The organism is Streptomyces sp. NPDC052301, from assembly GCF_044593395.1.
In the GTDB taxonomy this organism is placed as follows: domain Bacteria; phylum Actinomycetota; class Actinomycetes; order Streptomycetales; family Streptomycetaceae; genus Streptomyces.
The window spans coordinates 1-56,626 of the sequence record NZ_JBIUBE010000014.1 but is presented as its reverse complement, the minus strand read 5'-3'; the positions used below and the strand labels follow the sequence as shown (position 1 = coordinate 56,626).

The following is a 56,626-nucleotide window of genomic DNA, read 5'->3' as shown; positions in this document are numbered from 1 at the left end:
CGCGACCGCTATGGCCATGCCGACGAGCGAGTGCCGGTAGGCGAACTGGGCCGCCGCGCCCGCCGGCAGCAGTGCGACCGCGGCACGCCAAGCCCGGCGCTTGCGCCGTTTGAGCCCGTGCGCGAGCAGCAGCAACAGCACGCCCGCGCTGAGCGAGAGAGCCGCGGCGAAGGGCCCGAACGAGCCCGGCAGCACCTCGGCTATGGCGTGCATACGGCTGTGCCGGAAGCGCGGGAACACGCCCGCGGCAATGTCCAGGGCGCCCACGATCGCGGCCGCCCTGCTGACCAGAGTGGGAACGGCTTCGGGGCGCGGGCCACGCATTATGCGCCGCGCCCGGCTTGATCGGCTCGGAACCTCGCCCGACATTTCCCCATCTATCCTGACAGACATCGCATCCCGTAGTTCTGCGAGAGACCTTGAACCCGGGCCCGATCGGGCATCCGGCGACATTGCGCCCTCTAGGACGGTGTCTTGGGGAGAGAGGTTCACTCCCCACCGGAAAGTCGGGTCAAAGGCCAAGGAAAGCCCCGGGCAAGCCCTCGCAACGAACATGTGGGCGCCGGCCGGGCGGAAAGCGCAGGCAGGTAACAGCCCATGGGTCTCACGAGCAACAAAGTGCTGGTGCTGGCGATCGTGTTCGCTGTCGTGCTGTTCGTCGGCACGGTGTGGTTGTGGCCGCGGCTGGCCCGGCAGAGCTGGCGGTCCGTCAGCGGCCGTGTCGGCCTGATGCTGGCCACCCAGCTGGCGCTCTTCGCCTCCCTCGGGCTCGCCGCCAACCAGACCTTCGGGTTCTACGCCAGTTGGGCCGACCTGTTCGGCAGGGAGACCGACCAGGGAGTCGTCGTCGACCACTCGGCCGACGGCGGCACCGGCGGCCCGCTCCAGGTCCTCTCCTCGTCCGGTGTGCCGGGCGGACACGCCACGAGCCCGCGGACGGGCGGTCAGATACAGAAGGTCGACATCGTCGGCCGCAGAAGCCACATCGCCACACCCGCGTTCGTCTATCTGCCGCCGGAGTACTTCCAGCCGCAGTACCGCACCCGTACCTTCCCCGCGGCCGTCGTGCTGACCGGCTACCCGGGCACGGCGCAGGCGCTGGTCGACAAGCTGCACTACCCGCGTACGGCGCAGCAGCTGGCCAAGGACGGGCGGATGCAGCCGATGATCCTGGTGATGATGCGGCCGACCGTGGCGCCGCCGCGGGACACCGAGTGCGTGGACGTCCCGGGCGGACCGCAGGCGGAAACGTTTTTCGCCCGGGACCTGCCCGAGGCGGTCCTCGCGCACTACCGGGTCGGCAAGCGGCCGGGCAGCTGGGGCGTCATCGGCGACTCCACGGGCGGCTACTGCGCACTGAAGCTCGCCATGCACCACCCCGACGTGTACGCGGCGGGCGCGGGTCTGTCGCCGTACTACAAGGCGCCGATCGATCCCACCACCGGTGACCTCTTCCGGGGCGACAAGAGCCTGCAGAATCGTGCCGACCTGTGGTGGCTCCTCAAACACGAGGCGGCGCCCGACACCTCGCTGCTCGTCACCAGCAGCAAGGTCGGCGAGCACAACTACAAGGACACGCTGCGGTTCATCGAGCGGGTGCAGGCCACGAACCTGACCCGGATCTCGTCGATCATCCTCGACAGCGGCGGGCACAACTTCAACACCTGGCGGCGCGAGATCCCGGCGACGCTGCAGTGGATGAGCGGGCGGCTCACCGACCGCTGAGCGGTCCCGAGCGGCCGGCGCCCGGTGAGACCCATGGTTCGGCCGGATTTTTACGGGGTGGAGGTCCACGATTCGCCTACGCGCGGTAAGTTTCTGGCCATGCCACGTGGACGCCACCGCCATTCCCCGCCTCTGCACCGGCTGTTGCCTCCGTCGGCGATCGCCGGTGTGTCCGTCGTCTGCGCGCTGGGTCCCTGGGCGTTCTCCGAGGCCACGGTGTTGCGGGCGCTCGCTTCCGCCGCCGCGGCCACGGCGGTCGTCGGCGCGTTCGTGATGCGCCGCTGGGACGCGCAGGCGGGCAAGCAGGTCGCCGAACTCATGCGCGCGCGTGCCAGCGACGAGTGGCGCTTCGAGGAGCGGGTCGCCGAACTGGAGACCGACCTGGAGGAGTCCCGCGAGCTGCGCACCAAACTGGAGCAACGGCTGCGCGCCAAGCGGGCGGAGCTGGCCGGCCTGCGCAACGAGCACGCGGCCCTGCTGCGCCGGTACGCCACGGCGGAGACCGAGCGCGCGAGCGCCCTGGAGGGACGCCGGCTGCTGGAGATCGAGGCGGGCGCGCCCTCGTCCGTGCCGGCACTGCCGCCCGCGCGGAGCGCCGAGCCGGAACCCGAGCCGGCCGAGGGGACCGCGGCCGCCGATGCGACCGACGCCGCCCCGGAAGCGGCCTCCGAGGACAGGCCGAAGGCGTACGCGGTCTTCTCGCCCGAGGGCTCCCGGCTCTACCTGCGGGCCCTGACCGCCCTGGCCGGGTTCGGCCGGGAGACCTCGGCCGAACCCGCGTCGGCCGAGGCGGAGAACGCAGACGCACCGGCCGCCGAGGCAGAGCCCGCGGAGGCGGAGGCAACGGAGCCCGAGCCCGCGGAGGCACGCTCCTCCGAGCCCAAGCCCGAGCCCGAGCCCGAGCCCGAGCCCGAGCCCGAGCCCGAGGCCGAGCCCGAGCGCGAGGCCGAGGCCGCCGGTCAGGAAGCCGCCCTCACGGAGACGGCCACGGCCGAGGCGGCCGGAGGCGATTCCGTCGCCAAAGGAGAGCGCGCCGCGGAGGGCGTGAAGGACGGTGCCGGGTCCGCCGCGAGCGAGGTCGCCGCACCAGACGCCCAGGTCGCCGCACCGGACGCCCAGGAGGACGAGACGCACGGGCAGCCGACGGCGGCCGACGGGCACGCGCGCGCGGCCGCCCCGACGGCGTCCGCCGGGGCCGCCTCGTCCGTCCAGCCGCCCGAGGCGTCCCAGCCTGTGGCGCAGCAGCCCGCCGGGCACTTCACGGTGCCGACCGCGGTGGCCGTCGTACCGGCAACGCCCGCGCGTCGCCCGGTGGTGGAGGGCGGTTTCGACTTCTTCGGCACGCAGAAGAACGCCCCGGACTCCGCGCTGGAGTCCGTGCAGAACGAGGACCTCGCCGACGTCGTCGGCGCGGAGGCCCTCGCCGTGCACAAGGCGGAGGCCGAGGCCGCGTACAAGCCCGCCGACGCGCGGGCGCGCGAGGTCGGGCAGATCATCGACCTGACCGCGCACGACGAGACCGAGCAGATCGACGTCCAGAGGCTGCGCAGCGCCGCGTCCTGAACCGACGGCACGTCAAGGAGCCCGGCCTTCCCGTGAGGGGAGCCGGGCTTCTGTCATCGCGTCGTCATCCAGCGGTCCGGCCGGGCCTCCCGGCGGCCCGTGCGGGACCGCTCCGCCTGAGCGTGCAGGAGCCGTACGGCCTCCTCGGCGTCCCGCAGACGGGCCGTCACGGTCTTGTCGGCTCCGGTGTCCACATGGACGTCGGCGAGCCCCCAGAGGCGCCCCCAGGGACCCTGGGTGAGCCGTACGCTCTGCGCCTTGGCGTGCGGGACCAGCGACAGCCTGCGGCGCAGCAGGCCGTGCCGGGTGGCGAAGACCGTCTCGGTGACCGCGAGCCGGTGCCCGCGCCACCGCACCGGCGCGGACCAGCGGGCCCGCCGCGGGGGCCGCGACAGTTCCTGAGGCACGGTCACCCCGGGCAGCACGCGCGCGACGACCGACTCGGCGACCGCGCGCGGGGCCACCGGGACCAGCACCGGGTTCGCCGACCCGGCCACGTCCAGCTCCACCCGCACCCAGCGGCGGCGCCGCCACAGCAGCGGCTCCACGAGGTGCACGGTCTGCACGCGGCCGGGTGGCACGGTCTCGTGGGCGCGGTCGAGCAGCCCGTGGTCGATGCGCAGCCCGTCCGGGGACTCGCTCACCGTCCAGTCGTATTCGGTGACGAACCGTCCCGCGCTGCTCGCGCCGGCCGTGCCGAGCAGGGGCAGGGCGGCGGCGAGGACCGTCCACAGGTTGTGGGTGGTGACCCACAGCACGGGCGGCACGACGAGCGCGGCGCACAGCGAGCCCCAGGTGGCACCGGTCAGCGCGAGGGAGAGCGCGAGCGCCCGCGGGGGCACGCGCAGCAGTTCCCGCGCCGGTGCCTCGCCGACCTCGCGGGCCGTCTCGGGCGCGAAGCCGGCCGCGCGCGCGAGCAGTTCCGCACGCAGGGCGCTCGCCTCCCGCTCGCCCAGGAAGGCCAGTTCGTCCTTGTCGTCGGCGCCGACGACGTCGATCCGCAGCTTCGCGACGCCCGCCACGCGCGCGAGGAGCGGCCGGGAGACGTCCACGGCCTGGATGCGCTCCAGCCGGATGTGCGCGGTGCGCCGGAACAGCAGCCCGGTACGGATGCGCAGTTCCGTGTCGGTGACCGCGAAGTGCGTGAACCACCAGGACAGGAAGCCGTAGAGCCCGGCGAGCGGTACCAGGACGGCGAGCCCCAGCAGCAGCACGGTGGTGGTCAGCCGCGCCAGCTGCTCCTGCGCGCCGTTCGGATCGTGCGCCGCCCAGCCGGCGAGCACGGCGACCGGTGCCCACGCCCGGCGGAAGGGGGTGACCGGGTGCAGCCGGCGCTCGGCGACGGGCGGACGCCCCGGTATGCCGCCGTCCGTGCCGTCGTCGGTCCCGTCGTCGCGGTGCGGGGGCGTCACAGGCCCGCCGATCGGGCCTCGCCCAGCTCGGTGAGCCGGTCGCGCAGCCGTTCCGCCTCGGCCGGGTCCAGGCCGGGGATGGTCGCGTCCGTCGCGGCGGCCGCCGTGTGCAGCTGGACGGTGGCCAGCCCGAAGCGCCGTTCCACCGGACCGGAGGTGACCTCCACCAGCTGCATCCGCCCGTACGGCACCACGGTTTCCTCACGCCACAGCACACCGCGGCTGATCAGCAGGTCGTCGGCGCGTTCGGCGTACCGCCACGAGCGCCAGTTGCGGCCGAGCAGCGGCCAGCACCACGCGGCGAACGCCACGGGCGGCAGCGCGCAGGCCGCCCACACCGGCCCCACGAGCAGGCCGGGCAGCAGCCCCGCGGCGGCCGCGAGCACCCCCGCCCACACCACCAGCAGCAGCCGCCGCATCCGCAGCAGGCCCGGTGGCAGCCCCCGCCACACCGGCTCGTCCCCCGGTGTCCCCGCCCCTTCGGGGCTCCCCGTCTCCATGCGCCCAGCGTACGTAGGGGAAACTGGGGTCATGACTCCTACGACGGAGACCACGGTCGGGATCGGCGGCGCCGCGGAGAGCACCGACATGGTGCTCAACATCGGCCCCCAGCACCCGTCCACGCACGGCGTGCTGCGGCTCAGGCTGGTGCTGGACGGGGAGCGCATCGTGCGCGCGGAGCCGGTGATCGGCTACATGCACCGGGGCGCCGAGAAGCTCTTCGAGGCCCGCGACTACCGGCAGATCATCATGCTCGCCAACCGCCACGACTGGCTGTCGGCGTTCTCGAACGAGCTGGGCGTGGTCCTCGCCGTGGAGCGGATGCTCGGCATGGAGGTCCCCGAGCGGGCGGTGTGGACGCGCACGCTGCTCGCCGAGCTGAACCGGGTGCTGAACCACCTGATGTTCCTCGGCTCCTATCCGCTGGAGCTGGGCGGGATCACCCCGGTGTTCTACGCGTTCCGGGAGCGCGAAGTGCTCCAGAACGTCATGGAGGAGGTCTCCGGCGGGCGCATGCACTACATGTTCAACCGCGTCGGCGGCCTCAAGGAGGACCTGCCGGCCGGGTGGGCCGCACGCGCGCGTGGCGCTGTCGCCGCCGTCCGCTCGCGCATGGACGTCTTCGACGACCTGGTGCTCGGCAACGAGATCTTCCGGGGGCGCACCCGCGGGGTGGGGGCGCTCACGCCCGAGACCGTGCACGCCTATGGCGTGAGCGGGCCCATCGCGCGCGCCTCGGGCGTCGACTTCGACCTGCGCCGCGACGAGCCGTACCTGGCCTACGGCGAGCTGCAGGACACGCTGAAGGTCGTCACCCGGAGCGAGGGCGACTGTCTCGCCCGTTTCGAGTGCCTGCTGGAGCAGACGCACAACGCGCTCGACCTCGCCGACGCCTGCCTGGACCGGATGGCCGAGCTGCCGCCGGGGCCGATCAACCAGCGGCTGCCGAAGGTGCTGAAGGCGCCCGAGGGGCACACGTACGCATGGACCGAGAACCCGCTCGGCATCAACGGCTACTACCTGGTCAGCAAGGGTGAGAAGACCCCGTACCGGCTGAAGCTTCGGTCGGCGTCGTACAACAACATCCAGGCCCTGACCGAGCTGCTGCCGGGCACCCTGGTGGCGGACATGGTGGCCATCCTGGGCTCGCTGTTCTTCGTGGTCGGCGACATCGACAAGTAGGCCGGTGATCACTCCCGGGCCAGCGGGTCCGGAATTCCCACGGGCTGGAGCAGCCAGCCGAAGTCGCCGAGACCGCCCGCCGCGGTGAGCTCGGCGGCCTCACCTGCGCCCGCGAGGGCGCGCACGTAGGCGGCGGGATCCGTGGAGGCCAGCGCGAGCGGGGGCCGTGCGCCGGTGATGTCCAGGGCGCGCAGGGCCGCGCGCTGCGTGATCAGGCGCGCGCCGGGGAGCATGCGCGGGGCGGCAGAAGCGGCGCGCGCCGTGCGGGAAGCCGTGCGTGCCGTGCCGGGGGCCGGGCACGTCGTGCTGCCGGGGGGCGTGTGCGCCGAGCAGGCCGCCGCGCAGGCGTCCAGGGCGACGTGTGACGTGATGTCGCACGAACCGTCCGGCACGGGGGCCGTCTCGCGGCCCTCCCGGAAGCCGGTGAGCGTACCGAACGGGGGGCGCGTGTCCAAGGTGTGGGCGTAGTCCACGGCCACCGCGAGCCCCCGTACCAGCCTGTCCACCACCGACGCCCACGCCAGGTCCCGCGGCAGCCCGATCTCCGCCCGCAGCCCCTCCTCGGCCGGCAACGGCCACCAGCGGGCGAGCCAGCCGGCCTCCGCGCCCGTCACGGGCTCCCCGAGCCGCTCCGATCCGTCCGCCGTGACGAGCACCAGCCGGGGCACACCCGCAGAGTCCACCTCGGCGACGTCCACGGGCACGTTGTCCAGCCACTCGTTGGCGAACAGCAGCCCCGTGACCGCGTCCGGGGGCGTGCTGGACCAGGTGATCCGTTCGTCCAGGCCGGCCGGGCGGTCGGCGATCTCGACGGCGTACGCACGTGCGCGTGCGGCCACGTCGGCCGGCAGGGCGGCGAGCACCCCGGTGACCAGTTCGCCCCGCCCGGCCCCCATGTCGACGAAGTCCAGCACGGCGGGCCGCCCCAGCGCCTCGTCGACCCGGCACAGCAGCCGGGCCACGGCCCCCGCGAACAGCGGTGACGCGTGCACGGACGTACGGAAGTGACCGGCCGGTCCCTCCGGGCGCCGGTAGAAGCCGCCGGGCCCGTACAGCGCGGCCTCGGTGGCCGCACGCCAGCCGCGCCGGCCGTGCCCGCCGGGCCGCTCCCGCCCGTCGCGGGGTGCCGGTTCCGTTTCCCGCGCCGTCTCATCCGTCACCGCAACAGACTAGGCGCACAGATGATCACTTCCTCCACCTTGCGGAGTACGCGCGCCGGGCGCGGATCGGCCCTCCGGTTGACCCCTGCACACATCCGGTTTACCTACTCTGGGTTACGTGCAGCGCCTCTACGACTTCCTCCGCCGCCACCCGACCTGGGTCGACACCTCTTGGGCCGTCGTCCTGCTCGGGCTGTCGAGCCTGAGCGTGGTCAATCTCGACGGGGTGCCGAACCACCACGGAACGCTCCCCGCGGGGATGGCCGTTTCCGTCGTCCTGTGCGTCGTCGTCGCGCTGCGCCGCCGTTTCCCGGAGCCGATGCTGCTGCTCGCCCTCGGGACCGGGGCGGCCCAGCTGGTCCTGGACGTCGAGACGACCGTCGCCGACTTCGCCATGCTGGTGATCACCTACACGGTCGCGGCGGTCGGCGCGCGCTGGGCCTCCCGGCTGGCGCTCGCGGTCAGCCTCTGTGCGGCGGCCCTGGCGCAGATCCGCTGGCCGGCCGAGCAGTCCGGCTTCCTGGGGCAGATCGCCATAGCGGTGTTCCAGACGGTGCCGTTCGCGCTCGCCTGGGTGCTCGGCGACTCCATGCGCACCCGGCGCGCCTACTTCGCGCAGCTCGAGGAGCGCGCCGCACGCCTGGAGAAGGAGCGGGAGGCCCAGTCGAAGGTCGCGGTGGCCGCCGAGCGCGCCCGTATCGCGCGCGAGCTGCACGACGTGGTCGCGCACAACGTGTCGGTGATGGTGGTGCAGGCCGACGGCGCCGCCTATGTCCTCGACGCCGCCCCCGACCAGGCCAAGAAGGCCCTGGAGACGATCTCCTCCACCGGCCGGCAGGCCCTCGCCGAGATGCGCCGCCTGCTGGGGGTGCTGCGCACCGGGGAGCACCAGGAGACCGGCGAGTACGTCCCGCAGCCGGACGTCGAGCAGATCGACGACCTCGTCGAGCAGTGCCGGACCTCCGGTCTGCCCGTCGACTTCAAGGTCGAGGGCACCCCGCGTCCACTGCCCAGCGGAGTGGAGCTGACCGCCTACCGGATCGTGCAGGAGGCGCTCACCAACACCCGCAAGCACGGCGGGCCCAACGCGGGCGCGAGCGTCCGGCTGGTCTACTTCGACGACGGGCTCGGCCTGCTCGTCGAGGACGACGGCAAGGGCGCCCCGCACGAGCTGTACGAGGAGGGTGGCGCCGACGGACAGGGCCACGGGCTGATCGGCATGCGCGAGCGGGTCGGCATGGTCGGCGGCACCCTGGACGCCGGCCCGCGCCCGGGCGGAGGATTCCGCATCAGCGCCCTGCTGCCGCTCAAACCGGCGCACTGACGCAACCGGACGCCCCCTGTTGACACCTGTCACACCACAAAACACCGGTAACCGTCACACCCGTGACAGCCGTCCCGACCGAAAGAGGCCCGATGACGATCCGCGTGATGCTCGTCGACGACCAGGTGCTGCTGCGCACCGGGTTCCGGATGGTGCTCGCCGCCCAGCCGGACATGGAGGTCGTCGCGGAGGCGGGCGACGGCGTCGAGGCCCTTCAGGTGCTGCGTGCCACCGCCGTCGACGTCGTCCTGATGGACGTCCGCATGCCGAAGCTGGACGGCGTGGAGGCCACCCGGCGGATCTGCGCTGAGCCGGGAGCGCCGAAGGTGCTCATCCTGACCACCTTCGACCTGGACGAGTACGCCTTCTCCGGGCTGAAGGCGGGTGCCTCCGGATTCATGCTCAAGGACGTGCCGCCCGGTGAGCTGCTGGCCGCGATCCGGGCCGTGCACAGCGGGGACGCGGTCGTCGCGCCCTCCACCACCCGGCGCCTGCTGGACCGCTTCGCGCCGATGCTGCCCTCCACCGGCAACGAACCCCGGCACAAGGAGCTGGAGCGGCTCACCGACCGGGAGCGCGAGGTGATGGTGCTGGTCGCGCAGGGCCTGTCCAACGGGGAGATCGCGGCCCGGCTGGTGCTGTCCGAGGCGACGGTGAAGACCCATGTGGGCCGCATCCTGACCAAGCTCGGTCTGCGCGACCGGGTGCAGGTGGTGGTGCTGGCGTACGAGACGGGTCTGGTGCGGGCGGGCGGCCACGGCTGACGCCGGCAGGCCCGGTCCCGGCGAGGGCCGGGGCGGCCGGCGAAGGCTCAGCGCAGGACGCCCTCGATGAAGTCGCTGCCCAGCCGGGCCACCGCCGACAGGTCCAGCTGGTGCTGGACGTACCGGCCGCGGCGGCAGTGGGTGATCAGGCCCGCCTTCTTCAGCACCGCGAGGTGCCGGGATATCTCGGGCGCCGACATGCCGTGCGCGTCGGCCAGCTCGCTCGTGGTGTGCGGGGCGCGCGCGAGGTGCCGGCACAGGCGCATCCGCACCGGGTGGGACAGCGCCTCCATGCGGCGTGTGAGCTGCTCGACGGAGGGGGCCTGCGGGCGGGAGCCGCTCGCCGGGTAGGTGATCACCGGCTGCCAGCCGTACCGCCGCAGGACGTGTACGTGCGGCCAGCCGAGGCTGGTCGGTATCAGCACCAGGCTGCCGTCGCCCGTGGCGGCGCGGCCCACGGCCAGCTTGTCGATCGTGATGAGCGCGGCCTCCTCGTCCAGGGAGATGGCCCCCGAGAGCGAGGCGATGGCCTCACCGAGACCCTTGCGGCGCAGCAGCTCGGTCTTGTGCCGGGTGTCGGCCGCGAGTTGGGGCTGGAGCCGGGCCCAGGTGTCGGCGAAGAAGGCCTCTTCGCAGTCGAGCATCAGCTGTCGGAACCACGCGCGGACGACCGGCGGGTCCTCCAGCAGCCGGCGCGTGAACCGCTCCTGCACGGCACCGCGCGCGGCGGCCAGCTCCAGGGAGCGGCGGCGCAGCTCCGGGTCGCCCAGCGGGCCGGGATCCTCGACTTCGTAGCGCAGCTGGCAGGTGAACTCCAGCGCGGCGTTGACGAACTGTTCGTCCGACAGCTTGTCCAGCTGGTCCAGTTCCTCCGCGAGCGTGGCGCCGGGGAGCGCGCGACCGCCGGGGAGGGCCGCGAACGGGGAGAAGACGTCAGAGAACGTCGTCCGCCACAGGAAGTCGGCCTCGCAGAGCCGGTCGGCCAGCGAGGGGTCCAGCCGGGACGAGACGGCGGTCGCCCAGCCCTGGAGGTCGGGGTGGTGGCCGGGCTCGCTGAGCGCGTGCAGCGCCATCCCCAGCTCCCCCAGCGGAGAGGGCACGACGAAGATCCGCTCGGCCGGCAGCCCGCTGATGTCGATGGTCACGCTCATGCCCTCCATCGTGCACCGGCCCACCGACAGCGCCCCGTGGATTGACGGCACTCGTCAATCCACGGGACATCCGGCCGGACCAGGGACGAGGCTGGAGGCACCGGGGCAGCCGCGGAGCCCGATCGGCCACAGATCAGCCACCCGTCCCGAGAAGGCGAACCGCCATGAGCATCACCCAGCAGTACCTCCTCGACAGCTACCGCGCCCGCGTGCGGGGCGAGGCAGAACCGCCCGCGCCGGGCCGGCACGACCTCGAGCTGGTGCGCGAACTGATCGAGTACCGGCGCTTCCGCGCGGTCGTCGCCGAGCGCCCGGCACGAGGGCGCGTGCGCTCAGCCATGCACCGGTGGCTGCGCCCGCGTGCGCTGTGATCGGAGAACGGCACGCGTGCGCTGTGATCAGACGTGTGATCAGAGGGCGGCACCCGTGCGCGGTGACCGGAGCGCGGCACGCGTGCGGTGATCAGCGGGTGGGCAGGCGGGAGACGAAGTCGGCCACGGCCGCCCGTACGTCCTCCGCCGTCCACTCCAGCCCGGGGGCGCGGACGCTGACCTCCGTGAAGGACAGCCCCGGCCCGCCCCGTTCCCAGTAACCGGGGAAGAGGTACGTGCCCGTCTCCTCGACCTGGCGCACCGACGCCTCCAGCAGAGTCCCGGAGTCGTACGGCAGCCAGATCTGGAACTCGTGCGTGTGCGGCTCCTCGGGATGCACGCGCGACCACGGCACCCCCGCCGCGGCGAACCCCTCGCGCAGCGCGGCGGCGACCACGCGCGCGTGCCGCACATAGTCCGGCAGCCGGGGCAGCTCGCGCTCCAGGCCGATGAGCGCCGACAGCACGGTGGGGAACTGCTGGAAGATGTTGCCGCCGTACCGGTGCCGCCACGTCCTCGCCTCGTCCACCAGCGTCTTCGGGCCGGCCAGCGCGGCACCGCCGAAGCCGTCGAGGGACTTGTAGAACGACACGTAGACGCTGTCCGCCAGCCCGGCGATCTCCGCCAGGGGCCGGCCGAAGTGGACGGTGGTCTCCCACAGGCGCGCCCCGTCGAAGTGCACCACCGCGTCGCGTTCCCGCGCGGCCTCGACGACCTCGGTCAGCTCCTCCCAGGTGGGCAGCACGTAGCCGGCGTCCCTGAGCGGGAGTTCCAGCATCAGCGCCCCGAAGGGTTCTTCGAGATCGCGTATCTCGGCGGCCGTGGGCAGCCGGGGCTCACTGGTCACGCGCACCGGCCGCAACCCGCTGACCTGGCTGAACGCGTGCCGCTCGTGCACCTCGGGGTGACCCAGGGCGTGCAGGGCGACCGCGCGGTCGCCGGTGCGGCCCGCCCAGCAGCGCAACGCCACCTGCTGGGCCATCGTGCCGGTCGGGAAGAACGCGGCGGCCTCCGTGCCGAGCAGGGCCGCGACCCGCTCCTCCAGGTCCGCCACGATCCGGTTGCCGTAGATGTCCACCGTCCGGTCCAGGTCGTACACCTCGGGTGCCGCCTCCTGGAGGGCAGTAAGCCGCTCCCGGACCGTGAGCCGGCCGCCCTCGCGCGCGAGCACGCGCTCCGCCTTCGCGAAGGCGGCCAGCCGCCGCTCCCGGATACGTTCCCGCTCGGACTGATCGGACCGTTCGGACTGTTCCGTCTGCTGCTGCTCGCCGTGCTCGGCCATGTCGGTCATGCACGGATCATGCCGCGCGGCCCCGCGCGCGGTCAGCCGGATTACGACCGCGGCACGACACACGCCGGGCCTGCGGCACGACACGCGGCGAGGCCTCGCGGGACGACCGTGCGTCGAGGGCCGGGGAGAGGCGCGGGCACGGCTCGGCGACAGGCGCGGCGAGCGGGGTGGCGGTGTGGAGAAACCCACAGCCTGTGGACAGCCGGTCGGCTCCGGACCGAGATAGCGTTAACATGACGAGAAATCGTCCGGTACCCAGAGCGGACTGGAACGGGAAGGCCGCCGTCGCGTGAGTACAGACCACCAGCCAGACCTCAAGGACCGCCCCGCGCGGCTCACCGTCGGCGTCGTCGGCGCCGGACGCGTGGGTCCGGCGCTCGCCGCGTCCCTCCAGCTCGCCGGGCATCGTCCGGTGGCCGTCTCCGGAGTCTCCGACGCCTCACGCAGGCGTGCCGAGGCCATGCTCCCGGACGTGCCCCTGGTGTCGCCCGCCGAGGTCCTCCAGCGCGCCGACCTGGTGCTGCTCACCGTCCCCGACGACGCCCTGCCCGGGCTCGTCTCCGGGCTCGCCGAGACCGCGGCCGTGCGGCCGGGACAACTGCTCGTGCACACCTCCGGCCGGTACGGCACGGCAGTCCTCGACCCGGCCCTGCGCGCGGGCGCGCTTCCGCTGGCCCTGCACCCGGCGATGACCTTCACCGGCACCCCGGTCGACGTCCAGCGCCTCGCGGGCTGCTCCTTCGGCGTCACCGCACCCGAGGAGCTGCGCCTGGCCGCCGAGGCCCTGGTCATCGAGATGGGCGGCGAACCGGAGTGGATCAGCGAGGCGAACCGCCCGCTCTACCACGCGGCGCTCGCCCTCGGCGCCAACCACCTGGTCACCCTGGTCGCCCAGTCCATGGAGCTGCTGCGCACGGCCGGTGTCACGGCGCCCGACCGGATGCTCGGCCCGCTGCTGGGCGCCGCCCTGGACAATGCCCTGCGCTCCGGTGACGCGGCCCTGACCGGGCCCGTCGCGCGCGGGGACGCGGGCACGGTCGCCGCGCACGTCACCGAGCTGCGCAAGCACGCCCCGCAGGCCGTGGCCGGCTATCTGGCGATGGCCCGCGCGACCGCCGACCGGGCGCTCGCGCACGGCCTGCTGAAGCCGGAGCTCGCCGAGGACCTGCTCGGGGTGCTCGCCGGCGGAAGCGGCGGCACGAACGGCACCGACGGCACCGAGGGGAACGCCTGATGACCACCGCCCTGCTGAGCACCGCCGAAGAGCTGCACGCGCGCGTGCGCCGGGGCCGCCGTGCCGTGGTGATGACCATGGGCGCCCTGCACGAGGGCCACGCGACCCTCGTCCGCACCGCGCGGGAGATCGCCGGCCCGGACGGCGAGGTCGTCGTCACCGTCTTCGTCAACCCGCTGCAGTTCGGCGCGGGCGAGGACCTGGACCGCTACCCGCGCACGCTGGACGCCGACGTGGAGCTCGCCGAGCAGGCGGGCGCGGACGTCGTCTTCGCCCCCTCCGTGGACGAGGTCTACCCGGGCGGCGAACCCCAGGTGCGCATCACCGCCGGCCCCATGGGCGAACGCCTGGAGGGCGGCTCGCGGCCCGGCCACTTCGACGGCATGCTCACCGTCGTCGCCAAGCTGCTGCACCTCACCCGCCCCGACGTGGCCCTGTACGGGCAGAAGGACGCCCAGCAGCTGGCGCTGATCCGGCGCATGGTGCGCGACCTGAACTTCGGCGTCGAGATCGTCGCCGTACCGACCGTGCGCGAGGACGACGGGCTCGCCCTGTCCAGCCGCAACCGCTATCTCTCGCCCGACGAGCGCCGGACGGCGCTCCTGCTGTCCCGGGCGCTGTTCGCCGGCGGGGACCGGCACGCCGCGCAGGAGGCGCTGCGCGCGCGTGCCCGCGAAGTGCCTTCCACGCAGGCGCGTGCCGAGGCGCTGAGCGCGATCGGCGAGTCCCGGGCGGCGGCCGACGCGCACGCGGTCGCCACGGCGGCCCCCGGCGGCCCGGCGGCCGTCCGCGCCGCCGCCCGCCAGGTCCTGGACGACGCGAGCCGCCTCGACCCGCCGCTCGAACTGGACTACCTGGCCCTGGTCGACCCCGCCGACTTCACCGAGATCGGCGACGACTTCACCGGCGAGGCCGTCCTCGCCGTCGCCGCCCGGGTCGGCACGACCCGGCTGATCGACAATCTTCCTCTGACCTTCGGAGCCGCCTCGTGACCAGCACAGGCATACGACTGCACGCACCCGCCCCCGGGTGGAACATCTCCGCGGACGTGGTCGTCGTCGGCTCCGGGGTGGCCGGCCTGACCGCGGCGCTGCGCTGCGAGGCCGCCGGGCTGACGACGGTCGTCGTCACCAAGGCCCGCCTGGACGACGGCTCCACGCGCTGGGCGCAGGGCGGCATCGCCGCCGCCCTCGGCGAGGGAGACACGCCCGAGCAGCACCTCGAGGACACCCTGGTGGCCGGTGCCGGCCTGTGCGACGAGGAGGCGGTACGGATCCTCGTCACCGAGGGTCCCGACGCCGTACGGCGGCTGATCTCCACCGGCGCCCACTTCGACACCGACGACGAGGGCGACATCCATCTCACCCGCGAGGGCGGCCACCACCGCCGCCGGATCGCGCACGCGGGCGGCGACGCGACCGGCGCGGAGGTGTCCCGGGCGCTCGTGGAGGCCGTACGCGCGCGTGGGCTGCGCACCATCGAGAACGCGCTGGTGCTGGACCTGCTCACCGATGCCGAGGGCCGTACGGCCGGTGTCACCCTGCACGTGATGGGCGAGGGCCAGCACGACGGCGTGGGCGCCGTGCACGCCCCCGCGGTGGTCCTCGCGACCGGTGGCATGGGCCAGGTGTTCTCGGCGACCACCAATCCGTCCGTGTCGACCGGCGACGGCGTCGCGCTGGCGCTGCGCGCGGGCGCGGAGGTCTCCGACCTGGAGTTCGTGCAGTTCCACCCGACCGTGCTGTTCCTCGGCCCGGAGGCCGAGGGCCAGCAGCCGCTGGTCTCCGAGGCGGTGCGCGGCGAGGGCGCCCACCTGGTCGACGGCGACGGCGTGCGCTTCATGGTCGGGCAGCACGAGCTGGCCGAGCTGGCGCCCCGCGACATCGTCGCCAAGGGCATCCTGCGGCGGATGCTGGAGCAGAGCGCCGAGCACATGTTCCTCGACGCCCGGCACTTCGGCGCCGACATGTGGGAGCACCGCTTCCCGACCATCCTGGCCGCCTGCCGCGCCAACGGCATCGACCCGGTCACCGAGCCCATCCCGATCGCCCCGGCCGCCCACTACGCCTCCGGCGGCGTCCGCACCGACGCCCAGGGCCGTACGACGGTCCCGGGCCTGTACGCGTGCGGCGAGGTCGCCTGCACCGGCGTGCACGGCGCCAACCGGCTCGCCTCCAACTCCCTCCTCGAAGGCCTCGTCTACGCCGAGCGGATCGCCGCCGACATCACTGCGGTGGCCGCCGAGAACGGCCTCCACGCGCGCGTGCCCCTCCCGGTCCCGCACCCCGAGAGGCCCGCGTCTCCCCTGCTCGCCCCCGAGACCCGGTTCGCCATCCAGCGGATCATGACCGAGGGCGCCGGCGTGCTGCGCTCGGAGGAGTCCCTCGCCGCGGCCGCCGCGCAGCTCCAGCGGCTGCACACCGAGGCCCGGGACGCGCTCGAGGAGAACGGCAAGACGGCCGAGCCCGGCGTCGACACCTGGGAGGCCACCAACCTCCTGTGCGTGGCCCGCGTCCTGGTCGCCGCCGCCCGGCTGCGCGAGGAGACCCGCGGCTGCCACTGGCGCGAGGACAGCCCCGAGCGCGACGACACCCACTGGCGGCGCCACATCGTCGTACGGCTGGATCCGGACCGGTCGCTGGCCGTACGCACCACCGACACCGCAGACTTCCCCCCTACCCGGTAACACCCAGCGCCTCAGGAGCAGTGACAGACGTGAGCACCGACGACCTTCCCCTCGCGCCCACCGGCGGCTGCGGCGACGGCTGTGCCTGTGGCGCGGACGGCGACGAGGAGTACCTGGAGAGCGGCCTCGACCCCGCGCTCGCCGAGCTGCTGGCCGCTGCCGGGCTGGATCCGATCGAGGTCGAGGACATCGCGAACGTGGCCATCCAGGAGGACCTGGACGGCGGCGTGGACGTGACGACCGTCTCGACCATCGCCGAGGAGGCGGTGGCCACCGGTGACTTCACCGCGCGCGAGGCGGGCGTCGTGGCCGGCCTGCGGGTCGCCGAGGCCGTGCTCTCCGTGGTCTGCACGGACGAGTTCGAGGTCGAGCGGCACGTCGAGGACGGCGACCGCGTCGAGGCCGGGCAGAAGCTGCTGTCGGTCACCACGCGCACGCGTGACCTGCTGACCGCCGAGCGCAGCGCGCTGAACATCCTGTGCCGCCTGTCCGGCATCGCGACCGCCACGCGCGCGTGGGCGGACGCCCTGGAGGGCACGAAGACGAAGGTCCGCGACACCCGCAAGACGACCCCGGGCCTGCGCTCGCTGGAGAAGTTCGCGGTCCGCGCGGGCGGCGGCGTCAACCACCGCATGTCGCTGTCCGACGCGGCCCTGGTGAAGGACAACCACGTGGTCGCCGCCGGAGGCGTCGCGCAGGCCTTCAAGGCCGTACGGGAGGCCTTCCCCGAGGTGCCGATCGAGGTCGAGGTCGACACCCTGCACCAGCTGCGCGAGGTCGTCGAGGCGGGCGCCGATCTGATCCTGCTGGACAACTTCACGCCCGACGAGTGCGCCGAGGCCGTCGGGATCGTCCGCGGCCGGGCCCTGCTGGAGGCCTCCGGCCGGCTGACGCTCGACATCGCGCGCGTGTACGCCGACACGGGCGTGGACTTCCTGGCCGTCGGCGCGCTCACCCACTCCTCGCCGATCCTGGACATCGGCCTGGACCTGCGCGAGGCGGAGTAACGGCGATGCTCCTCACGATCGACGTCGGCAACACGCACACCGTCCTCGGCCTGTTCGACGGCGAGGACATCGTCGAGCACTGGCGCATCTCCACGGACGCGCGCCGCACGGCGGACGAACTGGCGGTGCTGCTCCAGGGCCTGATGGGCATGCACCCGCTGCTGGGCGAGGAGCTGGGCGACGGCATCGACGGCATCGCGATCTGCGCCACCGTGCCGTCGGTGCTGCACGAGCTGCGCGAGGTCACCCGGCGCTACTACGGCGACGTACCCGCCGTCCTGGTCGAGCCCGGCGTGAAGACGGGCGTGCCGATCCTCACCGACAACCCCAAGGAGGTCGGCGCGGACCGGATCATCAACGCCGTCGCGGCCGTGGAGCTGTACGGCGGCCCGGCGATCGTCGTGGACTTCGGTACGGCGACCACGTTCGACGCGGTCTCCGCGCGCGGGGAGTACGTCGGCGGGGTCATCGCGCCCGGTATCGAGATCTCCGTGGAGGCGCTCGGCGTCAAGGGCGCCCAGCTGCGGAAGATCGAGGTGGCCCGGCCGCGCAGCGTGATCGGCAAGAACACGGTCGAGGCCATGCAGGCGGGCATCGTGTTCGGCTTCGCCGGGCAGGTCGACGGGGTCGTCGGCCGGATGGCGCGCGAGCTGGCGGACGACCCGGACGACGTCACGGTGATCGCCACCGGCGGGCTCGCGCCGATGGTGCTGGGCGAGTCCTCGGTGATCGACGAGCACCAGCCGTGGCTGACGCTGATCGGGCTGCGCCTGGTGTACGAGCGGAACGTGTCGCGGCTGTGAGGCGAGGCCGGCGCGCCGAGGTGCGCCGGCGCGCGGAGAACCGGTCCGGGTGACTGCGGCCGGGGGAAACCTCGAACGACACGCGGCGGCAAAACACCCTGGTCCGTCGCTTTTGTCCGATTAGCGGTACCTTCGCCGCATGCCCACGCCATACGGATCCCGCGGCGGCATGGCGTTCGGCGTGGAGGAGCTGCGTGTGCTCCGCCGCGCCCTCGCCCTCGCCCTCCACCCCGGCCGAGCGTCCGCCGAGGACGTCAAGGACTGCTACCGGCTCGCCGAGTCGCTCGACGAGGCGATGCGCGAGGGGGCCAGACTGCGCGCCTTCCTGGTGGCCGACCTCGGCCGCTACCGGGCCGCTCTTCCGGGTACGGCAGCCGGCTACCTGAGTCTGCTGGAGGAGGCGCTGGGCGCCGGGCACCGGCCGACGGCGGACGACCTCGCCGCGCTCCGCGCGTTGCGCGGGAACCCCGCGGCGAAGGCTCTGCTGGAGCGCTGCCGGACGCTGGCGGAGCAGGACGTACGGGCCCGGTTCGCGCAGGGGCCGCGCACGGTGCCCGCGCCCTCCGTGCCGGCCTCCAGGACGCGCCTGACGGCCCTCCCGGGGGGTGTGGGAGGCTCCGGGGCCGGAGCGGGGGCGGGACGGCCGGAGGAGCCGTCGAAACCGGCGGAGAAGCCCGCGCCGAAGCCCGCGCCGGCCACCCCCGAGCGGCCGGCGCCCGCACCGGCCGCGCCGAAGCGGCCCATCCCCACGCCGGGCGAGGTCTTCCCGCGCCGCAAGCCCGCGCCTCCGGCGCAGGCCGCGGGCACCTGCCGACTGGCCGCCGGCTGACGACCCGCCCCGCCTCCGGCGGGCCCCGGTCATTTCGGGCGTTCGGGGATGGCTACCCTGGTCCCATGGACTACGTCTCCGCGCTCGTGCCCCCGGTTGTGATGGCCGTGTTCTTCGCCGGTGTCGTCAGGGTGATCGTGAAGACCCAGGGCGGGGCCGCCAAGGCCAAGGAGGACGCGGCCGTCGACGCGGCCCTCGCGCGCGCGGAGGGCGTCCGCAAGGTCTCCGCCGGCGGCGACGCCTGAGCCGAGGCGCCCTCGCCGCCCTTCGCCGGCGAGCCCCTAGAGGCGGAACGCCCTTTTTGTTCAGATCCGCGGACTTGATGCACGTCCGGCACGCCATTGACCGGATCTCCCACTATTGTTCTGAGCTGTGCCTCGCCCATTGGGAGAACTCGAAGACGCGGTCATGACGCGGGTGTGGAAGTGGAACCGCCCGGTGACCGTTCGAGAAGTCCTGGAAGACCTCCAGCAGGAACGCTCGATCGCGTACACCACCGTGATGACCGTTTTGGACAATCTCCATCAGAAGGGCTGGGTCCGCCGCGAGGCGGAAGGGCGGGCGTATCGATATGAGGCCGTCTCCACCCGGGCCGCCTACGCAGCCGCCCTCATGAACGATGCCTGGTCGCAGAGCGACAACGCGGCCGCCGCTCTCGTCGCCTTCTTCGGGATGATGAGCGAGGAACAGCGCCAGGCCCTGCGTGACGCCGTACGCATCGTCCAGGGCCCGGAAACCTGGGAAGCCCCGCAAGCGCCGGAAGCCCGGGAAGAGGAGAACCCCGGCTCGGCGGGGGACACCGACGGGCGATAGCGTCCGCCCATGTCAGCAGAGCGTCTGTCCGCACAGCGTCCCGAAGTACCCGCAAAAGCCATCACCGTCCGCCGGGCCCGCACCAGCGACGTGCCCGCCGTGCGCCGGCTCCTCGACGCCTACGTCCGCGGCCGCATCCTGCTCGACAAAGCCACGGTCACGCTTTACGAGGACATCCAGGAGTTCTGGGTCGCGGAACGCGACGACAACGCCGAGGTCGTCGGCTGCGGTGCGCTGCACGTCATGTGGGAGGACCTCGCGGAAGTCCGCACTCTGGCGGTGAAGCCCGGACTCAAGGGCGCCGGCGTCGGACATCAGTTGCTGGAGAAGTTGCTCCAGACCGCACGCTGGCTCGGCGTTCGCCGGGTTTTCTGCCTCACCTTCGAAGTGGACTTCTTCGGGAAGCACGGCTTCGTGGAGATCGGTGAGACGCCGGTCGACACCGATGTGTACGCGGAGCTCTTGCGTTCCTATGACGAGGGTGTCGCGGAGTTCCTCGGTCTCGAACGAGTGAAACCGAACACCTTGGGCAACAGTCGGATGCTTCTGCATCTGTGATCGTCATTGCCCAGGTTCCCTATGTCCGAAACGCGCATGTTTCCGGAGGTGGGCGGTCCGCTCGGTCACTCCCAGGGGTTTGTGTTTTTCCGGCAAAAGCGGTTTGCTTTCCGACGTACTGCAGTACTGCATATAACAGGGGCGGCGAAACGGCGAACGCCGCACACCCCTGGCCCTCAACGTTATCGATGAAAGGAAATCCGGTGGCACAGAAGGTTCAGGTCCTTCTTGTCGACGACCTCGACGGCGGCGAGGCGGACGAGACCGTGACGTTCGCGCTGGACGGCAAGACGTACGAGATCGATCTCACGACCGCCAATGCGGACAAGCTGCGCGGCCTTCTCGACCCCTATGTCAAGGGTGGTCGTCGTACCGGAGGCCGTGCCTCGGGCGGGCGCGGAAAGACGCGTGCCGCTTCCGGTGGCAACCAGGACACCGCGGCGATCCGCGCCTGGGCGAAGGAGAACGGCCACGAGGTCAACGACCGCGGCCGTGTTCCCCAGTCCATCCGCGAGGCCTACGAGAAGGCCCACGGCTGATCCCGCCGGCAGGCGGACGGCCCGGCGCACGCGCGCCGCAGCCGGACCCGGTGACACTGCGCTGCCACCGTGTCCACCAGGCGTACGAGATCGGGGGCGCTCCCCTCGCGCCCCACGGCCGGCATCGCCGGCAGCCAGGCTTCGACCTCACCTCCCGGCCAGGGGGGCCGCAACCACACAGCGGCCCCCTGTTCGGCGTCGAACGGCCCGGAACCGCCCCGCACGCCACCGGCCCGCAGGGCACTCCCGGGAAGCGAACCGGGCGACGGCGAAACGACCGGCAGGGGCTCGAGCGGCAGGGATTCAGCCGGCAGGGACCTGACCGGCAGGGAATCGGCCCGCAATAAATCCCCCGGGCGGGGATTGTGCGGCGCGGAACCGGCGGACGCCGAAGCGGCCCCCATGGAATCGGCGCCTGCGCAGACGGGCGGAATCGGCGCTTCCAGCGTCTCGCCCGCCCCCAGGACCCGCAGGTCGAGGGCGACCCCGCCCCACTCCAGCCAGTCCAGCAGCCCCGGCAGTTCCTCCGCGCTGCCCGCGGCCACCAGCAGTTCCATCCGGTCGCCCCGCACGGCCACCGGAGAGTCCGGCGCGAGATGCCGGAGCGCCCCCGCGCCCGCCTCGGCCGGCACGTCCAGGACGTCGAACCGCACCCCTGTGAGCAGCCGCAGCGGCCGTCCGGGCACTGTCGCCCATCCCAGATCGTTCTCGTACCAGTGCCGGGCCCGGGCGTCCGGGCCGGCCGGCGGAGCGCAGGGCTCCGTCTCCGGATCGAGAGGTCGTCGGGGAAGGGGGACCGTATGGGACGCCCGGTCGCGGGGCGGGAAGCCCGCGGACGCCGTCGGGGACGGACCAGCCATGCCCCGTGCAACCGGCGGAGCGACCGGGAAGTTACGCTGGGTGCTCCGATGATCGCGCAGGGTGTCGAAAAAGGGGGCGCGCGGAGGTGTGGGGAGGCGCAAGGTTGTTCGCCCATAGCGGAGGGAACCGGTGCGCGCGGCATGGAGTGTCAGTCCCTGCGGGTAAGACATGCCTAGTGGGAGGGGGCGACACGCAGTACGGGCCGTCTCACGTTCGCCATGGGCGTACTGGCGACTGGGGTAACTGCCTGGCCTGCGGGAACATCGTCTCGCACCATCGGGTTGGAGCAGATGTCGGCGTTCGGGGTCAGGAGGCCATCGACGGTGTCGGCAGTTGGAATGAGCGGTCCCCGCTTGCGGGACTAAGCTGCGGAAGGACAGGGAGGGGAAGTTCCCCCCACTGCCTGACCGCTCTGAGGAGCGATTAACGATGTTCGAGAGGTTCACCGACCGCGCGCGGCGGGTTGTCGTCCTGGCTCAGGAAGAAGCCCGGATGCTCAACCACAACTACATCGGCACCGAGCACATCCTCCTGGGTCTCATCCACGAGGGCGAAGGTGTCGCCGCTAAGGCCCTGGAGAGCCTCGGCATTTCGCTTGAGGCGGTCCGCCAGCAGGTGGAGGAGATCATCGGCCAGGGCCAGCAGGCTCCGTCCGGTCACATCCCCTTCACCCCCCGTGCCAAGAAGGTCCTGGAGCTGTCGCTCCGCGAGGCTCTTCAGCTGGGCCACAACTACATCGGCACGGAGCACATCCTGCTCGGCCTGATCCGTGAGGGCGAGGGCGTCGCCGCCCAGGTCCTGGTCAAGCTGGGCGCAGACCTCAACCGGGTGCGGCAGCAGGTCATCCAGCTGCTCTCCGGTTACCAGGGCAAGGAGACCGCCGCCGCCGGCGGCCCGGCCGAGGGCACCCCCTCGACCTCCCTCGTCCTGGACCAGTTCGGCCGGAACCTCACCCAGGCCGCTCGTGAATCCAAGCTCGACCCGGTCATCGGGCGCGAGAAGGAGATCGAGCGGGTCATGCAGGTGCTGTCCCGCCGTACCAAGAACAACCCGGTGCTGATCGGTGAGCCCGGCGTCGGCAAGACCGCCGTCGTCGAGGGCCTCGCCCAGGCCATCGTCAAGGGCGAGGTGCCCGAGACCCTCAAGGACAAGCACCTCTACACCCTCGACCTGGGCGCGCTGGTCGCCGGCTCCCGCTACCGCGGTGACTTCGAGGAGCGCCTGAAGAAGGTGCTCAAGGAGATCCGCACCCGCGGCGACATCATCCTGTTCATCGACGAGCTGCACACGCTGGTCGGTGCGGGTGCCGCCGAGGGCGCCATCGACGCGGCTTCCATCCTGAAGCCGATGCTGGCCCGCGGTGAGCTGCAGACCATCGGTGCGACCACCCTGGACGAGTACCGCAAGCACCTGGAGAAGGACGCGGCTCTCGAGCGCCGCTTCCAGCCCATCCAGGTCGCCGAGCCGTCCCTGCCGCACACGATCGAGATCCTCAAGGGTCTGCGCGACCGGTACGAGGCGCACCACCGCGTCTCCATCACGGACGAGGCACTGGTCCAGGCCGCCACCCTGGCCGACCGGTACATCTCCGACCGCTTCCTGCCGGACAAGGCGATCGACCTGATCGACGAGGCCGGCTCCCGGATGCGCATCCGCCGGATGACCGCTCCGCCGGACCTGCGCGAGTTCGACGAGAAGATCGCCGCCGTCCGCCGGGACAAGGAGTCCGCGATCGACTCGCAGGACTTCGAGAAGGCCGCCTCCCTGCGCGACAAGGAGAAGCAGCTCCTGGCCGCCAAGGCCAAGCGGGAGAAGGAGTGGAAGGCCGGCGACATGGACGTCGTCGCCGAGGTCGACGGCGAGCTGATCGCCGAGGTCCTCGCCACGGCGACCGGTATCCCGGTCTTCAAGCTGACCGAGGAGGAGTCCAGCCGCCTGCTCCGCATGGAGGAGGAGCTGCACAAGCGGGTCATCGGCCAGAACGACGCCGTCAAGGCGCTGTCGAAGGCGATCCGCCGTACGCGTGCCGGTCTGAAGGACCCGAAGCGTCCGGGCGGTTCGTTCATCTTCGCCGGCCCGTCCGGTGTCGGTAAGACCGAACTCTCCAAGGCCCTGGCCGAGTTCCTCTTCGGTGACGAGGACGCGCTGATCTCCCTCGACATGTCGGAGTTCAGCGAGAAGCACACGGTGTCGCGTCTCTTCGGTTCGCCCCCCGGCTACGTGGGCTACGAAGAGGGCGGCCAGCTGACCGAGAAGGTCCGCCGCAAGCCGTTCTCCGTCGTCCTCTTCGACGAGGTCGAGAAGGCCCACCCGGACATCTTCAACTCGCTGCTGCAGATCCTGGAGGACGGTCGCCTGACCGACTCCCAGGGCCGGGTCGTGGACTTCAAGAACACGGTCATCATCATGACGACCAACCTCGGCACCCGGGACATCTCCAAGGGCTTCAACCTGGGCTTCGCGGCCTCGGGTGACACGAAGACCAACTACGAGCGCATGAAGAACAAGGTGTCGGACGAGCTGAAGCAGCACTTCCGCCCCGAGTTCCTCAACCGCGTCGACGACGTGGTCGTCTTCCCGCAGCTGACGCAGGCGGACATCCTGCGGATCGTCGACCTGATGATCGGCAAGGTGGACGAGCGCCTGAAGGACCGGGACATGGGCATCGAGCTCTCCCAGTCCGCCAAGGAGCTGCTGGCGAAGAAGGGCTACGACCCGGTGCTGGGCGCGCGTCCGCTGCGTCGTACGATCCAGCGCGAGGTCGAGGACTCGCTGTCGGAGAAGATCCTCTTCGGCGAGCTGCGCCCCGGTCACATCGTGGTCGTGGACACCGAGGGCGAGGGCGAGTCCCAGACCTTCACCTTCCGCGGCGAGGAGAAGTCGGCACTGCCCGACGTCCCGCCGATCGAGCAGGCCGCGGGTGGGGCGGGTCCCAACCTGAGCAAGGACGCGTAAGCCTCACGGCTCGTGGCCGAGTGTGAGGGGCCGGTGCTTTCGAGCACCGGCCCCTTTCTCAGTGCTGTTCGACGGTGACGTCCAGATCGGGGAAGAGCCTGCGCAGACGCGGGGCCGGGATGGTGTGGCCGGAGCGGTTCTGCAGGATCACCGAACGGAGTCCTGGCAGCCGGGGCACCAGGGGGGAGAGGTCCTCGCTCCCCTGCATGGAGACGACTCTCAGCATCTCCACACCCGGCAGTTCCGGCATCAGCTCGACGGAGTGCGGGAACTGCCGGAGGATCCGCGCGTTCACGTACAGGCGGGTCAAGCGGGGCAGTTGGGTGACGGCCTGCCAATCGGCAGCGGTCAGTTCCGTGGTCAGCGGCCCCAGGCTGAGGGTCTGCAGTCCGGTCCAGTGCTGCAGCCCGCGCAGCCCGGTGCCCTCGATGCTGTCGCGGCCCACGAACAGGAACTCCAGGTCCGCGTCGACCGGCAGGCAGTCGGTGAGTGCGGTGCCGGGCAGTTTCTGGTCCAGAGTGAGGCGGATGAGCGACCGCAGGGACCGCAGGCCGGCCGCCTCTGCGATCCCACCGAAGGCGAGACCCCGAAGGGGCAACACGGAAAGGCTCGCAAGGCCCTTGGCGGCGGGACAGTCGTCCAGCCACAGCTGATCGAGCGAGCTGAAGGGCGTCAGGGCTCCCAGGTCCGTGAGATGGGGGTTGTTGCGCAAGTCGATCGCGGTCACCGCTTCCGGCGTCGGCACGGCGGCCAGGACGTCCTCGGTCCGGTGCGGGCCGTGGAGGGAGAGCTGGGGCCAGTGGCGCATCCGGGCCAGGGCCCCGAGCTGTTCGGCCGACTCGCAGGTCAGCAGGAGGTTCGTCCGGTCCAGGTGATCCAGCACCTCGGTCGCGTACTGCTCCGTGTCGAACCGGCCCCATGTTCCGACGAGTTGGCGGCGTACGCCGAGGTCCGCATGCCCCCGGAACCGGCGCAGAACGGCCAGCGCCCCTTCCGGTTCCTCGGCGCCCAGGAGCGAGGCAGTGACCGTGACGTTCCGGGCCTCTTCGTCCGTCAGCCCCTCCGGCCCCGGCAGCAGTTCCAGCACCAGCGGCCCGGCTTCGGCCACACCACGCGCCTGCTTCGTCGTACGAGGAGGGATCAGCGTAGCCGCCCAGAACTGCACGTCGTCCCGCACCTTCGGGTCCAGGGCCGTCGCGTGCTCCAGGCAGGCCACCGCGAGCAGGGCGTGCCGATCGGTGCCCCGCTTCAGCAGTTGCCGCAGCAGGGAGGCCCGTTCCCGGGGCCGGGCGTGGGCCACCGCCATGCGGATGACGTCCTCCCACTGGGTGTCGTCGGCGTGGCCGATGAGGACGTCGAGGTGGCCTTCCTCGACGGCGTGGCGCGCGCCCAGGTAGTCCTGGAAGGTGCGGTGGACGAAGTCCAGGACCCCTTCGGCCGGCTGGCGCAGCAGGCCGCTGCGCAGCAGCAGGACGCGCAGCACCGTCGCCGCGTCGCCCTGTCCCGCGGCCGAGGCCACCGCCGGCAGTGAGCGCTCCACGAGCCCCTCTGCGGTCTCCAGGTCCATCTCCGTCCGCCCGCTCAGCACCAGCGCGTACGCCAGCCGCTGCAGCAGCTCCAGCTGGGCCTCCTCACTCAGCTCGATCGTCATCCCCCGCTCCCGGTCCCGGCGGGCCAGCAGCATCGCCAGGGCGGCGTCGTACAGCTCCTTGCGGCCGGTGGGGAGGTAGCCCCGGCGTTCGCGGTGCAGGGCGCAGATCAGGCCGCACATCAGGGGGTTGGTGGCCAGGCGGGCCAGGTCGCGCTTGGTGCGCAGGGAGTCCAGGAGCGGGCCCTCGTACTCGGGTGCTCGGGCCGCCTCGTGCCAGCGCCGTACGAACGTGGTGACCTCGGAGCGGCGCATCGGGGCCAGGGTCAGTTCCCGGAAGCCCTCCTGGGCCAGCCAGTCGGGGCGTACGGCGGTCGGGCGGGAGGTCAGCAGCCATGCGTTGCCGGGGTAGGCGGCGAGCAGCGCACGCAGCCAGTCGCGGGTGCGGTGGCGGTCGGCGGACGGGATCTCGTCCAGGCCGTCCACCAGGACCAGGCCCCGGCCCGCCGTCAGCACCCGCTCGGCCCAGCCCTCCGGAGGGGTCAGCGGGCAGCCGACCGCCTTGAGGAAGTCGGCGGGCGAGGGCAGCGGGCCCGTACGGATCAGGGTGCGCAGCGGCAGGACGTACGGGATGCGGTCGGCGTCGCGGGCCGCCGTGACCGCCAGCCACTGCACCAGGGTGGTCTTGCCGGAGCCGGCGTCGCCGCGCAGCAGGACGCGGGAGTCGGTGCGCAACGCCTCCTCGGCCGGCAGGCGGCCAGGTGCGTTCACGGGGCGTTCGCCGGGTACCGCGTCCGGCACGGGTTCCTCGGCCCCCGTCGCCTCCAGGCTCAGATAGGCCACTTCCAGGGGCCAGCGGTCGGGGGAGTCGCGCAGGTCGATGCCGTAGATGGTGATGTGGTTGTGCTGCTGCGCGAGGTGGGGCCGGTAGCGGCGTTCGAAGGCGGTGTCGCGGGCGTCGGGGCGCGGGATGCGGGCGATCAGCTCGTCGACCTTGGCGATCAGGTCGCGCTGGGTCCGGGTCTGCTCCACCAGGGTCCGTGCCACGAAGGTGGACCGGCGGCTGAAGAACTCCAGGATGTGCAGGCACGCCCACTGCGTCGCGGAGTCGAGGAAGACGCAGGCGTCGCCGGACAGTCCGTCGGGGGGCGGGGCGTGGCGGTGCAGCCGCTGGGCGAGTTCGTGGCTGCCGAGGCGTACGGCCTGGACGTCGTCCATGTCCAGGTCGCCCAGGGCGAGCAGCCGGGCGGCCAGGGTGTCGGTGACGGCGGTCTCCTCGTCGGGCGGGAACGGCCGTTCGCCGGGGGAGGCCATGGCCTCCGTGACCAGGCGGCCCGCGAGCTTGCGGACCTCCTTCTCGCCCAGCGTCCGCTGCTCCCCCCGGAAGGAGACGAGCGCGGACAGCCGCACCGGCTTGTCGACCAGCCCCGCGCCCGGCCCGTCCTGGACGAAGAGCTTCCGTACCAGCGGTCCGATCACGCCGGACGCCAGCTTGCTGCCCAGTACCGTCGGCTCCATCCGCCCCACCCCCGTGGTCGTGCCCGCTCAGGCCTGCGGATGGAGCCTAACGCGGAGACCCCCGCCGGAGATCTCCGCCGGGAGTCAGGACAACTGCCCGTTGTAGTCAGGCAGTTTGAACGTCTTCTCGGCGTGCCCGCCGGACAGGTCCGTCGCACTGTTGCCGATGTTCGCGATGATCGTGTAGCCCTTGCCCTCGATGTCGGCGCGCTGGGCGGTCTTGTAGGCGGCGACGTCCTTGAAGAGGTCGAACAGACCGCGGACGTAGAGGCCGGAGACGTCGTAGCCGTCGTGCTCGAGGTTGTACTCGGTGGGCAGGTAGATGATGCCGGGGCGGGCCGTGACGAAGAAGAGCGAGACGCCGTGCTCCTGGGCGTACTTCGCGACGTTCAGGACGGGCTTGTTGGCCGGCTGGGGGTAGGTGAAGCCGAAGTCGGTCTCCAGCGTGGTGTTGTCGATGTCGAAGACGATCGCCTGCTTCTCACCGGGCCGGGCGGCGGCGATGCGGTCCTTCAGGTACGGCAGGGCCTGGTCCATCACCGACTGGCAGTCCTTCTGCCAGGTGGCGTAGTCGACCTTCGTGGCCGAGGTGGCCGAGGTGGCCGAGGTGGCCGTGGCGGAGGATTCCGCCGTGGTCGCCGCCTGGGCCGGGGCGGCCATCGCGGCCAGGGCGGCCACGGAGACGGCGGTTGCGGACATGCGGCGCGCCCAGGGGCGTCTGGTCATCGGTGGGGGTCCTCTCACGTCCGTACACGGGCTGGTCGCGTCCGTACACGTGCCTGAATGTCAGGAGCATGATCTGAGGTGAGGGTGGCGCGAGAGGAACCGTAAGGTTACCGATCGGTAGGCGCCTAGGGGTCTGCGTCACATTTCTCCGGGGGAATGCGAGAGACCTGGGTCACCTCGATGTCGGATTTCCGGTGACTGATTCATATTTGCCCGGGGGATTCGAGAGGTCTGGGTCACATATGCCGGGGTGATGCCAAGAGGTCTGGGTCACATTGGCCGACCGGAGCGCCTGGATGTCGGTGATGTGGCACACAAGGGATATGGCCCGTACGAAGGCGCATAGTGATGCCATAAAATGGGCAAAATGGACATTCTTTAGAAGCGACCCCTGAAACTGGCAGGTCAGCCTATCCGTGTCGGATGTCCCGTGTGTCAAGAAGTGGGCGTTTTGCCAATATCTACTATGAGGCGGCGTAGATAGGGCCCTTTGTGCCGACCTGGGAAGTCGGGTTACCAATGAATGGCCCCACCGGCGAAGTGAATGTCAGTGCGCCAGGTGGTCGTTCTGTCTCCGAACCCATGAGGTCTCGAATGTTCCAGCGCGTCACGTCCCGCTCTTCCCGTACGTCCTCGCTCCGTACCCGCGTGGCCGTTCTGGCCGCCGGTCTCGGCGCCACGGCCGTGGTGGGTACCGGGGTCGCGAACGCCGCCGCCCCGTCGGCCGCGTCCTGGGTCGACCCGGTGAAGTCGTACACGCTCACCGCCAGCTTCGACCAGGGCGGCAGCCACTGGATGCACCGGCACAGTGGCCAGGACTTCGCCGTCCCGGTGGGCACCAACGTCATGGCGGCGCACGACGGCACCGTCGTCAAGGCCGGCCCCAACGGCGGCGGCGACGGCCCGGCGTACGGCAACGCCATCGTCATCAAGCACGCCGACGGCCAGTACTCGCAGTACGCCCACCTGTCCAGGATCGACGTGAAGGTCGGCCAGGCCGTCAAGACCGGTCAGCACATAGCCCTGTCCGGCAACACCGGCAACACCACCGGCCCGCACCTGCACTTCGAGATCCGTACGACCCCGAACTACGGCTCCGCTGTCAACCCCGTCGCTTTCCTGGTGAGCAAGGGTGTGAAGGTCTGACCTAGTCCAGGTGGGCGCCCTTGTGCGCCTGTGTGACGAGGTCCACGGCGACTTCGAGAACGGCCTTGCGCTTCTTCTCGGAGTCGCCTTCCAGGTCCTGCATCACGAACATGCCCGCGTGCAGCGTGAACATCGCGCTGATGCACCGGACCTGGTCCACGAGGTCGGCCTCCGGGTCGATGAGGATGTCCCGCAGGCCGCGCATGCGGTCCTTGAAGGTGTCGCCGATGCGCAGTTCGCGCACCGTCGCCTGGTTCTCCTGCATGAAGCGGAACAGCGGCTCCGCGCCGTCGAGGGCCGCGCTGTAGCGCCGTACGATCTCCTGCTTGGTCTCCAGTGTCGGCGGCTGCTGCCGGCCCCACTCGATCAGGTCCTCGATCGGCTTCGTCAGGTCCTCGAAGAGGCTGACGATGATCTCTTCCTTCGTCTTGAAGTGGTAATACAGGGCCGCTTTGGTGACGTCGAGCCGCTCGGCGATCTCCCGCAGGGAGGTCTTCTCGTATCCCTGCTCCGCGAAGAGTTCGAGCGCCACGTCCTGGATGCGCTGGCGGGTGTTGCCGCGGCGCTGGTGCTTGGTGCCGTCCATGGTGACGCCCATCCTCGTACTCCTCGCGCTCCCGCGGAAACTTACTTGACGCCCGGCTAGTGACAGGTCTACCTTCCCAGTGTAGTGAACTAGCCGGGCGGCAAGTAAGTAGTGCCGCAGGGGGAGTGGAAAGATGGCGGACACGATCGAACGCGCCGCAGAGACCGCGGCGGAGACCAAACAGCCCAAGAGCGTACGGGTGGTACTGCTCGCGCTCATGATCGCGATGATGCTCGCGATGCTCGACAACATGATCGTGGGCACCGCGATGCCGACGATCGTGGGCGACTTGGGCGGCCTGGAGCACCTGTCCTGGGTGGTCACCGGCTACACCCTGGCGACCGCGGCCTCGACCCCGGTCTGGGGCAAGGTCGGTGACATGTACGGGCGCAAGGGCGCCTTCCTCAGCTCCATCGTGATCTTCCTGGTCGGCTCCGCGCTGAGCGGCATGGCCCAGAACATGGGCCAGCTCATCGGCTTCCGTGCCGTGCAGGGTCTCGGAGCCGGCGGTCTGATGGTCGGCGTCATGGCGATCATCGGCGACCTGATCCCGCCGCGGGAGCGCGGCAAGTACACGGGCATGATGGCCGGCGTCATGGCGCTGGCGATGATCGGCGGCCCGCTGGTCGGCGGCACGATCACCGACAACTGGGGCTGGCGCTGGTCCTTCTACATCAACCTGCCGCTCGGCGCGGTCGCGCTCGTGCTGGTCTCCGCCGTGCTGCACCTGCCGAAGAAGCGGGCCCAGGCACGCATCGACTACCTGGGTGTCGTCCTGCTGACCGTGGGCATCACGGCGATCGTGCTGGTCACCACGTGGGGCGGCAGCGAGTACGCCTGGACCTCCGCGCGGATCATGGAGCTGATCGCCCTCGGCGTCGTCTCGCTGATCGCGTTCGTGTGGTGGCAGACCAAGGCCGTCGAGCCGGTGCTGCCGCTGCACATGTTCCGCAGCCGCAACTTCACCCTGATGTCGGTCATCGGCTTCATCACCGGCTTCGTGATGTTCGGCGCCACGCTCTACCTGCCGCTGTACCAGCAGTCGGTGCAGGGCGCCTCCGCCACCAACTCCGGGCTCCTGCTGCTGCCGATGCTCGGCGCGATGCTCGTGACCTCGATGGTCGCCGGGCGGATCACCACCAGCAGCGGCCGCTACAAGGCGTTCCCGATCGTCGGCGGCGCGCTGATGATCGTCGGCCTCTACCTGCTGTCGCTGATGGACACCGGGACGACCCGGGTCACCTCCGGCGTCTACATGGCCGTGCTGGGCCTCGGCATGGGCTGCCTGATGCAGATCACCATGCTGGTGGCGCAGAACAGCGTGGAGATGAAGGACATGGGCGTGGCCTCCTCGTCCTCGACCCTGTTCCGTACGCTCGGCTCCTCCTTCGGTGTGGCCGTGATGGGCGCGCTGTTCAACCACCGCGTGCAGCACGTGATGGCGGAGCGCGCCGGTGCGGCGGGCAGGCACATGACCGAGAAGTCGGCGGCGCTGGACGCGAAGAGCCTGGCGAAGCTGCCGGCGCCGATCCGGGAGGCGTACCAGTACGCGGTGTCCGCCGGCACCCACTCGGCGTTCCTGCTCGGCGCGGTGATCGCGGTGCTGGTGCTGGTCGCGGCGCTGTTCGTCAAGGAGGTGCCGCTGCGCGGCGGGGCGCAGGCCGCCGCGAAGGGCGGCGACGACGGGGGTCCCGCTCCCGTGATCGACGCCGTCTGAGCCGCGGCCGCAGCCGGACGGGCAGTCCGGGCCGTGGCCGAGAGCCGTAACTGAGATGACGGGGGTCCCGCTCCCGTGATCGACGCCGTCTGAGCCGCGGCCGCAGCCGGACGGGCAGTCCGGGCCGTGGCCGAGAGCCGTAACTGAATCGAAGACCCCCGGTCGGTGTCCGCCCCGGGGGTCTTCGCCTCATCAGCGGCCAGGCTCCTGCCCGCAGCCCCTCAGCCCCCGCCGCCCGACACCGGCAGCGTCGGGTAGCTCCCCGTGCTCGTCGGGGCGTGTTCCGGGAGCCACAGGACCGCCACCGCGCCCTCCGCCGGAAGGTGGGCGGGGGTTCCGGCGGGACGGATGTTGCGGAAGGTCAGGCGGGCCCCGAGGACGCGGGCCTGGCCGGCGGCGATGGTCAGGCCCAGGCCGTGGCCCTTGCCTGCGCGGTCCTTGCTGCCGGTGCGGAAGCGGCTCGGGCCGTCCGCCAGGAGTTCCTCCGGGAAACCGGGGCCGTGGTCGCGGACCCGGATGACCCGGCCCTCGACGGTGACCTCGACCGGCGGTCTGCCGTGCCGGGCGGCGTTGGCGAGCAGGTTGAACAGCACCCGCTCCAGGCGCCGTGGATCGGTGGTGACCTCCGACTCGTGCACCACCCGCACGACGACGTCCGGATCCTTCACGGCCACGCGCCGGGCGACGAACTCGCCGAGCATGATGTCCTGCAGCTCGGCCCGCTCCGACGCCCCGTCCAGGCGGGCCACCTCCAGCACGTCCTCGACGAGCGTGCGCATCGCCTTCGCCCGGTCCAGGACCAGTTCCGTGGGGCGGCCGGGCGGCAGCAGCTCGGCGGCCGTCAGCAGACCGGTCACCGGGGTGCGCAGCTCGTGCGCGATGTCGGCGGTCACCCGCCGCTCGGCCTCCAGCCGCTGCTGCAGCGCGTCCGCCATGGCGTCCACCGCGCGCGCGAGATCGTCGGTCTCGTCCCGTACGACCCCGCCGATGGCCTTCCGCACCCGGACGTCGGTCTCGCCCTTGGCGACCTGGTTCGCGGCGGCGGCGGCCTTGCGCAGCCGCCCGGACAGCTGTCCGCCGATCAGCACGCCGAGTGCGCTGCCCCCCAGCACCACCGCGATGGAACCGATGACCAGGGCCTGGTCGAGGTCGTTCAGCACGTCCGCCGAACGGTCGGGGAAGTGACTGTGCAGCGACAGCACCCGCCCGTCCTTCGCCGGCACGGCCGCCCAGATGTCCGGCGGCCCGCCGCCGTGGTCGGAGACGTCACTGACCCGGCGGCCGCCCTCGACCTTCTTGCGCAGGGCGGGCGGCAGCCGGGGATCGTCGACCTTGATGTCGGGGAAGTTCGGATGCCGGTATCGGTCGTAGAAGCCCTGGGCGAGCTGCACGCGCTCGTTGGCCAGGTCGCGCGCGTTGTCCAGCATCGAGACCCGGGCCGCGTTGTGCACGACCAGGCTGAGCGCCACCGCCACCAGCCCGGCCACCAGCGCGATCGCCGCGCTCAACTTCCATCTGAGGCCGGTCCGCAGGCCCACCCGCTCCATGCGCCGCACCGGTCGCCGAAGGAACCCCCGCATCTCCGCCCCGCTCAGGCCTTCAACTTGTAGCCGAAGCCGCGGACCGTCTCGATCCGGTCCTGGCCGATCTTCTGGCGCAGCCGCTGCACATGCACGTCCACGACCCGGGTGTCCCCGCCCCAGCCGTAGTCCCAGACGCGCTCCAGCAGCTTGTCGCGCGAGAGCACGGTGCCCGGCGCGGAGGAGAACTCCAGCAGCAGTCGCATCTCGGTCGGGGTGAGCGCCACCGGCTGCCCGGCCCGCCGCACCTCCATGCCGTCGGTGTCGATCTCCAGTTCCCCGAAGCTCAGTACCCCGCCGGTCACCTCGTCCACGCTGCTCTCGGTGTGCCCGTTGCCACTCGCGTGCCCGAAGCGGCGCAGCACCGCGCGGATCCGGGCGACCAGGACGGCACCGTCGAACGGCTTGGTCACGTAGTCGTCGGCGCCCGCCTCCAGGCCGAGCACGACGTCGATGGAGTCGGCGCGCGCCGACAGCATGATCACCGGAACGGTCGACTCGTCCCGGATGCGACGGCACAGGCTGACCCCGTCCAGCCCCGGGACCATGACGTCCAGCAGGGCGATGTCGGGACGGTTCGCCCGGAACGCCTCCAGGCCCGACAGTCCGTCGGGCATGGCGGTGACCGCGAAGCCGTCCCGCTCCAGGGCGAGTTGTGTGGCCTCACGGATGACGTCGTCGTCCTCGACGAACAGGACGTGGGTCTGGTCTGCCATCCCGGTGCTCTCAGTCCTCGTGGTGTGCTCGTGGGGGGTCGGTCGAACGGCGTGGGTCAGTTGTCCGCGGACGTCTCGTCGCCGCCGGTCTTGCTGTAGTAGTTGTCGTGTCTGTTCGCCTCGGTGAACCGGCCTGCCTTCCAGCTGTACGTGATCACGGTCTCGCGGGAAGGGTTCGACATCGTGTCGTCCGTGTCGTACACCTGCTTGGTCACGGTCAGGTTGGTGCCGTCGATCTCCCCGTAGATCGGTGCCTCCTCCGCCCCGAAGACGTTCTTGTACGTGCCGGAAACGTCCCGGTACACGTACGCGGCGATGCCCACACCGTCGCTGCAGGTCGTCACGTTGACGAGGAGGTCGTTGACCGATCCGTGGGTCAGATCGCCGTAGGAGAGGTTGACCGGATAGTCGCCGCCGTCGCACGGCTTCAGTTCCCGCTTCACCGTCACGGAGACCGCCGGGTCCCGCTTGATCAGCGCGGCCGCATCCACCCGTTTGTAGCCGCGTGCCGCGCTCGGCGTGGGGGAAACGAGGGCTCCCGCGACCGCCGACGCGTGTGCCGGGCCCTCGTCCCGGGTGCCGGTGCCTCCCGTGCCGCACGCGGCGACGAAAAGGGCGATGGCGGCGAGCACGGCACCCGCCGTGATCACCGCCTGTGAAGTGGTTCGGACCCGGTCGGGTCCTGCCCCCGTCAGGCCGCGCAACGCTCCCGCTCCTCACGCTCCAGCGCGCGTGCGTCCAGATCGCGGGCCTCCAGCTCCTCACGGAGCCGGGCGAGCGCCCGGTGCAGCGTGCTCTTGACCGTACCGGCCGACATACCGAGGGCCGCGGCCGTCTCCTCTGTGGACATCTGCTCCCAGTGTCGCAGCACCACGACACTGCGCTGCTTCGGAGCGAGCACCTTCATGACGTCCATCAGCAGGGCACGGTCGGCGTGCTGCTCGGTGGAGTCCTCCACGGACGCGTCCGGCAGCTGCTCGGTCGGGACCTCCTCGAGCTTGCGCGCCCGCCACCACTCGGTCCGGGTGTTGATCATCACGCGGCGCAGGTAGGCGTCGGCGAGCCGCTTGTCGGCGATGCCTTCCCAGCGGCCGTACGTCCGCACCAGCGCGGTCTGCAGCAGGTCCTGGGCGTCGACCGGGTCCGGAACCAGCCGGCGCGCGCTGCGCAGCAGCGCGTCCTGCCGGGTGCGGACGTACTCCTCGAACTCGAGCACCTCACCCTGCGCCATGATCAACCGCCTCCGTTCCCCGTTCACTCCGGCTTCTCGCCCGAAGTCCTGCTGTCCCCGTGTTCGTGTCCCGTGGTCTGTCGGGCACGGACAGAAAGTTACGGAGCGGTTGTCACGGGGCTGTGCGGACCAGCCTGCGGCTAGCAATCGGCTATCCGTCGGTTGTGTAACGGAAGTCGGAACGGGGTAGAGGAGGTGGTTGATATATCCCTTTCCGGGATGGTTTGTCGGGCTGATCGCTCCGTAACGAAGGCCGATCGCCTGTGACTTGGCTGTCCGTCAGCTCAGCGGCAGCCGGTACAGCCCGTCGGGCAGCGGCTCCACGAGACCGTCCGTGACGAGCCCGTCGAGCGCGCGGGCGCGCTGCACCGGCTCGTGCCACACCCGGTCCAGCACCGCCTGCGGCACCGGTGCGTGCGCCTCGCGCAGCACGGCGAGCAGCTTGCCGCGCACCTGCCGGTCCGTACCGGCGTACGTCTGCCCGCGCCGCGGCGGCCCCTGGTGCTCCGGCTTGCCCGCGAGCCGCCAGGCGCACTGCGCGGCGATCGGACACCGCGGGCATCCCTCGTTCTTCGCCGTGCACACCAGCGCGCCCAGCTCCATGGAGGCGGCGGCCCAGCGGGCGGCGGTCCCCTCGTCCTCCGGCAGCAGCTCCCGCGCGAGCCGCCGCTCGGCGGCCGTGGTCGCGTTCGGCGGGTACTGCACCCCGCTCACCGCCCGCGCGAAGACCCGGCGCACGTTCGTGTCCAGCACCGGATGCCGCTGCCCGTACGCGAACGAGGCCACCGCCGCGGCCGTGTACTCGCCGATGCCCGGCAGCGCGAGCAGCTGGGCGTGGTCGGTGGGCACGTCCCCGCCGTGCCGCTCCGTTATGGCGGCGGCCGCCCCGTGCAGCCGCAGGGCGCGGCGCGGATAGCCGAGCCGGCCCCAGGCGCGCACCGCCTCGCCCGGTGCCTCCTTCGCCAGGTCGGCGGGGCGGGGCCAGCGGGACAGCCACTGCTCGTAGACGGGCAGCACCCGGCTGACCGGAGTCTGCTGGAGCATGAACTCGCTGACCATCACCCCCCAGGGACCCGCCTCCGGGCGGCGCCAGGGGAGGTCGCGGGCGTGGGCGTCGAACCAGGCGATCACGGGGGTGTGGAGCTTCTCAGTCATGGCCTTTCCGATCCTGCCACGGGTTGACGGGCAGCGTGCGTGACGGCGCGGTCACCGAACGTGGTGAACCGTGAAGAACCGCGGGTGTGACGGCAGTTGCCGGGATGATGATCCGGAAAAGTTGGTGCTCACGCGGCGGGTGGGGCGAGCAAGCGCGACGATCTCTCGTACAGTTTGGGCCGTGGGATCTCTGCGCAATCCGGTCGGGCCGCTTCCCTCCTCCATCTACTGGCGACGGAGGGTCGTACTGCTGTCGGTGGTCGCCCTGTTGGCGCTGCTGATCCTCTGGATCGTTGCCCCCGGCGGCGGGGGAGGCAAGAAGGGCGCCGACGGGTCCAACGGCAAGAATCCCACGCAGACGATCACGCCGGGACCGTCCGAGTCCGGGCCCGCGTACAGCCAACACCCGGGCGGGCGCGACGAGTCGAGCGGCGGGGGCTCCGGCGGGAGCGGCGGCGGCTCGGGCGACGGCGCGTCCGGCTCCGCGGGGGCCTCCGGTTCTTCCGGGGCTTCCGGATCCGACGACGGCTCGGCCGGCGGCTCCGGATCGGCCACCGGCGGTGGGAACGTCGGTACGGGCGATGCGCTGCCGGCCTCCTCGAGGCTGCCCGACTGCACCTCCTCCGCCCTGGCGTTGAACCTGCGGAGCCTGCACAACTCCTACTCGCCGGACCAGACGCCGACCTTCGAACTCACCGCGAAGAACAGCTCGTCGGCCGACTGCAAGGTCGATCTCGGCCCGAAGAGCGCGGTGTTGACGATCACGCGGGCCGACGCGGACGACGCGTTCTGGTCCTCGGCCGACTGTCCCGAGGGTGCGGGCAGCCTGGTGTTCCGGGTGCCTGCGGGCAAGAGCATCACGTACACCGTGAAGTGGGACCGGAAGCCGAGCGCCGCCCACTGCGCGACGCCCTCCGGGGGGTCGGCGCAGACGGGCACGTACCTGCTGGAGGCGAAGGCACCGGGCTTCGGGAAGACGCAGGCCTCGTTCGTCCTGTCGGCCGACTGAGGCGCGGCGCGGCCCGGAAACGGGACGTGGGACTAGACGTACCGCTCCAGGATGGAAGACTCGGCCAGGCGCGACAGACCTTCCCGCACGCTCCGCGCCCGGGCCTCTCCCACACCGTCCACGGTCTGCAGATCGTCCACACTCGCGGCGAGCAGCTTCTGCAGCCCCCCGAAGTGCTCCACCAGGCGGTCGATGATCGCGCCCGGCAGCCGCGGCACCTTGGCCAGCAGACGGAAGCCGCGCGGGGACACCGCCGAGTCGAGGGTCTCCGGCGAACCGGTGTAGCCGAGCGCACGCGCCACCGTGCCCAGCTCCAGCAGCTCCGCGTGGGTCAGCGCGTCCAGCTCGGACAGCGCCTCCTCGACCGTGCGGGACCGCTTCGCCGTCGGCTCGGGCACGTAGTCCCGGACGACCAGCTCACGGTCGGGCTCCACCCCGGCGATCAACTCCTCCAGCTGGAGCGCGAGAAGACGGCCGTCGGTGCCCAGCTCGACCACGTATTCGGCGATCTCGGTGGCGATGCGCCGGACCATCTCCAGGCGCTGGGCGACGGCGGACACGTCCCGCACCGTCACCAGATCCTCGATCTCCAGCGCCGACAGCGTGCCCGCGACCTCGTCCAGCCGCAGCTTGTACCGCTCCAGCGTGGCCAGCGCCTGGTTCGCGCGGGACAGGATCGCCGCCGAGTCCTCCAGCACGCGGCGCTGACCGTCGACGTAGAGCGCGATCAGCCGCATCGACTGGGAGACGGAGACCACGGGGAAGCCGACCTGCTTGCTGACCCGGTCCGCCGTACGGTGCCGCGTGCCCGTCTCCTCCGTGGGGATCGTGGGGTCCGGCACCAGCTGCACGCCCGCGCGCAGGATCTTCGACAGGTCCGACGACAGCACGATGCCGCCGTCCAGCTTGCACAGCTCCCGCAGCCGGGTCGCGGTGAACTCGACGTCCAGGACGAACCCGCCCGTGCACATCGCCTCGACCGTCTTGTCGGAGCCGAGCACGATGAGCCCGCCGGTGTTGCCGCGCAGGACCCGCTCCAGGCCGTCACGCAGCGGCGTGCCGGGTGCCACGGCGCTCAGCGAGGCGCGCATCAGGCCATCGGAACCGGCACTCCCACCGGACTTTCCGGGAGCTGCTGCCCGGTCGTTGGCTGCCACTGCACTCCTCCGGTCGCAGGTTCTGAGGCGCTCCCGCACCCGCACGCGGTTCGTACGGACGGGCGAGACCTGGGCAAAGTCTACCGGCGCTCCTCCGCCTCCCGCGGGGCCTCTCGGCGACGGGAGCGGGGCAGCACCCGCAGCGCGTCCCCTATGTCCGCCACTTCCAGCACCTTCATCCCCGGCGGAATCCTGCCCGGATCGGCCGGGACCAGCGCGTGCGTGAAGCCCAGCCGGTGTGCCTCGGTCAGCCTGCGCTGCACGCCCGTGACCCGTCTCACCTCGCCGGCCAGGCCCACCTCCCCGATGGCCACCAGGTTCTTCGGCAGCGGGGTGTCGCTCGCGGCGGAGGCGAGCGCGAGCGCGACGGCGAGGTCGGCGGCCGGCTCGGACAGCTTCACCCCGCCCACCGTCGCCGAGTAGATGTCCCGCTTGCCGAGCGCGCTGATCCGGCCGCGCTGCTCCAGCACGGCCAGCATCATCGACACGCGCGAGGTCTCCAGGCCAGAGGTCGTACGCCGCGGGGAGGGGATCTGCGAGTCGACGGTCAGCGCCTGCACCTCGGCCACCAGTGGACGGCGGCCCTCCAGGGTGACGGTCAGGCAGGTGCCCGGCACCGGCTCGGCGCGACGGGTCAGGAACAGGCCGCTGGGGTCGGCGAGGCCCGTGATGCCCTCGTCGTGCAGCTCGAAGCAGCCGACCTCGTCCGTGGCGCCGTAGCGGTTCTTCACGCCCCGCACCAGGCGCAGGCGCGCGTGCCGGTCGCCCTCGAAGTGCAGGACGACGTCCACCAGGTGCTCCAGCAGGCGGGGGCCCGCGATCGCGCCGTCCTTCGTGACGTGGCCCACCAGCAGGGTGGACATGCCCCGCTCCTTCGACGCGCGGATCAGGGCGCCCGCCACCTCCCGCACCTGCGCCATGCCGCCGGGCGCGCCCTCGATCTCCGGGGAGGCGACCGTCTGCACGGAGTCGAGGATCAGCAGGGACGGCTTGACCTCGTCCAGATGGCCGAGGACGGCGGACAGGTCCGTCTCGGCGGCCAGATACAGATGCTCGTCGAGGGCGCCGATCCGGTCGGCGCGCAGCCGCACCTGGCTCGCCGACTCCTCACCCGTCACATACAGGGTGCGGTGCTCCTCGCTCGCCGACTTGGCGGCCACGTCCAGCAGCAGCGTCGACTTGCCGACGCCGGGCTCGCCCGCGAGGAGCACCACCGCGCCGGGCACGAGCCCGCCGCCGAGCACCCGGTCCAGCTCGGGCACGCCGGTCGAGCGGGCGGTGGCCTGGCGGCCGTCGACCTGGCCGATGGGCAGCGCGGAGTTGATGACGCGGCCGGGTGTCGTCGTACGGACCGCGGGCGCGCCGTACTCCTCGACCGTCCCCCAGGCCTGGCACTCGGGGCAGCGGCCGAGCCACTTGGCCGTCTGCCAGCCGCACTCGGTGCAGCGGTAGGACGGGCGGTCCTTGGTGGTCTTGGTACGGGCAGCCATGCGGAAACCGTAGCCCGCGGCACTGACAGCGAGGCCCCGGGGCGCGTGTGGGTGGACCGGTATCGGCCACCCCTCGTCGGGATCCGGCCGCGGAATAGAAGGCTCCTGTCCCCTTATGAGGGATCGTTTCACCCGTACGAAGTAAAACTACTCAAGCTTCCAGAAGTGGCACTCCGGCGCCGCCTACGGTCGCACGGGTGATGAGCAGCAGTCCGCAGACCACGACCCGCACGACCGGCGCGCACCGGGTGCACCGCGAGGCGCGTGAAGCACGAGAGGCGCGGGAGGAGCGCGACCGCCCCGCCGCCCGTACGCTCGTCCAGCGGCCGCCGGCGTGCTACGAGCCGTACCTGGACGGTCTGTTCACCTACTGCCTGTCGGTGCTGTGCGACCACGACGCGGCCGTCGCCGCCCTCGGTGACGTCCTCGCCCTCGCCGAGCGGCGTGGGCACCGCGTCCCGGAGGCCGCCGCCGACCGCCGGGCCTGGTTGTACGCGCTGGCCCGCTGGGCGTGCCTGCGGAAGCTGGCCGAGGCCAAGCAGAAACGTCAGGCCACCCACGCGGCGGGCCGTGTCGGTGCCACGAAGGGGGCAGGACAGGGAGCCGGGAGACAAGGGGCCGGGAGAGGCACCGCAAGAACCGCCGGGCGAGGGATGTCCGAACCACCCGTCGCCCCGGAGGCGCAGGAGGAGCGACGCCGTGAACTCGCCCTCCTGGCCTGGCCGGAGGCGGCCGGCACCACCCCCGAGCAGCGCGAGGCCCTCGAACTCGCCGTCCGTCACCACCTCGGCGCCCACGAGGTCGCCGCCGTCCTCGGCATGGAACCGGCCGCCGCGCGCGACCTGCTCGCCACGGCCGCCTGTGAGGTCGAACGCACCCGCGCGGCCCTCGCCGTGGTGCAGACCGGCGGCTGCCCGAGCGTGGCCCACCTCACGGGCGACAGCCAGCTCGTCCTCAGCACCGCCCTGCGCCGCGAGCTGGTCCGGCACGTCGACGACTGTCCGCGCTGCCGCCGCACCGCCGAGCGCGCCGTCGCCGGCCACTGGCCCGGCGCCACGGTCACCCCGGCCGAGCTGCCCGTCCTGGAGGCCCCCCGCGCGGCCCTGCACATGGCTCTCACGCACCACGCACGCGCGCGGGGCGCGGCCGTTCCGCGCTTCGACCGGCGTGGTTTCCCGATGGACCCCAAGGACCGCGCGGCCCGCCGCGACCGCCTCCGCGCGCGTGCCGTCACGACGACCGTCGTCGCCACGGTCGTCGCGGCGCCGGTGCTCGCCCTGTGGGCCGCCTACCGGGGCGCACCGGCCGGTGAGGCGGGCGGCCCCTCCGCGACCGCGCACGAGCAGCAGGGCCCCGACGCCCTCGACAGCGACGCGGCCGACGGCTACGAGAACGCGGGCAACGCGCGCGTGAAGCCCGCCATCCGCCTCGGCAAGGACGGCGGCTCGGACGTCTCCGTGGAGGTCGTCAGTGTCGGCGGCACCGGCGAGAAGAGCGCCGGACAGCTCGCGGTGAGCGCCGGGGGCGACGGCGACACCACCCTGATCACCCTCACCGCGTCGGGTTCCGGGCCGGTCCACTGGTCCGCGTCCACCTCGGCCCACTGGCTCTACCTCAGCCGGTCCTCGGGAACCCTCGAACCGGGCCGGACGTTGACGATCAAGGTGTACGTCGATCACCTGCGCGAGCCGTCCGGCCACTGGCGCGCCCAGGTGGCGATCGCCCCGGCCGGCGCCGTCGTCACCATCGACGGCTACGGCACGGCCCCCAGCCGCCCCACACCCCCGCCGTCGTCCACACCCGACCCGGCCCCGCCGTCCAGCGCACCCCCCACGGCCCCACCGTCGAGCCAGTCCCCGCCCCCGTCGGAGCCCCCTTCCACCCCGCCCGACCCCACCCCGTCCGACTCGGCGTCCCCGCCCCCGCCCGACAACGACCCCGGCACCCCGACCCCGTCGGGAAGCTAGGGGGCCGGCTCCGAGGGGCGATGGGCAGATCCGTTCCGGCGCGGGGAGCGCTCTGCTCAGGGTCCTGGGGAACGTCGCAGGTCAGACGGTAGTCAGAGGGGGCGGGAGGCGCGGGAGGGCTGGGAAGGTGGAACGAATCCGCCCATCGCCCCCGGGCCGGATACGGCTACGGCCTCGGCGAGGTTCGGCTGCCGTCAGGGCGTCGGATCCGCCGGATGGGGGGCCACCAGCGGGAGCTGCGACGCCAGTCGCTGTTCGCACAACTCGGCCAGACGGTCGTAACCGGCCTTGCCCATCAGTTCCGTCAGCTCGGCGCGGTAGGAGACGTACACCGGCTCGCCGGCGCCGTGCGCCGAGGTCGCCGACGTGCACCACCAGTGCAGGTCATGGCCGCCCGGGCCCCAGCCCCGGCGGTCGTACTCACCGATGGACACCTGCAGCACGCGCGTGTCGTCCGGCCGGTCGATCCAGTCGTACGTCCGCCGGATCGGCAGCTGCCAGCACACGTCGGGCTTGGTCTCCAGCGGCTCCCGGCCCTCCTTCAGGGCGAGGATGTGCAGCGAGCAGCCCGCACCGCCGGCGAACCCGGGCCGGTTCTGGAAGATGCAGGACCCCTGGAAGGGCCGCGTCTGCCGGGAACCCTCCTCGTCCTCGGAGACCCAGCCGCCCCGCGTGCCCTCGTCGTGGTGCTGCCAGATGTCCGGCGTGAGCCGTGCCACATGCTCGGCGACCCGCTTCTCGTCGTCCTCGTCGGAGAAGTGCGCGCCCAGCGAGCAGCACCCGTCGTCCGCGCGGCCCGCCTGGATGCCCTGGCAGCCGCTGCCGAAGATGCAGTTCCAGCGAGAGGTCAGCCATGTCAGATCACAGCGGAAGACCTGTTCGTCGTCCGCCGGATCCGGAAACTCCACCCAGGCGCGCGCGAAGTCGAGCCCCTTCTCGTCACTCACCTTCGTCCCCTTGGAGGATGTGGCGGTCTTACGAGATTTGTCCGCCTTGTCGACCTTCGCCTTTTTCGTCTTTGGCACCTGTCCAGGGTAAGTGGCCGAGGCCCGCTCCGGGGACCGAGGACGAACGATCTGGCAGTAGCGTTCCGTACATGAGACTCGGTGTCCTGGACGTGGGTTCGAACACGGTGCATCTGCTGGTGGTGGACGCTCACCCCGGCGCGCGCCCGCTGCCCGCGCATTCGCACAAGGCCGAACTTCGGCTCGCCCAACTCCTCGACGACAGCGGTGCCATCGGTGACGAAGGCATCGAGAAGCTGATCGCCGTGGTCCGGGACGCCCTCCAGGCCGCCGAGGACAAGGGCGTCGAGGACCTGCTGCCGTTCGCCACCTCCGCCGTACGCGAGGCCCGCAACGCCGACGACGTCCTCGCGCGCGTGGCCGACGAGACCGGCGTCCGCCTCCAGGTCCTCACCGGTGCGGAGGAGGCGCGGCTCACCTTCCTCGCCGTCCGCCGCTGGTTCGGCTGGTCCGCCGGAAAGCTGCTGGTCCTGGACATCGGCGGCGGCTCCCTGGAGATCGCCTTCGGCATGGACGAGGAGCCCGACGCGGCCGTGTCCCTGCCGCTCGGCGCCGGCCGCCTCACGGCGGGCTGGCTGCCCGGTGATCCGCCCGAGCCGGAGGCCGTCCGCGCCCTGCGCCGCCACGTCCGCACGGAGATCGCCCGCACGGTCGGCGAGTTCAGCCGCTTCGGCGCTCCCGACCACGTGGTCGCCACCTCCAAGACCTTCAAGCAGCTGGCCCGCATAGCCGGCGCCGCCCGCAGCGCCGACGGTCTCTACGTGCAACGCGAACTCAAGCGCGAGTCCCTGGAGGCCTGGGTCCCGCGCCTGGCCGGCATGACGGAGGACCAGCGCGCCGAGCTTCCCGGCGTCTCCGAGGGCAGGGCGGGCCAGCTGCTCGCCGGCGCCCTGGTGGCCGAGGGCGCCATGGACCTCTTCGGCGTCGAGAACCTGGAGATCTGTCCGTGGGCCCTGCGGGAGGGCGTGATCCTGCGGCGCCTCGACCACATGGGCTCCGACTAGGGGCGCGCAGGGCCGTGTCGACATGCGGCTCCGCCGCGACGGGGGTCCCCGGGCTCGAACGAAGCCGGGAATCCGGGGGAGCCGGCGACCACGACGGCGCCGCACCCGCGCGAATGGCGATAGTCACAACGGCGAACAGTCACCCAACACCGGCACCACCCAACGCCGTATGGTGACGGACGTGGCTGAACCAAGGGACCGGGACGTGCGCATCGCTCTGTCGACCGCCTCCGTGTACCCGGAGTCGACGGCGACGGCCTTCGAGATCGCCGCGCGCCTCGGGTACGACGGTGTCGAGGTCATGGTGTGGACCGACCCGGTCAGCCAGGACATCGAGGCGCTGCGCCGCCTGTCGGACTACCACGGCGTCCCGATCCTGGCCGTCCACGCCCCCTGCCTGCTGATCACCCAGCGGGTCTGGTCGACCGACCCCTGGGTGAAGCTCCAGCGGGCCCGGGCGGCGGCCGAGAAGCTGGGTGCCTCCACCGTCGTCGTACACCCGCCCTTCCGCTGGCAGCGGCAGTACGCGCGCGACTTCGTCGACGGGGTCTGGCGGATGGCGAACGAGACGGACGTACGGTTCGCCGTCGAGAACATGTACCCCTGGCGCTACCGCGACCGCGAGATGCTCGCCTACGCCCCCGACTGGGACGTCACCCAGCACGACTACCGGCACTTCACGATCGATCTCAGCCACACGGCGACGGCCCGCACCGACGCCCTGGACATGGTCGACCGCATGGGCGACCGCCTCGGCCACATCCACCTCGCCGACGGCCGGGGCTCCGCCAAGGACGAGCACCTGGTGCCCGGCCGCGGCACCCAGCCCTGCGCCGAGCTGCTGGAGCGCCTGGCCCTCACGGGTTTCGACGGCCATGTCGTGATCGAGGTCAACACCCGGCGGGCGATGTCCAGCGCCGAGCGCGAGGCCGACCTCGCCGAGGCCCTGGCCTTCACCCGCAAGCACCTGGCCTCGGCGGTACGGGTGCCGCGGCGATGAGCGGCGCCACGGCACGGCGGCGGGGCCGTCCCCCGCGCACCGAGTCCGCCGGCACCCGCGACCGCATCCTCACCGCGGCCCGTGGGGAGTTCTCCGAACACGGTTACGAGAAGACGTCCGTACGCGGTATCGCCAAGGCGGCCGGCGTGGACTCGGCGCTCGTCCACCACTACTTCGGCACCAAGGAGCAGGTCTTCGAGGCAGCCGTCGCGGTCGCCTTCGCGCCCGCGCTGAACGCGCCGAACGCGCTGGCCGAGGGCTCGCTGGACGGTGTGGGGGAGCGGCTGACCCGGTTCATCTTCGGCGTCTGGGAGAACCCCACGACCCGGACCCCGCTGCTCGCGATCGTGCGCTCGGCGGTCAACAACGAGACCGCCGCCGCCGTCTTCCGCCGCCTGGTCGCCGCACAGCTGATGCGGCGCATCGCCGACCAGCTGGACCTGCCGGACGCGGAGCTGCGCGCCGAGCTGGCGGCCGCGCAGCTGGTGGGCACCGCGCTGATGCGGTACGTGATCAAACTGGAGCCGCTGGCCTCGGCGGATCTGGAGCAGATCATCGCGCGCGTGGCCCCTGTGGTGCAGCACCATCTGACGGCCATGTGAAACGCGCGTCCCGCATTCCGGACACCCGTGTCCAGTCCGTGGAGCGGCGGCGTAGGCTCGTAGGCAGTCAGAAGTCTCTCTGACCGCAGTCTCTGAATCTCTCTGAGCACAGTCTCCGAAGGAGCGAGCGACGATGCCCGAGCTGAGGTCCCGCACAGTCACCCACGGCCGCAACATGGCGGGCGCCCGCGCCCTTATGCGCGCCTCCGGTGTACCCGGTGCGGACATCGGCCGGAAGCCGATCATCGCGGTCGCGAACTCCTTCACCGAGTTCGTGCCGGGCCACACCCACCTGCAGCCGGTCGGCCGGATCGTCAGCGAGGCGATCACGGAGGCGGGCGGCATCCCGCGCGAGTTCAACACGATCGCCGTGGACGACGGCATCGCCATGGGGCACGGCGGCATGCTGTACTCCCTGCCCTCCCGCGACCTGATCGCGGACTCGGTGGAGTACATGGTCGAGGCCCACTGCGCCGACGCCCTGGTCTGCATCTCCAACTGCGACAAGATCACCCCGGGCATGCTGCTGGCCGCCCTGCGCCTGAACATCCCGACGGTCTTCGTCTCCGGCGGCCCCATGGAGTCCGGCCGCGCCACCCTCGTGGACGGCACGGTCCGCACCCTCGACCTGGTCGACGCGATCTCCGACGCCGTCAACGACAAGATCTCCGACGAGGACATCCTCCGCATCGAGGAGAACGCCTGCCCGACCTGCGGCAGCTGTTCCGGCATGTTCACCGCCAACTCGATGAACTGCCTGACGGAGGCCATCGGCCTCTCGCTCCCCGGCAACGGCTCGGTCCTCGCCACCCACACCGCGCGCAAGCAGCTCTACGTCGACGCGGCCCGCACGGTGATGGACCTCACCCGCCGCTACTACGAGCAGGACGACGAGTCGGCCCTGCCGCTCAACATCGCCACCTTCCAGGCCTTCGAGAACGCCATGGCCCTGGACATCGCGATGGGCGGCTCCACCAACACGATCCTCCACCTGCTGGCCGCCGCCCAGGAGGCGGGCGTCCCCTTCGGCCTGGAGGAGATCGACGCCGTCTCGCGCCGCGTCCCCTGCCTGGCGAAGGTCGCCCCGAACGTCGCGAAGAACCGCACGTACTACATGGAGGACGTGCACCGCGCCGGCGGCATCCCGGCCCTCCTCGGCGAACTGCACCGCGCGGGTCTGCTGAACGAGGACGTGCACTCCGTCCACAGCCCGTCCCTGTCCGACTGGCTGAAGACCTGGGACGTCCGCGGCGGCTCCCCGTCCCCCGAGGCGGTCGAACTCTGGCACGCGGCTCCCGGCTGCGTCCGCTCCGCCGAGGCCTTCTCCCAGTCCGAGCGCTGGGAGGCCCTGGACGAGGACGCGGAGGGCGGCTGCATCCGCTCCGTCGAGCACGCGTACTCCAAGGACGGCGGCCTCGCGGTCCTCAAGGGCAACCTCGCGGTCGACGGCTGCGTGGTGAAGACGGCCGGCGTCGACGAGTCGATCTGGACCTTCGAGGGCCCGGCGGTCGTCTGCGAGTCCCAGGAGGAGGCCGTCCAGCGGATCCTCACCCAGGAGGTCAAGGACGGCGACGTCGTCGTCATCCGCTACGAGGGCCCCAAGGGCGGCCCCGGCATGCAGGAGATGCTCTACCCGACCTCGTACCTGAAGGGCCGCGGCCTGGGCAAGTCCTGCGCCCTGATCACCGACGGCCGCTTCTCCGGCGGCACCTCGGGCCTGTCGATCGGCCACGCCTCCCCGGAGGCGGCCTCCGGCGGCACCATCGCCCTGGTCCAGGACGGCGACCGCATCCGCATCGACATCCCGAACCGCACGATCGAGCTGCTGGTCGACGACGCGGAGCTGGCCCGCCGCGAGCAGGCCCTGAACGGCGTCCACGCCCCCAAGAACCGCGACCGCAAGGTCTCCGCCGCCCTCCGCGCCTACGCGGCCATGGCGACGAGCGCCGACAAGGGCGCGGTCCGGGACGTGAGCAAGCTGGGCTGACCCGGCACCATCGCGCAAGGGGGCCGCCTCCGAGAGGCGGCCCCTTCTCGTCGTGTCACCGGTCTCCCGGGCGCCCCTCACCAGCCGGAGGGATCACGCCCGTCCACGGCGAAGACGGTGCCGTCCGGGGCGGTGGCGTAGACATGGCCGTCGACCACGATCGGGGCCGGCAGCGCGCCGGCGACCTCACCCGAACTCGCGCCGAGCCGTGGCGCGGTCTGCCCGAGCAGGTCGCCGTTCCGGGCGTCCACCGCGAGCACCCGCCCGTCGGGGGCGCTGAAGTAGACGTGGTCGGCGTCGGCGACGGGGGCCGAGCCCCGGCTCACGGCCGTCTCCAGATGCCACAGCCGCCTTCCGGTGCTCAGGTCGACCGCGTCCAGCGAGCCACCGGCCGCGAGCAGGTAGACGACGTGGCCGTGCACGGTGGCCTGCGGAGTCGTGAGCGGCACGGGCAGCGCCGTACGGCGCGTCGTCCTCGTGCCGGGCGCATAGCGGACCACCGCGTCCGTGACCGCGGAGGCGTTGTCGACGGACTGCAGGACCAGGGAGCCTTCCTCGCTGCCGACGGGTTGCAGCGAGCCCCGCAGCCGGGCCGTCCAGCGGGCCGTACCGCTGTGCGCGTCCAACACGGTGAGCTGCGTGTACGCCCCGTCCGTCGTGGTGGTGGCGGCTTCGACCGACGGATCGCCGGCACGGGTGGTCAGGGTCGGCGTGCCCCGGCCGGGCAGCCGCCGATGCCACTTCTCGTGCCCCGACCTCCCGTCCACGCCGGTCACCGTGCCGTCCGCGTGCGTGACGACAAGCATGTCGCCGGCGATCCGCATCCCCCGGTTGTCGGGCATGTCCCGCTGCCAGCGAGGCTTCCCCGAGGCGGGATCGAGGGCCACCACCCGCCGTCCCCCGTGCGTCGGGAGCAACAGCAGTCCGCCCGACAGCGCCGGCGCGTCGCTCGTGCTCTCCTCGCCCACCGCACGCCGCCACAGCAGCGTCCCGTCGGCCAGGTCCAGGGAGGAGGCCACACCGGACCGGAAACACAGCAGCCGCCCCGCGCCGGTCACGCACTGCGGCATCCCGGAGCCCTCGCCGACCGGGTGCGCCCGCCACGCCGCGAAAGCGGCCACGCCGGTGCGGGACCCCGTCTCCTTCACCACCGGACCGCCGTCACCGCGCGGCCACAGCAACGCGGTGAGCACACTGCCCGTGACCGCGGCGGCGGCCACGACGGCGAGCAGCATCCGGCGGGGCGGGCGGCCGAGGCGCGGCCGCCAGGACGCGCGTGCCGGGGATCGCGGCACGTCCTCCGTGGGTCCGGGCGCCTGATCACCGGTGCGCTGCGCCGGTATGAACGCCTGCGTGTCGTACCTGGCGGCCAGGGAGCGCAGCTCCCGCATCAACTCGTCGGGAGTGGGCCGCTCCTCGGGTTCCTTGGCGAGGCAGCGCCGTACCAGGGGTTCCAGATCGTCCGGGACACCCGTCAACTCGGGCTCGTCGTGCACCACCTGATACGCGACCACGTACGGGCTGTCGGAGTCGAACGGCCCCCGCCCGGTCGCCGCGTGCACCATGACCGAGCCGAGCGCGAAGATGTCCGCGGCCGGCCCCACCTCCCGGGGCCGACGGAACTGCTCGGGCGCCATGAACGGCGGCGTCCCGATCAACTTCCCGGTCTCCGTGCGCAGTTCACTGTCCTTTGGCCGGGAGATGCCGAAGTCGATGACCTTCGGCCCGTCCTCCGCCAGCAGCACATTGCTCGGCTTCAGATCCCGGTGCACCACCCCGACCCGATGGATGTCGCGCAGCGCCTCGGCCAGCCCGGCCATCAGCCGGCGCACCTGCGCCGGCGCCATGGGACCGTTCCGCTTCACATGCTCGGACAGCGTCGGCCCCGGAATGAACAGCGTGGCCATCCAGGGCCGTTCGGCCTCCGGATCGGCGTCCACGACCGACGCGGTGAAGGCACCGCTGACCCTCCGGGCAGCCGCCACCTCCTGCCGGAAACGCCCCCTGAACTCGGGATCGCGGGCGAACTCGGCATGGACGACCTTCACCGCGAGCTTCAGCCCAGAGGTGCTGCGCGCGAGGTGGACCACCCCCATGCCACCGGACCCCAGACACGACTCCAGTCGGTAGTGACCGGCGTACTCGGGAAGTTCCGCTTCCGCGCCCGCTCCGGTGCTGCGCTGTGGCGTCATGGACCGCCCCCCGTGCTCATCGTCCGCGCGCGACGCACGGAGCCTAGTCGATGACTCGTACGAGACAGAGGCGGCTTGCTAGCCTCCGCGTGCGAGTCACGCACAGGCGTTCCGTGCTCGCTTCGCGGAATCAACGGGGCCCATGACAGCCATGGGGCCAGGGGGGAGACGTTCCATGTCCGTAGACCGATCGGAAGCAGCCACCGGAGCAGCCGGGGAGGAGGCCCTCACGGCGGAGACGGCCGTGCGCACCTTCGCGGTGGCGCCCGGCGTCCGCGTGAACGTCCGCAGCGGCCCCGGCACCAACTACAACATCATCCGGGTGCTCCCCGAGGGCTCCCGCGTGCCGATCTTCTGCCAGACGCCGGGTACGACGGTGACGGGCCCCTACGGCACGACCAACATCTGGGACAACGTCAACAACGGCGAGTACGTGTCCGACGCCTACGTCCACACCGGCAGCGACGGCTACATCGCCTCGCGCTGCGCCTGACGTCCTCGACCGTCGGGCGCCGCGCACCCCGTCGCGCCCGACCCCACCGGAGGGCCGCCCACGCCCGGCGCCATAATCGTCCCGTGAGCGACGAAACCGGCACCCCGGACACCCCGGCGGGCTCCATGGACGGTCCGGCCCGGGGCGGCGGCCCCCGCCCCGAGCCCCTGCGCTTCTTCGGCACCTCCTGGGTGAACCACGACGACGGCTACGCGGCCCGCCGCGCCGGCGTCGCCGTCGGCTCCCTCGCCCTGGCAGCCGTCTCCTGCCTGGTGCTGCGCCTCGCCTACCAGGGCATCCGGATCGCCGAATCGGGCTCCTTCGTGACCGTGCTGGTCATCGCCATGTTCGCGATCTGCAGCGCGCTCGCCTTCCGCAACACCTGGGAGGGCTTCTCGCGGCGCCACGACCCGCAGCGCCAGGCCTCCCTGCGCGGCCTGCTCGCCATCGGGTTCGTCGGCTCCCTCCTCGCCTACTTCTTCCGCTCCCTCACCGAGGCCCCGGGAGAGAAGCTGCACCGAGAGGAGTACGAGAAGTCCCGCGAGGAGCACGCCCGCCGCTCCTCTCGCCGCACCGGCAACCCGTCGAAGAAGAAGCGACGCCGCTAGGCCCTGGAAGCGGGAGCGGCGCCGAGGACAGCGGCCGGGAGAGCAGCGCAGCGGACGCGGCACCGAAAAGGGCAGCGGCGGCGGGGGTGCACCAGCGGCGGGGACGGGGCTGCGCCGAAGGCAGCGGTGAGGGCAGCAGGGCCGGCAGGCGCAGCGGCGCCGGACGTACCGGCGACGGATGCGCGGAAGGACGGGCGCGGCGGTCGTCGCGGACGACGTCACGAGCGGCGCGGGGAACCGTAACCGGTGCCGCCGCCGCGGCGGCAGGACGGTGCGGCCGCACGACACTGTTCCTTCGCGCCGCCCTCCGCTCACCATGGCTCCATGACCACGACCTCAGCCTCGTCCGAGCCGTCCGCGTCGTCCCACTCCGCCCGCGCCCACTCGTTCAACGCCGTCGCCGCCCAGTACGCCGCGAACCGCCCCTCCTATCCGCCCACCCTCTTCGACGCCGTCGAGGAGACGGCCGGGCGCTCCCTGTCCGGTGCCACGGTCGTGGACGTCGGCGCCGGTACCGGTATCTCGACCGCCCTTCTGCACGGCCGCGGCGCCGACGTGCTCGCCGTGGAACCCGGCGAGGGCATGGCCACCGAGTTCCGCCGCGGGCTCCCGCACATCCCGCTCGTCCGGGGCAGCGGCAACGCCCTTCCCCTCGCCGACGACCACGCCGACTTCCTCACCTACGCCCAGTCCTGGCACTGGACCGACCCCGCCCGCTCGGTGCCCGAGGCGCTGCGCGTGCTGCGGCCGGGCGGTGCGCTGGCGCTGTGGTGGAACACCAGCGCCCTCGACGTCGAGTGGATCGCGGAGGCGGCCGAGCGCGCCGGCCACCACGCCGGCATCGACCTCACCGCCGAGCAGAGCAAGGCGGGCGAGCGCACCAACCAGGCCGATCCCAGCGGCCGCCTCGACTTCACCCGCCGCGAGGTCCGCTGGAGCCGCCGCGTCCCGATCGACACCCACCTCGCCAACATCGGCAGTCACTCGTTCCTGCTCGTCATGCCCGAGCGGCGCAGGACCGCCTTCCTGGAAGAGGAGCGCGCCCATCTGCTGAAGATCTTCCCGGACGGCATCGTCGAGGAGACGTACGACGTGCTCCTGCTCGTCGCCACCAAACCCTGACCCGGGCAGGGTTCTTCACGCTCGGCAACGGCGGTCGGGAGTCGTCCCGGCCGCCGTTCTGCGCTACGCCCCTTGACGGCCACGGCTCCTGGGCGGATTATTCATCGCGTGATGAATAAAACCCTGGACCCACCGCCCCAGGCCCTCACCGCCGCCGTCCACGCCGAAGACGTCAGCGTCGCCCGCGGCCCCCGCACCGTCCTGCACCACCTCCGCTTCACCGTCCCCCGCGGCCAGATCACCGGCCTCCTCGGCCCCTCCGGCTGCGGAAAATCGACCCTCATGCGCTCCATCGTCGGCACCCAGGCCAAGGTCACCGGCGCCCTGCACGTCCTCGGCCGACAGGCCGGCCACCCCACCCTCCGCAGCCGCATCGGCTACGTCACCCAGGCCCCCTCCGTCTACGACGACCTCACGATCCGCCAGAACCTCGACTACTTCGCCGCGATCCTCGACCCCCGACGCACCACCACCGACCGCCACCAGGCCGTCGAACGCGCCCTGGCCGACGTCGACCTCACCCGCCACGCCGACTCCCTCGCCGGCAACCTCTCCGGCGGCCAGCGCAGCCGTGTCTCCCTCGCCGTCGCTCTCCTCGGCACCCCCGAACTCCTCGTCCTCGACGAACCCACCGTCGGCCTCGACCCCGTCCTCCGCCGCGACCTGTGGAACCTCTTCCACGACCTCGCCGCCACCCGCGGCGCCACCCTCCTCGTCTCCTCCCACGTCATGGACGAGGCCGAGCGCTGCCACCGCCTCCTCCTCATGCGCGAGGGCGAGATCCTCGCCGACGACACCCCCGAAGCCCTGCGCACCCGCACCGCCACCGACACCGTCGAGGCCGCCTTCCTGCACCTCGTCGACGAGGCCGCCGCCGCGGCCCGCACGAAGGAGAGCACCCGATGAGCACGACCACCCCCGCGGCCCGCGTCGGCGCACTCAGCACCGCCCGCACCACCGCCACCGCCGCCCGGGTCCTGCGCCAGCTCCGCCACGACCCGCGCACCATCGCGCTGATGCTGCTCATCCCGTGCCTGATGCTGATCCTGCTGCGCTACGTCTTCGACGCCAGCCCCCGCACCTTCGACAACATCGGCGCCTCGCTGCTCGGGATCTTCCCGCTGATCACGATGTTCCTGGTCACCTCCATCGCCACCCTGCGCGAACGCACCTCCGGCACCCTCGAACGCCTCCTCGCCATGCCCCTCGGCAAGGCCGACCTCATCACCGGCTACGCACTCGCCTTCGGTGTCGTCGCCATCGTCCAGTCCGCCCTCGCCACCGGACTCGCCGTATGGCTGCTCGGCCTCGACGTCACCGGCTCCCCCTGGCTGCTCCTCCTCGTCGCCCTCCTCGACGCCCTGCTCGGCACGGCCCTCGGACTCTTCGTCTCGGCCTTCGCGGCCTCGGAATTCCAGGCGGTCCAGTTCATGCCCGCGGTGATCTTTCCCCAGCTCCTCCTCTGCGGCCTGTTCACTCCTCGCTCCGACATGCACCCCGCCCTCACGGCCGTCTCCGACGTCCTGCCGATGTCGTACGCCGTCGACGGCATGAACCAGGTCCTCCACCACACCGACATGACGGCCACCTTCGTCCGCGACGTCCTGATCGTGGCCGGCTGCGCGGTACTGGTGCTCGCCCTGGGCGCGGCCACCCTGAGGCGACGGACGGCCTAGACACCCACACCCCGCCCGGCTCCGTTCCGCCCACCGGACAAGCGACCCGCACACCCCGCCCCCGGTGCCAGACTGAACCGCATGAGCCAGAAAGTCGCAGTCCTCGGCACAGGCAAGATCGGCGAAGCCCTGCTCAGCGGAATGATCCGGGCCGGCTGGGCCCCCGCCGACCTCCTGGTCACCGCCCGCCGCCCCGAACGCGCCGAAGAACTCCGCACCCGCTACGGAGTCACCCCGGTCACCAACACCGAGGCAGCCAAGACCGCCGACACCCTCATCCTCACGGTCAAGCCGCAGGACATGGGCACCCTTCTGGACGAACTCGCCCCGCACGTCCCCGCCGACCGCCTGGTCATCAGCGGCGCCGCCGGAATCCCCACCTCCTTCTTCGAGGAGCGCCTCACCACAGGCACCCCGGTCGTCCGCGTCATGACCAACACCCCCGCGCTCGTCGACGAGGCCATGTCGGTCATCTCCGCCGGAAGCCATGCCACCGCCGCACACCTCGCCCACGCCGAGGAGATCTTCGGCGCCGTCGGCAAGACCCTCCGCGTCCCCGAGAGCCAGCAGGACGCCTGCACCGCCCTGTCCGGCTCCGGCCCGGCCTACTTCTTCTACCTGGTCGAAGCCATGACCGACGCCGGCATCCTGCTCGGCCTGCCCCGCGACAAGGCTCACGACCTCATCGTCCAGTCCGCCATCGGAGCGGCCGTGATGCTCCGCGACAGCGGCGAGCACCCCGTGAAGCTCCGGGAGAACGTCACCTCTCCGGCCGGCACCACGATCAACGCCATCCGCGAACTGGAGAACCACGGCGTCCGAGCCGCCCTCATCGCCGCCCTCGAAGCCGCCCGCGACCGCAGCCGCGAACTCGCCACCGGCAAGAAGGACTGACCGGCCCCGAGAAGGGGCGACCGCGCACCACGCCGGCCGCCCCACCCGAGGCCCGGCTAACGCACGTCGCTCAGCTCGGTCCGCTCCACCGACGGCAACAACCCGATCGCCCGATACGCCGCATCGACGGTCGGCCGGGCCATCGCCCGCGCCTTCCCCGCGCCATCCCGCAGCACCCCCTCCACATAGGCAGGATCCGCACACAGCTCCCTGTGCCTGGCCTGCACGGGCCTGAGGACCTCCACCACGGCGTCCGCGGTGTCCTTCTTCAAAGCCCCGTACGACTCGTACACACCGGCCAGGGCCTCCGGGTCCCCACCCGTGCACGCCGCGAGGATCTCCAGCAGATTCGCCACCCCGGGCCGCGCCTCCCGGTCGTACTCCACCTCCCGGCCGCTGTCGGTCACCGCCCGCATGACCTTCTTCCGGATCGTGTCCGGCTCGTCGAGCAGATAGACGACCCCCGCCCCCGACTCGTCCGACTTCCCCATCTTCCGCGTCGGCTCCTGCAGGTTCATCACCCGCGCCGCCACCCCCGGCAGCGTCACCCGCGGCACCACGAACGTGTGCCCGTACCGCTGGTTGAACCGCACCGCCAGATCCCGAGTCAGCTCCACGTGCTGCGCCTGGTCCTCCCCGACCGGCACCTCGTCCGCGCCGTACGCCAGGATGTCCGCCGCCATCAGCACCGGATACGTCAGCAACGACAGGCGCACGCTCCCGCCGCGATCCCGCTCCTTGGCGGCCTTCTCCTTGTACTGGATCATCCGCCGCATCTCGCCGTCGGTCGCCACGCACTCCAGCAGGTACGACAGTCTCGTGTGCTCGTCGACATGGCTCTGCAGGAACACGGTGCACACCTCGGGATCGAGCCCCGACGCCAGCAGCAGCGTCGTCGTCTGCCGGCTGAGCCTGCGCAGCCGCGCCGGATCGTGGTCCATGGTCAGCGCGTGCAGATCCACCACACAGAACAAGGAGTCCGCCCGGTGCTGGTCCACCGCGGCCCAGCGCCGCATCGCACCCAGGTAGTTGCCCAGCGTCAGATGCCCGGTCGGCTGAACCCCGCTGAAGACCCGCGTCATCTCTACTCCACCTCCTGGTCGAGGCCACCGCTCCTGCGGCCGGCCCCCGGAGGTCCGGAGGAGATACGAGAACGGCCGCCGAAGCGGCGGCCGTTGAGTGCATACGTGAGTACGGCCGCCGTCAGGCGGCCCACCAAAGCTGGGTACACGTACGCGTCATCACGTCCCTCACTCTACGCCGCGGGGGTGTCTCGAGGAGGCAAGTTGACACACCCCACGCCGATCCGTAGTGTTCTCCGAGTTGTCCGACGTGAGCGCCGACTCCGGTCGGTCCCCGGACAGCCACTCCACGAGCATCACCCGGACATCGACGTTTCTGCGTCGGCAACTTCGGTGTGCGTATTTGTGGAATGAGGAATCCGCGTTCGAAAGGACGCCGCCCCCGATTAGCTCGGGAGCACGGAATCCGCTAAAGTCTCACTCGTCGGAACGGCCCAAAGGGCCGGGAAGACAAACCCCGCTGACTGGGGGTCAGACGCCGAAAGGATCTGATAGAGTCGGAACCGCCGGAAAGGGAAACGCGAGAGCGAGAACCTGGAAAGCACCGAGGAAATCGGATCGAGAAAAGATCTGATAGAGTCGGAAACACCGAAGGGAAGCCCGGAGGAAAGCCCGAGAGGGTGAGT

Annotated in this window: 51 protein-coding genes (1 of these 51 cut by a window edge); 31 read left to right on the top strand and 20 right to left on the bottom strand. The window is 71.8% G+C overall.

The genetic code is table 11. From position 1 onward, the window contains the following. Positions 1-369 carry the 5' end (the start) of a phosphatidylglycerol lysyltransferase domain-containing protein gene (locus tag ACIHEJ_RS31680; RefSeq protein WP_400140565.1) on the bottom strand. Its footprint begins 1,446 nt before the window's first position, so only the first 369 of its 1,815 coding nucleotides appear in the window; its start codon is at positions 367-369; its stop codon lies off the left edge, out of view. A 228-nt stretch (positions 370-597) separates the two neighbouring features. Here ACIHEJ_RS31680 and ACIHEJ_RS31675 point away from each other — a divergent pair, with 228 nt between their 5' ends. Together ACIHEJ_RS31675 and ACIHEJ_RS31670 are read left to right on the top strand one after the other, a co-directional pair. Beyond that, positions 598-1,725 carry an alpha/beta hydrolase gene (locus ACIHEJ_RS31675; RefSeq protein ID WP_400140563.1) on the top strand — a complete coding sequence of 376 codons (1,128 nt, stop codon included), beginning with the start codon at positions 598-600 and terminating at the stop codon, positions 1,723-1,725. A 99-nt stretch (positions 1,726-1,824) separates the two neighbouring features. Next, the gene (locus ACIHEJ_RS31670) at positions 1,825-3,288 is read left to right on the top strand and encodes a hypothetical protein (RefSeq protein ID WP_400140561.1); all 1,464 of its coding nucleotides are present in this window, start codon (positions 1,825-1,827) and stop codon (positions 3,286-3,288) included. 53 nt (positions 3,289-3,341) lie between these two features. Here ACIHEJ_RS31670 and ACIHEJ_RS31665 read toward each other — a convergent pair whose 3' ends face one another. Together ACIHEJ_RS31665 and ACIHEJ_RS31660 are read right to left on the bottom strand one after the other, a co-directional pair. Beyond that, the gene (locus ACIHEJ_RS31665) at positions 3,342-4,649 is read right to left on the bottom strand and encodes a PH domain-containing protein (protein ID WP_400140829.1); all 1,308 of its coding nucleotides are present in this window, start codon (positions 4,647-4,649) and stop codon (positions 3,342-3,344) included. A gap of 47 nt (positions 4,650-4,696) precedes the next feature. Continuing rightward, positions 4,697-5,200: a PH domain-containing protein gene (locus tag ACIHEJ_RS31660; RefSeq protein WP_400140559.1), complete on the bottom strand. Its 504-nt coding sequence runs from the start codon at positions 5,198-5,200 to the stop codon at positions 4,697-4,699. 31 nt (positions 5,201-5,231) lie between these two features. On the opposite strand from ACIHEJ_RS31660, the gene ACIHEJ_RS31655 reads away from it, so the two are divergent. After that, complete coding sequence (locus tag ACIHEJ_RS31655; RefSeq protein WP_400140557.1) at positions 5,232-6,383, top strand: NADH-quinone oxidoreductase subunit D; 1,152 nt, start codon at positions 5,232-5,234, stop codon at positions 6,381-6,383. Positions 6,384-6,391: 8 nt separating this feature from the next. Here ACIHEJ_RS31655 and ACIHEJ_RS31650 read toward each other — a convergent pair whose 3' ends face one another. After that, positions 6,392-7,438 (bottom strand): SAM-dependent methyltransferase, encoded by a 1,047-nt coding sequence (locus tag ACIHEJ_RS31650; RefSeq protein ID WP_400140827.1) that lies wholly within the window; start codon positions 7,436-7,438, stop codon positions 6,392-6,394. Positions 7,439-7,661: 223 nt separating this feature from the next. Here ACIHEJ_RS31650 and ACIHEJ_RS31645 point away from each other — a divergent pair, with 223 nt between their 5' ends. Together ACIHEJ_RS31645 and ACIHEJ_RS31640 are read left to right on the top strand one after the other, a co-directional pair. Beyond that, complete coding sequence (locus ACIHEJ_RS31645) at positions 7,662-8,867, top strand: sensor histidine kinase (protein ID WP_400140555.1); 1,206 nt, start codon at positions 7,662-7,664, stop codon at positions 8,865-8,867. A 92-nt stretch (positions 8,868-8,959) separates the two neighbouring features. Next, positions 8,960-9,631 (top strand): response regulator, encoded by a 672-nt coding sequence (locus tag ACIHEJ_RS31640; RefSeq protein ID WP_400140553.1) that lies wholly within the window; start codon positions 8,960-8,962, stop codon positions 9,629-9,631. Between the two features lie 47 nt (positions 9,632-9,678). Here ACIHEJ_RS31640 and ACIHEJ_RS31635 read toward each other — a convergent pair whose 3' ends face one another. Continuing rightward, positions 9,679-10,782, bottom strand: a complete 1,104-nt coding sequence (locus tag ACIHEJ_RS31635; RefSeq protein ID WP_400140551.1) for a DUF5937 family protein — start codon at positions 10,780-10,782, stop codon at positions 9,679-9,681. A gap of 164 nt (positions 10,783-10,946) precedes the next feature. Between ACIHEJ_RS31635 and ACIHEJ_RS31630 the strand changes: the two genes are divergently transcribed. Next, a complete protein-coding gene (locus tag ACIHEJ_RS31630; protein WP_400140549.1) occupies positions 10,947-11,153 on the top strand; it encodes a hypothetical protein in 207 nt (68 codons plus the stop codon). 91 nt (positions 11,154-11,244) lie between these two features. On the opposite strand, the gene ACIHEJ_RS31625 is transcribed toward ACIHEJ_RS31630, so the two are convergent. After that, positions 11,245-12,444 carry a threonine aldolase family protein gene (locus ACIHEJ_RS31625; protein WP_400140547.1) on the bottom strand — a complete coding sequence of 400 codons (1,200 nt, stop codon included), beginning with the start codon at positions 12,442-12,444 and terminating at the stop codon, positions 11,245-11,247. 289 nt (positions 12,445-12,733) lie between these two features. Between ACIHEJ_RS31625 and ACIHEJ_RS31620 the strand changes: the two genes are divergently transcribed. The 10 genes from ACIHEJ_RS31620 to ACIHEJ_RS31575 all read left to right on the top strand — a co-directional run bounded on the left by ACIHEJ_RS31620 (position 12,734) and on the right by ACIHEJ_RS31575 (position 20,913). Continuing rightward, entirely contained in the window at positions 12,734-13,678 is a 945-nt protein-coding gene (locus tag ACIHEJ_RS31620; protein WP_400140545.1) for a Rossmann-like and DUF2520 domain-containing protein, read from the top strand. Then, complete coding sequence (gene panC / locus ACIHEJ_RS31615; RefSeq protein ID WP_400140543.1) at positions 13,678-14,670, top strand: pantoate--beta-alanine ligase; 993 nt, start codon at positions 13,678-13,680, stop codon at positions 14,668-14,670. Before ACIHEJ_RS31620 ends, panC begins: the two co-directional genes overlap by 1 nt. Then, positions 14,667-16,364, top strand: coding sequence for an L-aspartate oxidase (locus ACIHEJ_RS31610; protein WP_400140541.1), 1,698 nt, complete (start codon positions 14,667-14,669; stop codon positions 16,362-16,364). The genes panC and ACIHEJ_RS31610 overlap by 4 nt, the downstream gene beginning before the upstream one ends. 29 nt (positions 16,365-16,393) lie before the next feature. After that, positions 16,394-17,371 (top strand): carboxylating nicotinate-nucleotide diphosphorylase, encoded by a 978-nt coding sequence (gene nadC / locus ACIHEJ_RS31605; protein WP_400140539.1) that lies wholly within the window; start codon positions 16,394-16,396, stop codon positions 17,369-17,371. 5 nt (positions 17,372-17,376) lie between these two features. Then, the gene (locus ACIHEJ_RS31600; RefSeq protein ID WP_366015183.1) at positions 17,377-18,174 is read left to right on the top strand and encodes a type III pantothenate kinase; all 798 of its coding nucleotides are present in this window, start codon (positions 17,377-17,379) and stop codon (positions 18,172-18,174) included. A 169-nt stretch (positions 18,175-18,343) separates the two neighbouring features. After that, the gene (locus tag ACIHEJ_RS31595) at positions 18,344-19,003 is read left to right on the top strand and encodes a hypothetical protein (protein WP_400140825.1); all 660 of its coding nucleotides are present in this window, start codon (positions 18,344-18,346) and stop codon (positions 19,001-19,003) included. 65 nt (positions 19,004-19,068) lie between these two features. Next, positions 19,069-19,248 carry a hypothetical protein gene (locus tag ACIHEJ_RS31590; protein ID WP_400140537.1) on the top strand — a complete coding sequence of 60 codons (180 nt, stop codon included), beginning with the start codon at positions 19,069-19,071 and terminating at the stop codon, positions 19,246-19,248. A gap of 139 nt (positions 19,249-19,387) precedes the next feature. Next, positions 19,388-19,816, top strand: a complete 429-nt coding sequence (locus ACIHEJ_RS31585) for a BlaI/MecI/CopY family transcriptional regulator (RefSeq protein WP_400140535.1) — start codon at positions 19,388-19,390, stop codon at positions 19,814-19,816. Positions 19,817-19,825: 9 nt separating this feature from the next. Continuing rightward, a complete protein-coding gene (locus tag ACIHEJ_RS31580; protein ID WP_400140533.1) occupies positions 19,826-20,374 on the top strand; it encodes an amino-acid N-acetyltransferase in 549 nt (182 codons plus the stop codon). 203 nt (positions 20,375-20,577) lie between these two features. Continuing rightward, positions 20,578-20,913, top strand: coding sequence for an Lsr2 family protein (locus tag ACIHEJ_RS31575; RefSeq protein ID WP_400140531.1), 336 nt, complete (start codon positions 20,578-20,580; stop codon positions 20,911-20,913). On the opposite strand, the gene ACIHEJ_RS31570 is transcribed toward ACIHEJ_RS31575, so the two are convergent. Then, positions 20,892-21,773, bottom strand: coding sequence for an SCO3374 family protein (locus ACIHEJ_RS31570; RefSeq protein WP_400140529.1), 882 nt, complete (start codon positions 21,771-21,773; stop codon positions 20,892-20,894). The two genes, ACIHEJ_RS31575 and ACIHEJ_RS31570, sit on opposite strands and share 22 nt — an antisense overlap. Before the next feature lie 430 nt (positions 21,774-22,203). On the opposite strand from ACIHEJ_RS31570, the gene ACIHEJ_RS31565 reads away from it, so the two are divergent. Beyond that, positions 22,204-24,729 (top strand): ATP-dependent Clp protease ATP-binding subunit, encoded by a 2,526-nt coding sequence (locus tag ACIHEJ_RS31565; protein WP_400140527.1) that lies wholly within the window; start codon positions 22,204-22,206, stop codon positions 24,727-24,729. 58 nt (positions 24,730-24,787) lie between these two features. Here ACIHEJ_RS31565 and ACIHEJ_RS31560 read toward each other — a convergent pair whose 3' ends face one another. Both ACIHEJ_RS31560 and ACIHEJ_RS31555 read right to left on the bottom strand, forming a co-directional pair. After that, positions 24,788-27,835, bottom strand: coding sequence for an NACHT domain-containing protein (locus tag ACIHEJ_RS31560; RefSeq protein ID WP_400140525.1), 3,048 nt, complete (start codon positions 27,833-27,835; stop codon positions 24,788-24,790). Positions 27,836-27,919: 84 nt separating this feature from the next. Continuing rightward, on the bottom strand, positions 27,920-28,561 hold the full coding sequence (locus ACIHEJ_RS31555) for an HAD family acid phosphatase (RefSeq protein WP_400140523.1): 642 nt from the start codon (positions 28,559-28,561) through the stop codon (positions 27,920-27,922). Positions 28,562-29,155: 594 nt separating this feature from the next. Between ACIHEJ_RS31555 and ACIHEJ_RS31550 the strand changes: the two genes are divergently transcribed. Then, positions 29,156-29,707 carry a M23 family metallopeptidase gene (locus ACIHEJ_RS31550; RefSeq protein ID WP_400140521.1) on the top strand — a complete coding sequence of 184 codons (552 nt, stop codon included), beginning with the start codon at positions 29,156-29,158 and terminating at the stop codon, positions 29,705-29,707. 1 nt (position 29,708) lies between these two features. On the opposite strand, the gene ACIHEJ_RS31545 is transcribed toward ACIHEJ_RS31550, so the two are convergent. Next, positions 29,709-30,305, bottom strand: coding sequence for a TetR/AcrR family transcriptional regulator (locus ACIHEJ_RS31545; RefSeq protein ID WP_400140519.1), 597 nt, complete (start codon positions 30,303-30,305; stop codon positions 29,709-29,711). A 121-nt stretch (positions 30,306-30,426) separates the two neighbouring features. Here ACIHEJ_RS31545 and ACIHEJ_RS31540 point away from each other — a divergent pair, with 121 nt between their 5' ends. Continuing rightward, positions 30,427-32,010 carry an MDR family MFS transporter gene (locus tag ACIHEJ_RS31540; protein WP_400140517.1) on the top strand — a complete coding sequence of 528 codons (1,584 nt, stop codon included), beginning with the start codon at positions 30,427-30,429 and terminating at the stop codon, positions 32,008-32,010. A gap of 221 nt (positions 32,011-32,231) precedes the next feature. Here ACIHEJ_RS31540 and cseC read toward each other — a convergent pair whose 3' ends face one another. The 5 genes from cseC to ACIHEJ_RS31515 all read right to left on the bottom strand — a co-directional run bounded on the left by cseC (position 32,232) and on the right by ACIHEJ_RS31515 (position 36,692). Continuing rightward, complete coding sequence (cseC, locus tag ACIHEJ_RS31535; protein WP_400140516.1) at positions 32,232-33,590, bottom strand: two-component system sensor histidine kinase CseC; 1,359 nt, start codon at positions 33,588-33,590, stop codon at positions 32,232-32,234. Positions 33,591-33,601: 11 nt separating this feature from the next. Next, on the bottom strand, positions 33,602-34,306 hold the full coding sequence (gene cseB, locus ACIHEJ_RS31530; RefSeq protein ID WP_400140514.1) for a two-component system response regulator CseB: 705 nt from the start codon (positions 34,304-34,306) through the stop codon (positions 33,602-33,604). Between the two features lie 56 nt (positions 34,307-34,362). Further along, positions 34,363-35,010, bottom strand: coding sequence for a hypothetical protein (locus tag ACIHEJ_RS31525; RefSeq protein WP_400140512.1), 648 nt, complete (start codon positions 35,008-35,010; stop codon positions 34,363-34,365). Further along, on the bottom strand, positions 34,998-35,537 hold the full coding sequence (locus tag ACIHEJ_RS31520; RefSeq protein ID WP_055703482.1) for a SigE family RNA polymerase sigma factor: 540 nt from the start codon (positions 35,535-35,537) through the stop codon (positions 34,998-35,000). Before ACIHEJ_RS31520 ends, ACIHEJ_RS31525 begins: the two co-directional genes overlap by 13 nt. 279 nt (positions 35,538-35,816) lie before the next feature. Next, the gene (locus ACIHEJ_RS31515) at positions 35,817-36,692 is read right to left on the bottom strand and encodes an A/G-specific adenine glycosylase (RefSeq protein ID WP_400140510.1); all 876 of its coding nucleotides are present in this window, start codon (positions 36,690-36,692) and stop codon (positions 35,817-35,819) included. A 181-nt stretch (positions 36,693-36,873) separates the two neighbouring features. Here ACIHEJ_RS31515 and ACIHEJ_RS31510 point away from each other — a divergent pair, with 181 nt between their 5' ends. Then, positions 36,874-37,701 (top strand): hypothetical protein, encoded by an 828-nt coding sequence (locus ACIHEJ_RS31510; RefSeq protein ID WP_400140508.1) that lies wholly within the window; start codon positions 36,874-36,876, stop codon positions 37,699-37,701. A gap of 32 nt (positions 37,702-37,733) precedes the next feature. Here the strand turns inward: ACIHEJ_RS31510 and disA are convergent, their stop codons facing one another. Together disA and radA are read right to left on the bottom strand one after the other, a co-directional pair. Beyond that, positions 37,734-38,858, bottom strand: a complete 1,125-nt coding sequence (gene disA / locus ACIHEJ_RS31505) for a DNA integrity scanning diadenylate cyclase DisA (RefSeq protein ID WP_100827559.1) — start codon at positions 38,856-38,858, stop codon at positions 37,734-37,736. An 80-nt stretch (positions 38,859-38,938) separates the two neighbouring features. Continuing rightward, positions 38,939-40,348, bottom strand: a complete 1,410-nt coding sequence (radA, locus tag ACIHEJ_RS31500) for a DNA repair protein RadA (RefSeq protein WP_400140505.1) — start codon at positions 40,346-40,348, stop codon at positions 38,939-38,941. 197 nt (positions 40,349-40,545) lie between these two features. Between radA and ACIHEJ_RS31495 the strand changes: the two genes are divergently transcribed. Next, complete coding sequence (locus ACIHEJ_RS31495) at positions 40,546-42,315, top strand: hypothetical protein (RefSeq protein WP_400140503.1); 1,770 nt, start codon at positions 40,546-40,548, stop codon at positions 42,313-42,315. Between the two features lie 194 nt (positions 42,316-42,509). On the opposite strand, the gene ACIHEJ_RS31490 is transcribed toward ACIHEJ_RS31495, so the two are convergent. Beyond that, complete coding sequence (locus tag ACIHEJ_RS31490) at positions 42,510-43,340, bottom strand: hypothetical protein (RefSeq protein WP_400140501.1); 831 nt, start codon at positions 43,338-43,340, stop codon at positions 42,510-42,512. A 71-nt stretch (positions 43,341-43,411) separates the two neighbouring features. On the opposite strand from ACIHEJ_RS31490, the gene ACIHEJ_RS31485 reads away from it, so the two are divergent. The 4 genes from ACIHEJ_RS31485 (at position 43,412) to ilvD (ending at position 47,933) form a co-directional block, all read left to right on the top strand. Next, a complete protein-coding gene (locus tag ACIHEJ_RS31485) occupies positions 43,412-44,344 on the top strand; it encodes a Ppx/GppA family phosphatase (RefSeq protein ID WP_400140499.1) in 933 nt (310 codons plus the stop codon). Positions 44,345-44,525: 181 nt separating this feature from the next. Then, the gene (locus tag ACIHEJ_RS31480) at positions 44,526-45,344 is read left to right on the top strand and encodes a sugar phosphate isomerase/epimerase family protein (RefSeq protein WP_400140497.1); all 819 of its coding nucleotides are present in this window, start codon (positions 44,526-44,528) and stop codon (positions 45,342-45,344) included. Next, the gene (locus ACIHEJ_RS31475; protein WP_400140495.1) at positions 45,341-45,946 is read left to right on the top strand and encodes a TetR family transcriptional regulator; all 606 of its coding nucleotides are present in this window, start codon (positions 45,341-45,343) and stop codon (positions 45,944-45,946) included. Before ACIHEJ_RS31480 ends, ACIHEJ_RS31475 begins: the two co-directional genes overlap by 4 nt. 133 nt (positions 45,947-46,079) lie before the next feature. Beyond that, positions 46,080-47,933: a dihydroxy-acid dehydratase gene (ilvD, locus tag ACIHEJ_RS31470; protein ID WP_400140493.1), complete on the top strand. Its 1,854-nt coding sequence runs from the start codon at positions 46,080-46,082 to the stop codon at positions 47,931-47,933. Positions 47,934-48,010: 77 nt separating this feature from the next. Here ilvD and ACIHEJ_RS31465 read toward each other — a convergent pair whose 3' ends face one another. Next, positions 48,011-50,125, bottom strand: coding sequence for a PQQ-binding-like beta-propeller repeat protein (locus ACIHEJ_RS31465; protein WP_400140491.1), 2,115 nt, complete (start codon positions 50,123-50,125; stop codon positions 48,011-48,013). A gap of 175 nt (positions 50,126-50,300) precedes the next feature. Between ACIHEJ_RS31465 and ACIHEJ_RS31460 the strand changes: the two genes are divergently transcribed. From ACIHEJ_RS31460 to proC, 6 genes are all read left to right on the top strand, one after another. Beyond that, positions 50,301-50,618, top strand: a complete 318-nt coding sequence (locus tag ACIHEJ_RS31460; protein ID WP_400140490.1) for an SH3 domain-containing protein — start codon at positions 50,301-50,303, stop codon at positions 50,616-50,618. A gap of 83 nt (positions 50,619-50,701) precedes the next feature. Then, a complete protein-coding gene (locus tag ACIHEJ_RS31455) occupies positions 50,702-51,226 on the top strand; it encodes an EamA/RhaT family transporter (protein ID WP_400140489.1) in 525 nt (174 codons plus the stop codon). A 324-nt stretch (positions 51,227-51,550) separates the two neighbouring features. Next, positions 51,551-52,348, top strand: coding sequence for a class I SAM-dependent methyltransferase (locus tag ACIHEJ_RS31450; RefSeq protein ID WP_400140488.1), 798 nt, complete (start codon positions 51,551-51,553; stop codon positions 52,346-52,348). Positions 52,349-52,456: 108 nt separating this feature from the next. Then, entirely contained in the window at positions 52,457-53,254 is a 798-nt protein-coding gene (locus ACIHEJ_RS31445) for an ABC transporter ATP-binding protein (protein WP_400140487.1), read from the top strand. Next, positions 53,251-54,024, top strand: coding sequence for an ABC transporter permease (locus ACIHEJ_RS31440; protein ID WP_400140486.1), 774 nt, complete (start codon positions 53,251-53,253; stop codon positions 54,022-54,024). Before ACIHEJ_RS31445 ends, ACIHEJ_RS31440 begins: the two co-directional genes overlap by 4 nt. Before the next feature lie 81 nt (positions 54,025-54,105). After that, positions 54,106-54,918, top strand: a complete 813-nt coding sequence (proC, locus tag ACIHEJ_RS31435) for a pyrroline-5-carboxylate reductase (RefSeq protein WP_400140485.1) — start codon at positions 54,106-54,108, stop codon at positions 54,916-54,918. Between the two features lie 56 nt (positions 54,919-54,974). On the opposite strand, the gene trpS is transcribed toward proC, so the two are convergent. Beyond that, entirely contained in the window at positions 54,975-56,000 is a 1,026-nt protein-coding gene (trpS, locus tag ACIHEJ_RS31430; RefSeq protein ID WP_400140484.1) for a tryptophan--tRNA ligase, read from the bottom strand. Between the last annotated feature and the right edge of the window lie 626 nt (positions 56,001-56,626).

Bases quoted from the DNA above. Each gene is read 5' to 3' on its own strand.
- ACIHEJ_RS31625 (WP_400140547.1), bottom strand. From the start codon at position 12,444: ATGACCGACATGGCCGAGCACGGCGAGCAGCAGCAGACGGAACAGTCC.
- trpS (WP_400140484.1), bottom strand. From the start codon at position 56,000: ATGACGCGGGTCTTCAGCGGGGTTCAGCCGACCGGGCATCTGACGCTG.
- radA (WP_400140505.1), bottom strand. From the start codon at position 40,348: ATGGCTGCCCGTACCAAGACCACCAAGGACCGCCCGTCCTACCGCTGC.
- panC (WP_400140543.1), top strand. From the start codon at position 13,678: ATGACCACCGCCCTGCTGAGCACCGCCGAAGAGCTGCACGCGCGCGTG.
- ACIHEJ_RS31520 (WP_055703482.1), bottom strand. From the start codon at position 35,537: ATGGCGCAGGGTGAGGTGCTCGAGTTCGAGGAGTACGTCCGCACCCGG.
- ACIHEJ_RS31485 (WP_400140499.1), top strand. From the start codon at position 43,412: ATGAGACTCGGTGTCCTGGACGTGGGTTCGAACACGGTGCATCTGCTG.
- ACIHEJ_RS31450 (WP_400140488.1), top strand. From the start codon at position 51,551: ATGACCACGACCTCAGCCTCGTCCGAGCCGTCCGCGTCGTCCCACTCC.
- ilvD (WP_400140493.1), top strand. From the start codon at position 46,080: ATGCCCGAGCTGAGGTCCCGCACAGTCACCCACGGCCGCAACATGGCG.
- ACIHEJ_RS31465 (WP_400140491.1), bottom strand. From the start codon at position 50,125: ATGACGCCACAGCGCAGCACCGGAGCGGGCGCGGAAGCGGAACTTCCC.
- ACIHEJ_RS31550 (WP_400140521.1), top strand. From the start codon at position 29,156: ATGTTCCAGCGCGTCACGTCCCGCTCTTCCCGTACGTCCTCGCTCCGT.
- ACIHEJ_RS31675 (WP_400140563.1), top strand. From the start codon at position 598: ATGGGTCTCACGAGCAACAAAGTGCTGGTGCTGGCGATCGTGTTCGCT.
- ACIHEJ_RS31590 (WP_400140537.1), top strand. From the start codon at position 19,069: ATGGACTACGTCTCCGCGCTCGTGCCCCCGGTTGTGATGGCCGTGTTC.
- ACIHEJ_RS31670 (WP_400140561.1), top strand. From the start codon at position 1,825: ATGCCACGTGGACGCCACCGCCATTCCCCGCCTCTGCACCGGCTGTTG.
- ACIHEJ_RS31630 (WP_400140549.1), top strand. From the start codon at position 10,947: ATGAGCATCACCCAGCAGTACCTCCTCGACAGCTACCGCGCCCGCGTG.
- ACIHEJ_RS31635 (WP_400140551.1), bottom strand. From the start codon at position 10,782: ATGAGCGTGACCATCGACATCAGCGGGCTGCCGGCCGAGCGGATCTTC.
- ACIHEJ_RS31460 (WP_400140490.1), top strand. From the start codon at position 50,301: ATGTCCGTAGACCGATCGGAAGCAGCCACCGGAGCAGCCGGGGAGGAG.
- ACIHEJ_RS31475 (WP_400140495.1), top strand. From the start codon at position 45,341: ATGAGCGGCGCCACGGCACGGCGGCGGGGCCGTCCCCCGCGCACCGAG.
- ACIHEJ_RS31640 (WP_400140553.1), top strand. From the start codon at position 8,960: ATGACGATCCGCGTGATGCTCGTCGACGACCAGGTGCTGCTGCGCACC.
- ACIHEJ_RS31660 (WP_400140559.1), bottom strand. From the start codon at position 5,200: ATGGAGACGGGGAGCCCCGAAGGGGCGGGGACACCGGGGGACGAGCCG.
- cseC (WP_400140516.1), bottom strand. From the start codon at position 33,590: ATGCGGGGGTTCCTTCGGCGACCGGTGCGGCGCATGGAGCGGGTGGGC.
- ACIHEJ_RS31580 (WP_400140533.1), top strand. From the start codon at position 19,826: ATGTCAGCAGAGCGTCTGTCCGCACAGCGTCCCGAAGTACCCGCAAAA.
- ACIHEJ_RS31570 (WP_400140529.1), bottom strand. From the start codon at position 21,773: ATGGCTGGTCCGTCCCCGACGGCGTCCGCGGGCTTCCCGCCCCGCGAC.
- ACIHEJ_RS31555 (WP_400140523.1), bottom strand. From the start codon at position 28,561: ATGACCAGACGCCCCTGGGCGCGCCGCATGTCCGCAACCGCCGTCTCC.
- ACIHEJ_RS31595 (WP_400140825.1), top strand. From the start codon at position 18,344: ATGGCGTTCGGCGTGGAGGAGCTGCGTGTGCTCCGCCGCGCCCTCGCC.
- ACIHEJ_RS31540 (WP_400140517.1), top strand. From the start codon at position 30,427: ATGGCGGACACGATCGAACGCGCCGCAGAGACCGCGGCGGAGACCAAA.
- ACIHEJ_RS31655 (WP_400140557.1), top strand. From the start codon at position 5,232: ATGACTCCTACGACGGAGACCACGGTCGGGATCGGCGGCGCCGCGGAG.
- ACIHEJ_RS31440 (WP_400140486.1), top strand. From the start codon at position 53,251: ATGAGCACGACCACCCCCGCGGCCCGCGTCGGCGCACTCAGCACCGCC.
- ACIHEJ_RS31560 (WP_400140525.1), bottom strand. From the start codon at position 27,835: ATGGAGCCGACGGTACTGGGCAGCAAGCTGGCGTCCGGCGTGATCGGA.
- ACIHEJ_RS31600 (WP_366015183.1), top strand. From the start codon at position 17,377: ATGCTCCTCACGATCGACGTCGGCAACACGCACACCGTCCTCGGCCTG.
- ACIHEJ_RS31545 (WP_400140519.1), bottom strand. From the start codon at position 30,305: ATGGGCGTCACCATGGACGGCACCAAGCACCAGCGCCGCGGCAACACC.
- ACIHEJ_RS31515 (WP_400140510.1), bottom strand. From the start codon at position 36,692: ATGACTGAGAAGCTCCACACCCCCGTGATCGCCTGGTTCGACGCCCAC.
- ACIHEJ_RS31565 (WP_400140527.1), top strand. From the start codon at position 22,204: ATGTTCGAGAGGTTCACCGACCGCGCGCGGCGGGTTGTCGTCCTGGCT.
- proC (WP_400140485.1), top strand. From the start codon at position 54,106: ATGAGCCAGAAAGTCGCAGTCCTCGGCACAGGCAAGATCGGCGAAGCC.
- cseB (WP_400140514.1), bottom strand. From the start codon at position 34,306: ATGGCAGACCAGACCCACGTCCTGTTCGTCGAGGACGACGACGTCATC.